The sequence below is a fragment of the Hafnia psychrotolerans genome, from assembly GCF_014639435.1.
Taxonomy (GTDB): domain Bacteria; phylum Pseudomonadota; class Gammaproteobacteria; order Enterobacterales; family Enterobacteriaceae; genus Ewingella; species Ewingella psychrotolerans.
Genome location: NZ_BMFZ01000009.1, coordinates 209,446 through 254,790, shown reverse-complemented (window position 1 = coordinate 254,790; position 45,345 = coordinate 209,446). Strand labels below are relative to the sequence as shown.

At 48.7% G+C, this 45,345-nt stretch carries 38 protein-coding genes and 1 pseudogene (1 of these 39 only partly in view); 9 read left to right on the top strand and 30 right to left on the bottom strand.

Annotated features, from left to right (window positions below; genetic code table 11):
• Nucleotides 1-156 precede the first annotated feature (156 nt).
• The 9 genes from IEV89_RS22120 to IEV89_RS16830 all read right to left on the bottom strand — a co-directional run bounded on the left by IEV89_RS22120 (nt 157) and on the right by IEV89_RS16830 (nt 9,418).
• Nucleotides 157-342: a YqeJ family protein gene (locus IEV89_RS22120; RefSeq protein WP_506256301.1), complete on the bottom strand. Its 186-nt coding sequence runs from the start codon at nt 340-342 to the stop codon at nt 157-159.
• A 278-nt stretch (nt 343-620) separates the two neighbouring features.
• Nucleotides 621-1,487 (bottom strand): winged helix-turn-helix domain-containing protein, encoded by an 867-nt coding sequence (locus IEV89_RS16860; RefSeq protein WP_188474678.1) that lies wholly within the window; start codon nt 1,485-1,487, stop codon nt 621-623.
• 244 nt (nt 1,488-1,731) lie between these two features.
• Entirely contained in the window at nt 1,732-2,277 is a 546-nt protein-coding gene (locus IEV89_RS16855) for a DUF1120 domain-containing protein (RefSeq protein WP_188474677.1), read from the bottom strand.
• Nucleotides 2,264-4,642 (bottom strand): fimbria/pilus outer membrane usher protein, encoded by a 2,379-nt coding sequence (locus IEV89_RS16850; RefSeq protein WP_188474676.1) that lies wholly within the window; start codon nt 4,640-4,642, stop codon nt 2,264-2,266. The genes IEV89_RS16855 and IEV89_RS16850 overlap by 14 nt, the downstream gene beginning before the upstream one ends.
• A gap of 8 nt (nt 4,643-4,650) precedes the next feature.
• On the bottom strand, nt 4,651-5,337 hold the full coding sequence (locus IEV89_RS16845) for a fimbria/pilus chaperone family protein (protein ID WP_188474675.1): 687 nt from the start codon (nt 5,335-5,337) through the stop codon (nt 4,651-4,653).
• Nucleotides 5,338-5,391: 54 nt separating this feature from the next.
• A complete protein-coding gene (locus tag IEV89_RS16840; protein WP_229746509.1) occupies nt 5,392-5,895 on the bottom strand; it encodes a DUF1120 domain-containing protein in 504 nt (167 codons plus the stop codon).
• Entirely contained in the window at nt 5,841-6,053 is a 213-nt protein-coding gene (locus IEV89_RS21800; RefSeq protein WP_229746504.1) for a hypothetical protein, read from the bottom strand. Before IEV89_RS21800 ends, IEV89_RS16840 begins: the two co-directional genes overlap by 55 nt.
• Before the next feature lie 53 nt (nt 6,054-6,106).
• Nucleotides 6,107-6,745 (bottom strand): helix-turn-helix transcriptional regulator, encoded by a 639-nt coding sequence (locus IEV89_RS16835; protein WP_188474674.1) that lies wholly within the window; start codon nt 6,743-6,745, stop codon nt 6,107-6,109.
• A gap of 987 nt (nt 6,746-7,732) precedes the next feature.
• Entirely contained in the window at nt 7,733-9,418 is a 1,686-nt protein-coding gene (locus IEV89_RS16830) for an NAD-dependent malic enzyme (RefSeq protein WP_188474673.1), read from the bottom strand.
• Between the two features lie 491 nt (nt 9,419-9,909).
• Between IEV89_RS16830 and IEV89_RS16825 the strand changes: the two genes are divergently transcribed.
• Entirely contained in the window at nt 9,910-10,854 is a 945-nt protein-coding gene (locus IEV89_RS16825) for an AEC family transporter (protein WP_188474672.1), read from the top strand.
• A 178-nt stretch (nt 10,855-11,032) separates the two neighbouring features.
• Here the strand turns inward: IEV89_RS16825 and fumA are convergent, their stop codons facing one another.
• Nucleotides 11,033-12,679, bottom strand: a complete 1,647-nt coding sequence (gene fumA / locus IEV89_RS16820) for a class I fumarate hydratase FumA (RefSeq protein ID WP_188474671.1) — start codon at nt 12,677-12,679, stop codon at nt 11,033-11,035.
• A gap of 192 nt (nt 12,680-12,871) precedes the next feature.
• A complete protein-coding gene (locus tag IEV89_RS16815; RefSeq protein WP_188474670.1) occupies nt 12,872-14,383 on the bottom strand; it encodes an anion permease in 1,512 nt (503 codons plus the stop codon).
• Nucleotides 14,384-15,058: 675 nt separating this feature from the next.
• Here IEV89_RS16815 and IEV89_RS16810 point away from each other — a divergent pair.
• Together IEV89_RS16810 and IEV89_RS16805 are read left to right on the top strand one after the other, a co-directional pair.
• Nucleotides 15,059-17,836, top strand: coding sequence for a flavocytochrome c (locus IEV89_RS16810; protein ID WP_188474669.1), 2,778 nt, complete (start codon nt 15,059-15,061; stop codon nt 17,834-17,836).
• Nucleotides 17,837-17,900: 64 nt separating this feature from the next.
• Nucleotides 17,901-18,860, top strand: a complete 960-nt coding sequence (locus IEV89_RS16805) for an FAD:protein FMN transferase (RefSeq protein ID WP_188474668.1) — start codon at nt 17,901-17,903, stop codon at nt 18,858-18,860.
• Here the strand turns inward: IEV89_RS16805 and dcuR are convergent.
• From dcuR to IEV89_RS16765, 8 genes are all read right to left on the bottom strand, one after another.
• The gene (gene dcuR / locus IEV89_RS16800; RefSeq protein WP_188474667.1) at nt 18,854-19,573 is read right to left on the bottom strand and encodes a two-component system response regulator DcuR; all 720 of its coding nucleotides are present in this window, start codon (nt 19,571-19,573) and stop codon (nt 18,854-18,856) included. The two genes, IEV89_RS16805 and dcuR, sit on opposite strands and share 7 nt — an antisense overlap.
• Nucleotides 19,570-21,195, bottom strand: coding sequence for a sensor histidine kinase (locus IEV89_RS16795; protein ID WP_188474666.1), 1,626 nt, complete (start codon nt 21,193-21,195; stop codon nt 19,570-19,572). The genes dcuR and IEV89_RS16795 overlap by 4 nt, the downstream gene beginning before the upstream one ends.
• 106 nt (nt 21,196-21,301) lie before the next feature.
• On the bottom strand, nt 21,302-22,153 hold the full coding sequence (locus IEV89_RS16790) for a VOC family protein (protein ID WP_188474665.1): 852 nt from the start codon (nt 22,151-22,153) through the stop codon (nt 21,302-21,304).
• A gap of 53 nt (nt 22,154-22,206) precedes the next feature.
• On the bottom strand, nt 22,207-22,926 hold the full coding sequence (locus tag IEV89_RS16785; RefSeq protein ID WP_188474664.1) for an ABC transporter ATP-binding protein: 720 nt from the start codon (nt 22,924-22,926) through the stop codon (nt 22,207-22,209).
• Nucleotides 22,923-23,702, bottom strand: coding sequence for an ABC transporter ATP-binding protein (locus IEV89_RS16780; RefSeq protein WP_188474663.1), 780 nt, complete (start codon nt 23,700-23,702; stop codon nt 22,923-22,925). The genes IEV89_RS16785 and IEV89_RS16780 overlap by 4 nt, the downstream gene beginning before the upstream one ends.
• Complete coding sequence (locus IEV89_RS16775; protein ID WP_188474662.1) at nt 23,699-24,586, bottom strand: branched-chain amino acid ABC transporter permease; 888 nt, start codon at nt 24,584-24,586, stop codon at nt 23,699-23,701. Before IEV89_RS16775 ends, IEV89_RS16780 begins: the two co-directional genes overlap by 4 nt.
• Nucleotides 24,579-25,472, bottom strand: a complete 894-nt coding sequence (locus tag IEV89_RS16770; RefSeq protein ID WP_188474661.1) for a branched-chain amino acid ABC transporter permease — start codon at nt 25,470-25,472, stop codon at nt 24,579-24,581. The genes IEV89_RS16775 and IEV89_RS16770 overlap by 8 nt, the downstream gene beginning before the upstream one ends.
• Before the next feature lie 50 nt (nt 25,473-25,522).
• The gene (locus IEV89_RS16765) at nt 25,523-26,641 is read right to left on the bottom strand and encodes an ABC transporter substrate-binding protein (RefSeq protein WP_188474660.1); all 1,119 of its coding nucleotides are present in this window, start codon (nt 26,639-26,641) and stop codon (nt 25,523-25,525) included.
• 611 nt (nt 26,642-27,252) lie between these two features.
• Between IEV89_RS16765 and IEV89_RS16760 the strand changes: the two genes are divergently transcribed.
• From IEV89_RS16760 to IEV89_RS16750, 3 genes are all read left to right on the top strand, one after another.
• The gene (locus IEV89_RS16760; RefSeq protein WP_188474659.1) at nt 27,253-27,966 is read left to right on the top strand and encodes a GntR family transcriptional regulator; all 714 of its coding nucleotides are present in this window, start codon (nt 27,253-27,255) and stop codon (nt 27,964-27,966) included.
• A 72-nt stretch (nt 27,967-28,038) separates the two neighbouring features.
• Nucleotides 28,039-29,196 carry a M20 aminoacylase family protein gene (locus IEV89_RS16755; protein ID WP_188474658.1) on the top strand — a complete coding sequence of 386 codons (1,158 nt, stop codon included), beginning with the start codon at nt 28,039-28,041 and terminating at the stop codon, nt 29,194-29,196.
• A gap of 33 nt (nt 29,197-29,229) precedes the next feature.
• Nucleotides 29,230-30,030 (top strand): pyrroline-5-carboxylate reductase family protein, encoded by an 801-nt coding sequence (locus tag IEV89_RS16750; RefSeq protein ID WP_188474657.1) that lies wholly within the window; start codon nt 29,230-29,232, stop codon nt 30,028-30,030.
• Between the two features lie 125 nt (nt 30,031-30,155).
• On the opposite strand, the gene IEV89_RS16745 is transcribed toward IEV89_RS16750, so the two are convergent.
• The 4 genes from IEV89_RS16745 to IEV89_RS16730 all read right to left on the bottom strand — a co-directional run bounded on the left by IEV89_RS16745 (nt 30,156) and on the right by IEV89_RS16730 (nt 34,867).
• A complete protein-coding gene (locus tag IEV89_RS16745; RefSeq protein ID WP_229746503.1) occupies nt 30,156-31,028 on the bottom strand; it encodes an SMP-30/gluconolactonase/LRE family protein in 873 nt (290 codons plus the stop codon).
• A gap of 14 nt (nt 31,029-31,042) precedes the next feature.
• On the bottom strand, nt 31,043-32,149 hold the full coding sequence (locus IEV89_RS16740; RefSeq protein WP_188474655.1) for an ABC transporter substrate-binding protein: 1,107 nt from the start codon (nt 32,147-32,149) through the stop codon (nt 31,043-31,045).
• A gap of 25 nt (nt 32,150-32,174) precedes the next feature.
• Nucleotides 32,175-33,260 carry an ABC transporter permease gene (locus tag IEV89_RS16735; RefSeq protein ID WP_188474654.1) on the bottom strand — a complete coding sequence of 362 codons (1,086 nt, stop codon included), beginning with the start codon at nt 33,258-33,260 and terminating at the stop codon, nt 32,175-32,177.
• A 68-nt stretch (nt 33,261-33,328) separates the two neighbouring features.
• Nucleotides 33,329-34,867, bottom strand: a complete 1,539-nt coding sequence (locus tag IEV89_RS16730; protein ID WP_188474653.1) for a sugar ABC transporter ATP-binding protein — start codon at nt 34,865-34,867, stop codon at nt 33,329-33,331.
• Nucleotides 34,868-35,141: 274 nt separating this feature from the next.
• Here IEV89_RS16730 and IEV89_RS16725 point away from each other — a divergent pair, with 274 nt between their 5' ends.
• Nucleotides 35,142-35,954: an IclR family transcriptional regulator gene (locus tag IEV89_RS16725; protein WP_188474652.1), complete on the top strand. Its 813-nt coding sequence runs from the start codon at nt 35,142-35,144 to the stop codon at nt 35,952-35,954.
• Between the two features lie 304 nt (nt 35,955-36,258).
• Nucleotides 36,259-37,563: an Nramp family divalent metal transporter gene (locus tag IEV89_RS16720; RefSeq protein WP_188474651.1), complete on the top strand. Its 1,305-nt coding sequence runs from the start codon at nt 36,259-36,261 to the stop codon at nt 37,561-37,563.
• Nucleotides 37,564-37,605: 42 nt separating this feature from the next.
• Here IEV89_RS16720 and IEV89_RS16715 read toward each other — a convergent pair.
• Together IEV89_RS16715 and IEV89_RS16710 are read right to left on the bottom strand one after the other, a co-directional pair.
• Nucleotides 37,606-38,628: pseudogene (locus IEV89_RS16715) on the bottom strand (transposase).
• A gap of 71 nt (nt 38,629-38,699) precedes the next feature.
• The gene (locus tag IEV89_RS16710; RefSeq protein ID WP_188474650.1) at nt 38,700-39,083 is read right to left on the bottom strand and encodes a YgiW/YdeI family stress tolerance OB fold protein; all 384 of its coding nucleotides are present in this window, start codon (nt 39,081-39,083) and stop codon (nt 38,700-38,702) included.
• 188 nt (nt 39,084-39,271) lie between these two features.
• Here IEV89_RS16710 and IEV89_RS16705 point away from each other — a divergent pair, with 188 nt between their 5' ends.
• The gene (locus tag IEV89_RS16705; protein WP_188474649.1) at nt 39,272-39,511 is read left to right on the top strand and encodes a hypothetical protein; all 240 of its coding nucleotides are present in this window, start codon (nt 39,272-39,274) and stop codon (nt 39,509-39,511) included.
• A 141-nt stretch (nt 39,512-39,652) separates the two neighbouring features.
• Here IEV89_RS16705 and IEV89_RS16700 read toward each other — a convergent pair whose 3' ends face one another.
• The 5 genes from IEV89_RS16700 to trhP form a co-directional block, all read right to left on the bottom strand.
• Complete coding sequence (locus IEV89_RS16700) at nt 39,653-40,942, bottom strand: MFS transporter (RefSeq protein ID WP_188474648.1); 1,290 nt, start codon at nt 40,940-40,942, stop codon at nt 39,653-39,655.
• Between the two features lie 135 nt (nt 40,943-41,077).
• A complete protein-coding gene (locus IEV89_RS16695) occupies nt 41,078-42,103 on the bottom strand; it encodes a Zn-dependent oxidoreductase (protein WP_188474647.1) in 1,026 nt (341 codons plus the stop codon).
• Nucleotides 42,104-42,114: 11 nt separating this feature from the next.
• Nucleotides 42,115-43,329: a D-mannonate dehydratase ManD gene (gene manD / locus IEV89_RS16690; protein WP_188474646.1), complete on the bottom strand. Its 1,215-nt coding sequence runs from the start codon at nt 43,327-43,329 to the stop codon at nt 42,115-42,117.
• Nucleotides 43,330-43,548: 219 nt separating this feature from the next.
• Complete coding sequence (gene yegS, locus IEV89_RS16685) at nt 43,549-44,448, bottom strand: lipid kinase YegS (protein WP_188474690.1); 900 nt, start codon at nt 44,446-44,448, stop codon at nt 43,549-43,551.
• 511 nt (nt 44,449-44,959) lie between these two features.
• Nucleotides 44,960-45,345, bottom strand: partial view of a prephenate-dependent tRNA uridine(34) hydroxylase TrhP gene (trhP, locus tag IEV89_RS16680; protein ID WP_188474645.1) — the 3' portion only. Its footprint extends 997 nt past the window's final position; only the last 386 of its 1,383 coding nucleotides appear in the window; the start codon falls outside the window, past its right edge; the stop codon is at nt 44,960-44,962.

Below are 45,345 nucleotides of genomic sequence, written 5' to 3'. Positions count from 1 at the left end.
TTCTTTTAGAACTCGCAGGATCTGAGTTTCAGTGAAACGCGCTTTCTTCATGATGAGCCTCCCAATGGTTGTATTTTAACCAGAGAACTCTATCAAGCAGTAAGACTAAATTCAGGAGGGACTACATTTTCATATCTGATTTTTAAGTAACTTCAACTAAGTAGCATTGCAAATATATGTTGGTATGTTGCCTATCATGAAAAGGTAATTTTTATTATTTAGTTGGATAATTCGAATGTAAATACTATTATTGGGGTAGATGAAGAATAAAGGTTGACGCAGGCTAAGCCATGTGTCATCAACATTATCCTCTGGGAGTTTAAGAATCTTGTTCGACAACATATAATAAAGATTACCATCTTTTCAAACTGTGAATGCGATCTTGCGGTTAAACATCTTTGTTGGTTTTGACTTTGTAACACCATTAATGCTAATAATCCCAGAGTTTTCTTTAATGGTATACCCAAGGGATACATTTACATTATCGTTAACGTAGTGCTGGCGACACATGAAAAGCCATCTGGCAAAGTATTCTTCCATGGTAAATAAATTAAAATAGCTGAAATTGTAGCTACTAACCCTAAAAATATAACTTTTGTTTTAAGGGTGAAATTCATCGTTCAATCCTCAAAAAAATAATCAGAAATACAGGTATTAGGTTCGCTTATAGGTTTGTCGCAACGGATAATTGATGTCCTTGGCAGTAATGGCAAATGGGTAATGTAAACCCAGGGGTAATTTTTGCAGTCGTCAGAGAATTGTTTACTGCGAATCAATACATCTGAGTGGGCTTTGTCTGAAGAAGTCCCATTTGAAATAAAAATATGGCAACCTTGTGCCGTTTTCTGAAAGCGATAGTTTGAAAAATACTGACTGTCGTCACTGCCTCTCAACAGAGTCATTACACACAGTAATGCGAAAAAGACAACACTAGAGAGCAGGAGGATCCATCGGAGACGAAATATTTGTTTGTTTACTGGTTTTGTCGTCTCATATGGGGGTTTTTCTATAAATGCCCTTAATGAATCGGGTTCTTTGAGACCTTCAGTCACTTCAAGTTGCTCAATTTTCTCAAATTTATCTGCTAATGACTGCTCATCAAGGAGGTATGCATTCTCGGGGTTGGCTTCCACTTGCTGTTCCGTGGTCAGTTTTTTAATATGTGTATCACTTGCCAGCGTTAACCCGAGTCGAGGGATCGTGACTACGACATTACCAGTAAGGCCAATCTTTTTTAATCCCTTACGCAGAATAGAAATGTTCTGGTAAAAAGTATTTGAAGACACTTGCATTCCACGGTTTTCCCAAACGATTTCTAGAAAATCATGTTGAGTGACAATACTTCCAAATCTTTCAATCAGCAGTAGCAAACAACGCGCTGCCGGTGAATTTAGTACGACAACATTTTTAGGATTGTTAAGGTCATGTAACGTGCTGGACGCAGGGTGAAAGTCTATATATCCATCAATAATATAGTGATTATGCATAGGTAAATATCCTTATATAAAAAAGTCCACTTATAGAAACCACTTCAGAAGCTCGCTAACTTGACCCATGCTTCATTTTTCACTTTTTCTGGTCGTTACAGCTGAGTTTGAGGTCTTGTCTTAACAATATCAAGAAATATCAAGAGTTGATTGTTTATTATCCTTTAGCGCAAGTTGATGATTTCTTAGCACATAAATAACATTAGCATGCATATCTGATAATAAATCGAATAACTACGACGTGCTAATTAATATTGAAATGGCCTTCATTGCTGATAGTAACAATGTCGTTCACGCGAGTCATGTCTTTAGATACAAAAGCGTTAATAACCACTTGCGCATTTAAATTAATTCCGCTAACCTCACCTCCATTTTTTTTAAATGAAAGGTAATTTCCAGGTTTAAAAAACATGCTGTTTCCATTTCTCTCAATATTATCACTGGCAGTCACATCAACAGGGGTTCCGTCGATTACGACATTTTTAAGTAACAACGTCATTTTTCCTTCCCTCCCGAAAGCATAGCTGTTTTCATCAAATGACGGCGAGTTAAATGTGATATGAAAAATCTGTGAGCTTTTACAGTTAATGTTAATATTTACTTCACGTTCTTTTCCTAATTCTATTAGTGAATTGTTCTGATTTTTGCTATTTTTTAATATTTCATCTCGCGTCTGTGCATCCCAGGTTACAGTGGGTGAACTAAGCTCAATATCACAATTTGCAAGGGAGTTCTTGACCGTTATTAAGCTAAGTAATATTGATATTAATATGGCTTTATTTTTTTTCACGAAGACACCTTACCATTATGGGAGTATAAAGTTTATTCTCTTCTATTGAGTATTTATCTGGGAAATCAATATGACATGAATCACCCAAAGAGTCCGTTGTTGTCATTACACCTGTTGGTAAATCGTCAATAAATATTGTTTTATCCTCACTTACAAATGTTATGGTACGGCCCTTAGAGTCCAATACCGCTGAGCCTGGCGATGGTACACGTGGCCCATCAAAACTCAATAACATCCTATTAACTCTATAAATAGGTAAAGCAACGTGCACAACACTTCCTCTTGAAGGCGATACCTCGGCAATCCCGCTTTGAACTTCGAGGTTCTTCTTAAGGCTGCTCACGTTGACTTGAATGCGATTTTTCCTCCATGCGGAAGATGATGCAATTGCCTGGCCTTGACTGTCAGTCCAAACTTTCCCTGCTGGAGTCATGATTTCTACATCAGGTTCTTTACTATTAACAGAAACAATACCAAAGGTATCGGATACTTGCCGTGGAGTGAATGTCAATCCATTCTCATGAAGAACAACCCCACCTTTCATTCCTGCACGATAGCTTTTAGTACTGTCACCAGCGGCTGCGCCGAACGCAATTCTGGAGTATTTACTGTTGTAATATCCAGTTGCATTAATGTTTTTATCTTTATTTGAAGATGTTTCAGTACTCACGTCATAGTTAAACTTATCATTAACTTCTTGATTATAAGTTGCGCCATACCTGGTAACACGATCAGAATGATTGGAGTACAATTGAGCACTTCTTCCATTACCTAAAGGAATGGAAGCATTAATATAAAAATAGTTATCATTATAATTATTTTTTTTGTTACTAAACTTATTGTTTTGCAAGCCGATATTTAAATTTACTTTATTGAAATCGCGTCCCCAGTTAAGTGAGTAGGAATTTACATTGGTATTTTTGAATCGCCTGGTCGATGTTCCATTTAAGGAAATGCTTCCAAAATTATCGCTTTGGTATGTGAGCCCTAATGATAACTGGTCTTTTATATTCCCAGTATCTTCTGCTGTGTACCATGAATTCCCAGCACTACCAAAATCCATGTAGTTTTTAGAGCGAAAGTTAGCTGCCGTGGAGACGCTGATCTTGCTCGTAGCTTTATAATTTAGAGAGATATCATTTCTGATACCCAGTTTTTTTTCTTGACTATTGTCAGTATGTAGAGACTGAGTGCTTGTTGTGGAGGTTCTAAGAAGTAATTTTTCAGTAAAACGGAAATTACCGCCCGCCATTATCGACTGATACTGATTGCTAGCCAATCCACCTGCAAAAAAAGAGGCAAATGTGTTTCTATAGATATTACCAGACAATGCAGCCAGCGGTAAATTTTGCTTAGCCATTCTTAGTCGTCCGGCATAAACGTTAACGTTTCGCCCTTCAGGGAGAGTAGTTATCGAATCAGCTTGAATAAAAGGTATTACCTGTCGTGAAGTTTCTCCACTACTTGCTATAAAAGACAGAGTAAAGTCGTCACTCTGATTTAATATAGGAATGTCTTCTATTATTGTTGTTCCCGCTTCTACATACACTGTTTTGAGAAGTGCCTTTCTCTGATAGATATCTACCTGTGCCGCAGTGGGCGCGTAAATTTTAAGGTTTACAGTTGTACTGTTACTTGCCAGCCCATTCTCTGGGGAGATTTCTACGCCTGTAATATTGATCCCTGAAAAAGCATCACCTCCGGTAGTAAATTGGCCAAAGCGGACGGAAATCTTTGAGCTTGTGAAAGAACGTTGGATGTAGTTATTAAGTCGTGTTAGATTGCTTGTTTTTCCATAGGCATAATAACTTTGATTGCTTCTAAATATCCAGTTTTTGTAATTGGCGCCAAGCTCACTAGTTAAAGATTTGTTTGAAAATTTTCCTCCGCGAGAGTTATATTCTCGAGCAGAGGCATCATAGTTAAAAATAATGGCTTTCCCGCCTGTTACGTAATTGTTTTTACTTGGCATCATTGTTATTGGTACGAATATTACAATATTATTATCAAGGGGGTTCTTAGTTACTTTAATGTCAGGCGAGAGCTGGTTGCATCCTTCCTTGCCTCTTTGTAACGCGCTCGCGTCTATGTTGAGAGAGTTTAAAATACTTGTTGTCCAACAGATTTCTCCCTGTTTAGTCACGTTAATCGAATACGCACCTTTATTAATGTTGTTTATTATCACTTCAGTTTTGTTTATTCCTGGCGGGAAATCTCCTTTTTTGGAAAGGTATTCTACTGATGATTCTGTATAGCCTATGTTTTTCAGAATCTCAGCATCAAATACATCAGCAGCATTCACTTTTGAAGATGTAAGTATAATCATTAGTAATGCAGAGATACCTTTGTTTTTTTGTTTTTGCATGATTTTTATTAAATATCAATAATATAAGGTGCTGCCAACATTCCAAATCTGGTTGCTGGTTGTATTTTTAACCTGGAAACTGACTTAAGTTCATTTTCTTTTAAAGGGATATCTATCTTCTCCCCAGGGAGAATGTATCTTTTTTTAATATCAACCGCTTTACCTGCTGGTAAAAGAGTCACAGTACTTAACATGCGTACTATATATTTTGAGTTGTTTTCTATTTTAATTCCATTGGCCGTCTTTAAGAAAATCAACTCCTTCCATGGTTCATAATTTACTGGCAGCCCCACAGGAGATATTATGACCGGAATGTTTTGAGCTATAACCAATTGTGCTTTGCTATCTTTCCCTGCATGTTTTTTAGGCACAGAGGTAAAGTTTAATCGCTGCATTCTTTGGTGCGTTATATTGACATCATTTTTTAATATTACACGGACTAATTGTTTTTGCCCTGGCTCTAACCGTGCTAGTTGTGGCGTAATAAGTAGTGAAATCGTTTTATCTTCAGGGATGCTTTGTACACTACTGTGTAACAGAGCCGTTGTATTATCAGTGTTTTGTACTGTAACAACAGCTTCTCTATTGTTTGCATCTATAAACAGTGTAGGCGTATCGGGCTTCATTCCTGCAGAAAAACATGTTAATGGTGCTGTTAATCCAAGGGTAAGTGCTAATAAAAATATATTTTTCATATGCAAAGGTCATCGTTAAAAATGCCAAAGGTTTTATTAACCTTTGGCTATCTATTAGAGGTAATTAACCGTGAATGTTACGCTACCATCAAGAGTTGTCTCCTCGCCGGAAGGATACCTACTCGCTTCAAATAGAGTAATTCCTGGGGTCAGTGTGACTGAAGCCGTTGTAAAGCTACTTGGTGAAGTTGCACTCGACGTCGCAGCAACTGAGATGTAACCGTTATTTTGAAGGATACCGCTCTCTAAAGTAGTCCAGGTAGACTTATCAGTGCTCTGCATTATATATGCAGAAGCAGAGTCAAGCTTAACGTCAGTTAACATGAATCCAAGTGCACCAATATTGTTTGATGCACTATCTTTACCCAAACCAAAAAGTTCAGAATCAGCCATGTTAGATGGTGAGTTCGCAGGGAAATCTGCATTCGTTATTGCACTAGAAGCCCTATTATCAGTAACCTGCAAGGCTACGTTGCTCGCTGCGTCGCAATTCAGACCTAATGTTACGGATGACCCCATGATTCCATTAATGCTATTAGGTAAATCTGCTTTAGATATTCTCCCGAAGTCAATTGTTGCATCGCTAAGTGAAACATCACATGTTGAAATTGCATTATACCTTTTACACCTAGTGTCGCCGTTTCTGCTGCATTTACTGAAAATACAGCAGGCATCATGGCAAGAGCAACGAAAGTAGAAATTAATAGTTTACGCATTTTTAATCCTGATATTAGTAAGTGAAAATGAGATTACATGTTGTAGGTGATGTTTAAACCCCAGCAATAAACATTAGTAACTCATTTTTATTTTTAAGGCCAAGCTTCCTCAATGCTTTAATTTTTAAAGCACTGACCGTTTTGTAACTAACTTGCATGGCGTTTGAAATATCTTTCAATTCCAATCCATCTTTTATACTCATTAAAACATACCACTCCTCCTTGGTGATTCTGAAACTTCCTTGAACGTGATTTAATTTATCCCAATTCAGATGTGGCATATAAAAGAGAATTTCCATTTTCTTTCGCCATGCTTTTAAAGATTCATTTGTCGAAATGAACTCATCAGCAGCGTAGTGGATCTGAAATAAAGGTGTTATTTTTTCTGTATAGACCAGAATTTTAGTTTCGCTATATTTTTCTTTTATGCTTCTTGTGAAGTTAAGCGAGTCAAAATAAAAACTAAAAATATTTCCCTGTGAGACATGTGCAAATATAGCATCCATGTGGGATTCATTAATTATTTCTGAAGCAGCCGAAAAATCAGCAACTGCTGTTATAAAACCAATGTCAGGTTTTGTTTCTGAAATCAAAGAGGCAATGCCTCGCCGTGTGTAGCGGCACTTTTCGATGATGAGTACGTTTGTTTTTTTCGAACGTCCGCTCTTATTGTTTTCTATGCAATTTTTCATGCTCTCGGCCTCCAGCCAACCAACGTCCTTAACCATCAAAAGCGCGGGGTTATTATTCAGATCAGGCTAATGATGTTCAATTCATATGAGTTATTTGCTCATATAAAAAATTATATTTCACTTCTATGCTCTATTTTGGAATAAAATTCTCATTTTTAGATTGAAATTGCATATTTTTAGCATAAAAAACTACTTAAAAACCAATTGTAGCCTTAAGTTCTAATAAACATATTTATCAGAGATAAGAAAGTTCATAGATTAATCCTATGTCTCAGGGTTTTTTTCCTAAATCTATCTTAACAACCAAATTTAAACGCTTCTTAAACTTGGTTATTTTAGTGTAAAACGCCTTAAGTTGAGTTTATTTTGGAATGATATTCCAATTTATATCTAATTTACGGGATAAAAATTATAAATAAGCGTTTTTAGTCTGCTTTGTACATATTTTATGCTTTACATAAAAAAAGAGTAATAATCTGAATCTTATTACTCTTCGAAAAATAATAGAATAATACCAAGAGAAAAATCAGAAATTTCAATAAGTTGATTAATCTCCGGTTGTTCATGGTTTTTTATTTACCTTCGTGATTATAAATATTCGTGTATAAATTTCTAACCATAAGCATGATCTGGATCAATTGTTCACATGCTCAATATTGCCTAATGTATGGTGACTTTGTTTAACCCTATACGTCACTCGAGTTTAATTAACTGCGCCTAAAAAGCGTGAGCAGGTGCGTTACGTTATGACTGAACATCAGGCCAGCGAACGACGCGGGTGCTGGATTATCGGTATTCGTCTGCGGGGTATTGTCATGCAAAAGCAGGAACGTCGGTGAGCGGGTATTTGGGGCAGGTTGAGCGGGCGGACTACGTTTTGCCTGGTAGTGAAAGTATCGACAAGTAAGATTTATGTCGCAGAGTTAATAAGTAAGTCTTCACTTATGCCAAAAAGCCGGCACACAGGTGCCGGCGGAGAAGAGAAGATCAGAACGAAGAGAGTTTGTAAGGTCGATAGGTTGCCAGCCAGAATTCGCTATCCAGCCGACTTTGCAATGTCTCTTCCGAGACCACCGACGCAACGCCTTCGCGTTGAGCTACGCGTGCGACTTCCGCTGCAATCACTTTTGATACTTTCTGAATATCACCAAGTGCAGGCAATAATGAACCCTGACCGGTTGTCGCCAGCGGAGAAAGGCTGGCCAGCGCCTGACTGGCGGCCAGCAGCATACCATCGGTCACTCGGCGCGCTTTTGACGCCAGGATCCCCAGACCCAACCCCGGGAAAATATAGGCATTGTTGCATTGCGGGATTGCGTACGTACGGTCCTGATAATGAACCGGTGCGAATGGGCTTCCGGTCGCCATCAACGCCGCGCCTTCTGTCCAGACGATCACATCCTGCGGACGTGCTTCGGCGCGGGAGGTCGGATTAGACAGCGGCATAATGATCGGATGATGGCAGTGATGGTGCATCTCGCGGATGATCTCTTCGGTGAATAGCCCCGGCTGCCCGGAAACACCAATCAGAATCGTCGGTTTGGAGTGACGGACGACATCGAGTAAAGAGATATTTTGCGGTTCGACCGGCCACTGGCTGATCTTGTCCTTGTGAGTGACCAGCTTGCGCTGGAAATCGAGCAGATTCGGCATGTCATCGGTTAACAAACCAAAGCGGTCCACCATAAAGACCTGACTGCGCGCTTCGTCCTCCGTCGCGCCTTCGGCAATCATCTGCGCGATGATCTTCTCGGCAATACCACAACCGGCAGATCCCGCGCCGAGGAACGTCACGCGCTGGTCACGTAACTGTGTTCCGGCAGCATGGCTGGCTGCGATCAGGCAGCCTAATGTGACGGCTGCCGTCCCCTGAATATCATCATTAAAACAGCACAACTCATTGCGATAACGTTCAAGCAGAGGCATTGCATTCGTCTGGGCAAAATCTTCGAATTGCAGCAGCACATCCGGCCAGCGCATTTTCACGGCTTGAATGAACAGATCCATAAAGTCGTTGTATTCGCCGTCGGTGAGTCGCGGATGGCGCCAGCCCATATACAGTGGATCGGCAATGCGTTGCGCATTATTGGTGCCGACGTCCAGCATGATCGGCAGCGTATTGGCCGGATTGATGCCGCCACAGGAGGTATAGAGTGATAATTTGCCAATCGGTATGCCCATGCCACCAATACCCTGGTCACCCAGTCCGAGAATACGCTCGCCGTCGGTAACGACAATTACCCGAATGTCGTTCTTGGAGAAGTTTTGCAGCATCTCATCAATGTGGTCGCGATCGGGATAGGAAATGAACAGGCCGCGCGCACGACGATAAATATCCGAAAAATGTTCGCATGCTTCGCCAACGGTCGGGGTATAGATGATCGGCAACATCTCTTCCAGATGTGAACTCACCAGGTTATAGAACAGCGTTTCGTTGGTGTCCTGGATATTGCGTAAATAGATGTGCTTGGAGATATCACGTTTAAAATCAGAAAATTGGGAATATGCGCGGTCAGTTTGTTCACTGATGGTTTCAACCTGATTGGGTAACAGGCCGTTGAGGTTGAGTGCCAGACGCTCATCGCGAGTAAAAGCGGAGCCTTTGTTCAGCAGCGGATTTTCCAGTAAAAGCGAGCCGGTATAATGTGTGTAGAGTGGGCGTTTTTTTAACATCACGTAAAGCCTTGGTGAGTTTGAACTCAGTTATTCTCCGGAGTGTTGTGTCGCTGTCTCCAGATCCCTTGCAGTAAAATCCCATTATCAATTTAATTAAAATTCATATATTCAATGGCGCATGCTCGGCCGACTTCGAATAAACATTTTCTAAATGAATGTTTTTTCTTTTTTATAGCATGAGGAACGCTAATATTCTGATTACTTAAATTTCTAAAGTTTTTTAATACTTACTTTTGGTAATTTACTACATAATGTTGTTGGATTTTTCAGGATATATCAAAGCAATCCATGATAATGTTTAAACTTAATCAGTATTAGCGAGATTTGACTTAACTGATTGTTTTTTATTGTTATTTTAATTAAGTAATTATTGTTATTTTAGTCTAATAGACTGATGTGATGATTGTCACAATTACCCTGCTTATTAACGGATATAAATACTCGCCACTTTGTTTGTCCGATTCACGATAAAAAGAAAAAGGTATATTATGCCATCTTTACTCTTATCTTCCTTATTCCCTTTGGTTTTTGTGATGTTGTTAGGCTGGTTGAGTGGAAAGCTCGGTTATATGAAACGTGATGACGCGACCGTATTAGCCACTGTGGTGATTCGATTTGCGTTGCCCTTACATCTTTTTATCGGCGCACTTCACACGGATCCTCACAAAATACAAAATATGTCTTTTATGGCGGTACTGGTGATCGGGCTGATGGGCTCCTATCTCCTTACGCTGTGTATTTCTCGTTTCCTGTTTCGTCACGATATCAAGACCAGTGCTATCAAGTCTCTGGTTTGCGCATTCCCTGATATGGCATACTTTGGTGCGCCTGTTCTGGCGGTGCTTATCGGTCCGGAAGGTTTTCTGGGCGTACTTATTGGCAATCTGATCACCAGCGTGCTGATGATCCCGCTGACTATCGTCCTGATCCGCATGGGGGATAAAAACAGTGAACAGTCGGATCAGGGAAGCCTGGGAACGATGATCCTGGCAAACTTGTTCAACGCGGCGCGTAACCCGATTGTCTGGATCCCGGTACTTGGTGTAGTGATGAGTCTGGCGGGGATTAAAATCCCTGAGTTGCTCTCCTCCTCCGTTGAAATGATGGGCAAAACCGCCGGCGGGATTTCACTGTTCGCGTTGGGGCTGCTGTTCTTTGGCGAACGCCCAATACTGAACATCCATACGTTTACGAATATTGGCATCAAGAATCTGATTCAGCCTGCAATGATGGCCGCAGCGGGGATGGCATTTGGACTCAGCCATACACTGATGCAGCAGGTGGTGATCATTGGTGCGACGCCATCGGCCATTGCCGCGGGCATGTTCGCGGTACGTAGCGATACGTACGTGGAATCGGCGTCTTCTTCGATCTTGATCGGCACGGCAGTCGGGATTGTGACGGAAGGGGTGATGATTTATATGATGTCGTAGGGGCGGTTGAAATCAGGTTGCTTTGTCAGAGGTGATGTTTTAACAGGATCAGCAACTATCTCAAAAACTGCCAAAATTGAGATAGTTTGCGATAGTTATCCGCCTTCCCTTGATCATCAATAATAAAAAAAGCCCGCCGTTTCCGGCAGGCTTTTTGTTTATCGTAAGGACGGTTTTATTACTTCACGCACTTCGCGCAAGTATTGGCATGGATCTGTTCGAAGAAGTCGTTGCCTTTGTCATCCACCAGAATGAACGCCGGGAAGTCTTCGACTTCGATTTTCCAGATCGCTTCCATACCTAACTCAGGGTATTCCACGCATTCCAGACTCTTGATGCTTTGCTGAGCCAGAACCGCTGCCGGGCCGCCGATGCTGCCCAGATAAAAGCCACCGTGTTTGTGGCACGCGTCTGTCACCTGTTTGCTGCGGTTACCTTTTGCCAGCATGATCATACTGCCGCCGTTAGCCTGTAACTGGTCGACGTAGGAATCCATACGACCCGCAGTGGTTGGACCGAGGGAGCCGGACGCATAACCTTCAGGTGTTTTCGCTGGGCCCGCGTAGTAGATCGGATGATCTTTGATGTACTGCGGCAAACCTTCGCCGTTATCCAGACGCTCTTTCAGTTTGGCGTGAGCAATATCGCGGCCAACGATGATAGTGCCGCTGAGAGAAAGACGAGTAGACACCGGATACTCGGAAAGCTGAGCGAGAATGTCGGTCATCGGACGGTTCAGATCTACCTTCACGACACCGGCTTCCCCTTGCTGACGCAGGGATTCAGGAATGTATTGACCCGGATTGTCTTCCAGCTTTTCAATCCAGATACCGTCGCGGTTAATTTTTGCTTTGATATTACGGTCAGCGGAGCAGGAAACACCCATGCCGACCGGGCAGGATGCGCCGTGACGTGGCAGACGTACTATGCGGATATCATGGGCAAAGTATTTACCGCCGAACTGTGCGCCCAGACCCAGGTTCTGCGCTTCAACCAGCAACTCTTGTTCCAGTTTCACGTCACGGAATGCCTGGCCATGTTCGTTGCCTTCGGTTGGCAGACCATCGTAGTAGTGCGTGGAGGCCAGTTTCACGGTTTTCAGCGTCGCTTCAGCTGAGGTCCCGCCGATCACAAACGCAATATGGTAAGGCGGGCAGGCCGCCGTTCCCAGTGTGCGCATTTTTTCCACCAGATAGCCTTTCAGCTTGGCCGGGGTGATCAGCGCTTTGGTTTCCTGATACAGATAGGTTTTATTGGCTGAACCGCCGCCTTTGGCGATACACAGGAATTTGTACTCATCGCCATCGACGCTGTAGAGGTCGATTTGCGCCGGCAAGTTGGTGCCGGTGTTCACTTCTTTGTACATATCCAGCGCGGCGTTCTGCGAGTAGCGCAGGTTGTCTTCGATGAACGTGTTGTAGACGCCTTTCGACAGACTGGCTTCGTCGCCGCCGCCGGTCCAGACGCGCTGGCCTTTTTTACCCATGATGATCGCGGTGCCGGTGTCCTGACAGGTCGGCAGAATGCCTTTCGCGGCGATCTCGGAGTTTCTCAGGAATTGCAGCGCAACATATTTGTCATTTTCGCTGGATTCAGGATCGTGAAGAATGGAGGCCACTTGTTGCTGATGCGCCGGGCGTAGCATGAATGATGCGTCATGGAAGGCATGCTGTGCCAGTAAAGTCAGGGCTTCTGGTTCGACTTTTAAGACGTCTTCACCGCCAAAATGGCTCACAGAGACGTGATCTTTGGTCAGCAAGTAATATTCGGTTGTTTCTTTAGTAACGGGGAAGGGATCTTGATAATGGAATGGTTTATTCGACATTTTTTTCTCACTTTATCCGTTATTGCCGCCACTAGCAGAACTTCTCGTTTCGGGTGAATCAGGGATAAATCGGGCGACGTTTTTATGCTTTCTCTATGTTGCCAGCCTTATACACAGGCTGGCAACGAGGTTTATATGTTTTCTTCCAGTAAATGTTCTGTTAATGCTTTGTTGGAGGTTTTATCACCTACTTCAGAACATCATTATCATCCACGGATAACCAATCAACAGCAGCGCGGCGAGGAAAATGGCCCCGAAGATGGTGCCCAGACGCCAGTAGTCTTTGGTTGGCAGGTAGCCGCTGCCGTAGTAAATCGGGCTTGGGCCAGTGCCGTATGGCGTGATGATCCCCATGATACCCAGTGATGTCACCATCAGCAGACAGAACACTTGCATGTTGATGCCAGGAATGGCAGCACCGATGGTCAGCATGGCCGGTAAAAGCGCGGTGGTATGCGCCGTGGTGCTGGCGAACAGGTAGTGCAGCAGGAAAAACGCCAACAGCAGCACGATAGTCGCGGTGCCCGGAGAAATGCCCCCCATTGTCGCGGCGCCTTCTTTCCCTAACCAAGCGATGAAGCCGGTACGAGATAAGCCGTCAGCCAGCGCAACGAGCGTAGCGAACCAGGCAAAGGTATTCCAGGCCGGTTTGTTACTGGTGATATCGTTCCAGTTCAGAACGCCGGTCCACAACATCAGAACGACGACGAGCAGGGCAGCCATGGCCGGTTCAATAAAGCTGGAAGCAAAAATCCACATCGCTAATGCGCTACAAACAAACACCAGCAGCAGGATTTCGTGAAGGGACATTCTGCCCAGTTTTACCAGTTCAGCCGTAGCCCAACGCGGCACTTCGTCATTCGTTTTAACTTCCGGCGGATATAACCAGTATGCCAACAGCGGCATGGTCAGCAGCAGCAGCAAACCAACCGGCAAGAAGGCTAAAAACCACGAACCCCAGGAAATACTGATCCCAGTGATGCTTTTCACAATGCCCAGAGCCAACAGGTTAGGTGCCAGTGCCGACATGAACATTGAGCTGGTGATACAGGTCGCGGCGATCGCGACCCACATCAGATAAGAACCGATTTTACGTGCGCTCGGGTCATTAGGTTTGGAGCCATACAGCGGTGGCAAGTTAGCAATAATCGGATAGATTGTGCCGCCGCTGCGCGCGGTGTTGGAAGGCGTGAACGGTGCCAGTAACAGATCGGCAAACATAATGGCATAACCGAGAGTCAGGCTGCGACGACCAAGATATTTCACCAGAATCAGCGCCAGACGGCGGCCGAAATGGGTTTTATCGTAGCCTGCGGCAAACATGAACGCACCGAAGATTAACCATACTGTTGAGTTACCGAAGCCACTTACCGCCCATTTAAAGGACTGTGACGCCATTTTGAATTTAGGGTCAGCCAGTTCAGCCGGGCTGAACAGCAACCACTGACTGAATAAAGCAATGACCACAACGCCTGTCAGGCCGATAACCGCACCGGGTAGGGGTTCGAAGATTAGGCCGACAATCACACCCACAAAGATGGCGAAGAAATGCCATGCATGCGGCTCTAATCCGTCGGGTGTGGGAACGAGTAACAATAACACTGCAACCAGCACAGGTAATAACATCAGAAGCAGGCGGTTTTTTTTGCCACTTGCCCCTTTTTTTACCGGCGGTGTAACCGTAGTTTTTGAGATATCTGTCATTTTATTTGTCTACAAGTAGTTGAGAATAGGTTTGCGGATGCATAGGTAAGATTATTATTATTTTTGCGTGACGAATTTCACTTTAGTTTCCAATGATGGTATTTAAAGAGATCCATTAACATTGTTTATGTTTAGTAAATTTCATCCCCATTGAGAGTGAGTAAATATCTATATAATGCGATTTTTGTATTTATGACTGTTGATCTCGATCAAGAAAATACGGGGCTGTTAAATTTAAAAAAGGGGAATGAGAATGGCTACGGGCTGTATTTTAATCGTATGGATTATCTCTTTCCTGATGGGACGGGATGCTTCTAAACCCTATGAGAGAAAAAGGGCGGTAATCGCCCCCTAAAACGCAGTGGCTGACGGTACATTTCACTTGCAGCCAAACCTTATGCCACTGGGCAAATGTAATGTTTTTCCCTTCAGATAGAGGCAAAAGAGACCGCAGTTTAAATTGATGTGATCATTTAGCAGCATAATTAACAATAATTTAATAATGCAGGCATTCCATTAATGGATAAATAGTTAATTAACTAATGCTACACCTTTTGTAGCTAAAAATATCGCTATATTACGCGTATGACATCGGCAGAAATTAAAATTAATAAAATAAATCCGATAACGAATTCACAGATTATTAAATATTTTCTAAATTTGGAGCTGGATATTATGAGCCATAACCCGCAATTATTGAGTCCGTTCACTCTGCCAAATGGCACCGTGCTGAAAAACCGTGTGCTAATGGCACCGATGACCACCTGTACCGGCTTTTACGACGGTACCGTCACCCGTGAGCTGGTGGAGTACTACCGCGCACGTGCTGGCAGCATCGGGACGGTGATCGTCGAATGCTGCTTTATTGATGACAAAGGGTTGGCGTTTCCCGGTGCGATTGGCATCGACAACGACAGCAAAATCGACGGTTTAGCAAAAATCGCCGACGCCGTGAAATCTCAGGGTTCCAAAGCCGTGTTGCAGATTTATCACGGTGGCCGCATGAGCGAACCTAAACTGATCGGCGGCCAGACGCCGGTTGCACCAAGCGCACTGGCCGCGCCGCGTGATGGGGCTGCCACACCGGTCGCGCTGAGCGCTGAAGAGGTTGACGGCATGATCACCAAGTTTGGTGAAGGCGTGCGTCGTGCCATTGAAGCCGGCTTCGACGGTGTGGAAATCCACGGTGCTAACACCTATCTCATTCAGCAATTCTTCTCGCCGAACTCCAACCAGCGCGACGACAAATGGGGCGGCAGCCGCGAAAACCGCGCCCGTTTCCCGCTGGCCATTCTCGATATCACGCACAGCATGGCGCAGAAACACGCCGATTCCTCTTTCATCATCGGTTACCGTTTCTCGCCGGAGGAGCTGGAAGAGCCGGGTATCCGTTTCGCCGATACTCTTTATCTGCTGGAAAAGCTGGCGGCGCGCGGCCTGGATTACCTGCACTTCTCACTGGGTTATTCATTGCGTCCTTCTATCGTCGACACGACGGATCCCACACCGCTGATCGACAAATATATCGCCATGCGTTCTGACACACTGGCGAAAATCCCGGTGATGGGGGTAGGCGGCATTGTCAACAAAGACGATGCCGATCTGGCAATGGAACATGGCTACGACCTGGTCGCCATCGGCAAAGCGTGCATCGCCTATCCAGACTGGACCGACCGTGTAGCCAGCGACCAGAAGCTCGAATTGTTCATCGACAGCACTCAACGCGAAGCGCTGACCATCCCTGAACCGCTGTGGCGCTTCTCGTTGGTGGACGCGATGATCCGCGACATGAGCATGACCTCGAAGAAATTCAAAGCCGGCGTGTTCCAGGAAACAGTGCAAGATCCGGTCAATGCGCTGGCGATTAACGTCAGTCTTGAAACCGACCGCATTGCGGATATCGAACTGCAAGCGGGTGGTGACGTTGACGTGGAATTCACCACCAGTTTTGAAATTATCCGTACCCGTATTCTCGATGCCAACAGCCCGCATGTTGACGCGGTGACCGGCGCGACTGAGCAGAGTGAAGCGGTGAAAAAAGCCGTCTCGAAAGCCATTGCCAAATCCTGCAAAGCACAGTTGCTGGAAGAGGGCGGCAGCCTGTCTGAGCCACAACGCTACGACGTTGTGGTGGTCGGTAGCGGCGGTGCGGGTCTTGCAGCAGCCATTCAGGCATGTGACGAAGGCGCGAAAGTATTGATTGTGGAAAAAATGTCTACCATCGGCGGCAATACCATCAAGGCGTCGGTCGGCATGAATGCTGCTGATACCCGTTATCAGAAACTGAAAGGCATTACAGACAGCAAAGCGTTGTTCTATCAGGAAACCCTGAAAGGTGGCCAGTTAAAGAACAACACCGTGCTGCTGAAAGAGTTCGTGGAGCGCGCGCCTCAGGCGGTTGAATGGCTGGCAGAGCACAACATTGAACTGAGCGACATCACCATCACCGGCGGTATGAGTATCGACCGTACGCACCGTCCTGCGGATCGTAGTGCTGTCGGCGGCTTCCTGATCAGTGGTTTGGTGAAGAACCTCAACAAACGCAATATCGACGTGATGCTGGATACGTCCGTCACCGACATCCGTTATCACGACGGGGCTGTGCAGGGCATTGAGCTGCTTAATGACGATAACGAAACGCTGACCATTAACGCGAAAAGCGTGATTGTCGCCACCGGTGGTTTCAGTGCTAACAGCGAGATGGTCGTGAAATATCGCCCTGAACTGCATGGCTTCGTGACCACCAACCATAAAGGTGCAACCGGCAGTGGCATCGCGATTTTGCAGAAAATCGGCGCGGGCACCGTCGACATGGGCGAAATTCAGATTCACCCAACGGTTGAGCAAGGCTCGTCATATCTGATTTCCGAAGCCATTCGTGGCGGCGGTGCCATTCTGGTAAACCAGGCGGGTAGGCGTTTCTTCAACGAGATGGAAACCCGTGACAAAGTGTCTGCAAACATCATCGGCTTACCTGAGAAGTTCGCTTACGTGGTGTTTGATGAGCAAATTCGCCTGAATAACAAAGCGGCCGATGAGTACATCGCACGCGGTTTTGTCATCAGCGCAGATTCACCACGTGCACTGGCGGCCAAACTGGAGATGGATCACCACGCCTTTCTTGCGACGCTGGAAAGCTACAACGTGGCCGTCGACAAGCAGGAGGATGCAGAGTTTGGTCGTAAAACGGCGCTGCGTCACCCGATCCATCAGGGACCGTTCTACGCGATCCGCATCGCGCCGGGAGTACATCACACCATGGGCGGCGTGACCATCAACACCGACACCAGCGTGCTGGATGCGCAGGAGCAAGTCATCCGTGGCGCGTATGCAGCAGGTGAAGTGGCCGGCGGGATCCACGGTGCGAACCGCATCGGCGGGAATGCCGTTGCAGATATCATCATCTTCGGTATTCTGGCGGGACGTAATGCCGCCATTCACGCTCTGCGGTAACGGTTAACAACCTGCGTCACGCCTTGTGGCGCAGGCTTTCACTTCTTCAGTTCAGGTATTTTCTATGACGCCAGACGCCCGTGTGTATGCTTATTCCGCCGTTTTGATGGGCTCGCCCATTCTTCTCAAGCTGTTTGAGCATAACGAAAGTCTGGCCTCGCGCGTTTTCAGGCTCATCAAGCAGCAGGAAAACCTCTTTACGGTTAACCGGCACGATTCTGACGTTATGGCGATCAATCATGCGGCAGGGAGCCATGCGGTGGCGGTTAGCCCGCCGGTATTTCATCTGATTCAATGCGCGAAAACCGTCAGCTTGCTACCGGACAGCTGTTTCAACGTCACCATCGGCCCGCTGGTCAAACGCTGGAAAATTGGCTTCAGCGGTAACACGGTGCCTGACACCGATGAACTCCAGGCGTTGATCGCGCTGACGGATCCGCATGATGTGATCCTCGATCAACCGTCGCGCACCGTTTTTCTGCAAAAAGCCGGTATGGAAATTGACCTTGGGGCGATCGCCAAAGGCTATATTGCCGACGTGGTGAGGGATTTCCTGCATCAGGAACAGGTTCAGCATGCGCTGATCAATCTGGGCGGGAATGTGCAAACGCTGGGCGCGGGGGGAGAAGGTGGCTGGGCTATCGGCCTGAAGACGCCTTTTTCAGAGCCTGATGATCTCATTGGCGTGATTAACGTGAACGGTAAATCGGTGGTGACGTCCGGTATTTACGAACGCTATTTTGAACGTGACGGCCATCGCTACCACCACATCCTCGATCCTAAAACCGGCTACCCGCTGGATAATGAACTGCTCAGCGTAACCGTGATCTCTGATAACTCCATCGACGGCGATATCTACACCACGCTGCTCTATGGCATGGGGGTCAAAAAAGGCCTGCGGTATTTACAGGATATCCCGGACATCGAGGCTATTTTCGTCACCAAAGACCAGCAGGTGGTTTTCTCATCCCGGCGGCAGTTTACCTTCACGCCGCTCGATAGCCGCTACCGCCTGGTTTACTGACAGTATTGCTTCAGCAACGAATAATGTTCCGCTTGTAAACGATAGCGATACACCGGTCGGCCTGTCACACCGTAATGAATACTGGTAAACAGAATATGGCAGTCCGCCAGCCATATCAGGTATTTACGACAAGAAACACGCGAAATATTGACCGAGTGCGCCAGTTCATCCGTTGAGAATTCACTCTCAGGATGCGCATCAATCCACAGGCATAACGTACGCAGCGTCTGCGTGGTCAAGCCTTTAGGTAGCTTTTTGTTGTCAGCCACCGCCTGATTGTTGCCGTGAATTAACCGGTCAATGTCCGACTGCTCATAATATTGCTGATTTTCCATCAGCGATTTTTTCTGCCGCCAGCCAGTCAATGCCTCTTCAAAGCGGGAAAACTGGAAGGGTTTGATCAGGTAATCTACCACGCCATAGTTCAGCGATTTTTTGATGGTCTTTGCATCAGCTGCAGAAGAAATCACGATCACATCGATGGGACGTCTGGCATTGCGCAGTTCCGGGAGTAAATCCAGACCGTTGTCCTGCTGCATATATACATCCAGTAGAATCAGATCGATAGGCTGCTGTGTATTCAACACCATGTCTTTAGCCTGCTGTAACGTCGAGGCCGTTCCGCAGCAGGTAAACCCGGCAATCTGTCTCACATAGCAGCGGTTTAGCTCTGCGACCATGGCGTCATCATCGACTACCAGCACATTGATCATGCAGTTTTCCTCTCACCATCCCACGGAATTTGAACAAAAAATTGAGTATAAACGTCAGGTTCGGACTCAACGGCGATCGTACCACCAAGATTTTCTATTTGTTGTTTTGCCAGGAATAACCCAACACCGCGCTCAACGCCTTTGGACGAGAAGCCTTTTTGGAAAATAGCGTCCAGATGGTCTGCGGCAATGCCCGGACCATCATCGCTGACTACGCAGGCCAGCCAGCCATTCTGATAATGCAACAACACGCTGACTTCGCCATCGGGTTGCTCACCCAGCGCGTCCAGCGCGTTTTCGATTAAATTACCTAACACGGTGATCAGTGCTGCGATCTGGTTTTCATTGGTATTATCGGGCAAAAAACTGTCATCACTCAGCGTGAGCAGGTGCCGTATATCCGACGCACGGTTAATCTTGCTCAGCAGGAAGCCTGCGATCACCGGTGATTTGATTTTCAACAGCAAGGAGCCAATTTCGGCCTGGTAATTATTGGCCGTTTTGAGAATGTAGTCTTCAAGCTGCGTATAACTTTTCATATGCAGCAATCCAAGAATAACATGCAGCTTATTCATGAATTCATGTGAGCGTTCACGTAACGAATCTGCGTAGTTTACCATGCCGCTCAAACGCTGCATTAACTGGCTGACTTCGGTTTTATCCCTGAAGGTACAGATGGCACCAATAATGATGCCATTGCTGTGTACAGGCACGGTATTACTCAGCAGAGAACGGCCTTTGAAATTGATCTCTTCATCCCGTCTCGGGATCCCTGTGCGTAACACGTCGCGCAAATTGAGGATCAACGGTTGCGACTCACGATTATTCTCGGGAAGGGGGCTGATCTCCGTGCCAGTTTCCAGAAATATTTGCCGGGCTTCCTGATTGATGAGCGTCACCTGCGCATTATCATCCACAGCAATCACGCCTTCTTTGATGGATTGCAGCATCGCCTGACGCTGTTCAAACAGTGTCGATATCTCGTAAGGTTCAAGCCCAAACAGAATGCGTTTGAGCATTTTCACCAAAAACCAGGTGCCCAGCGCGCCGACCATCATGCCAAATAACACCGTCCACAGAATGCTCCAGCGACTTTTATTAATCTGCTCGGTCACTTTTACCAGCGAGATTCCGATCGCTACAACGCCGATCTGGTGGTGCTGATCGTCATAGATAGGCGTGAAGACCCGCAGTGCTTTGTCCAGAACGCCCTTATTGATTGAGACGTTCTCTTTGCCGAGCAATGCCGGACCAATATCTTTACCGATAAAATGGTGGCTGATCATCTCTGTATTCGGATGAGAATAACGGATGCCCTGCATATTGGTGACGACCACAAACAGCAGATCGTTCCTTTTCTGCACCGCGTTGGCGATGGGCTCAATCATGTCGCTGTCAGGCGGCAGAGAGAGGGCGTGCTTAATGTCGGGCAAATCTGCCAGCGTACGCGCTACCGCCAGCGCCTTATCTTCGACGCCATCGCGCGCGGTGTTACTGATCTGCACGAAATACAGCATATGCACCACCAGCAGGACGGAAATAATCACTGCGCTGATCATCAGGATGACGGAAGTGCTAAGTTTCATAGGGTGCTTACGCACCGGATGCGGCGAGTCGCTCATTGAAGTCCCGGAAACCATTGTTGATGGCTTATGGTCTACGTTTGCGACTCTGACGTCTACCTCAAATGAAGCGTCGAAGAGAGACGTGATACTTGCGTTTTATTTCTTACTCGTGAAACCGCAGCGCCACATTCAATGCATTCGCTGGTGAAACGACAATGCCGCTGTCTGTCTCGCTAAAACAGATATCGCCTTTACTCAGACAGGTGCGCAACTGAGCCAGGGATGAGACGGTGAACGCCAATGTGCTCATGCGCGATTGCCCGGAATAATCATCGGGCAGCGCGGTAAACTCGTGCTTAGCCTGCGCTGGCAAGATGAACCTGAGACGGGTTTTTCCTGCCTGCAGATAAAACGTGTCGCCTGTTTGGACTATTTCACGTCGCGGTGCGAATATCCGTGCATACACCTGTATGGCGTGCAGCGGATCATCGGCCACAATGACAAATTCACTCAACTCAAGCACACCGTTCGGATGCTGCTGCCAGACCGGTTGCCATACGGCGTCTGGCGTAAGATGCTGGCAGAAAAAACTGAACCCGTTAGGGATGTCGCAGGCGTTAATTCGTGTGATGCAAAACTGCGCGTCCTTAATGCCGCCATCGGGAAGCATCACGGGCCGGAAAAACGTTGTCGGTGGCTCACCGGCCAACTGGCAAGCCTCTAGATGCTGATAAGTTGTCTCGGCATCGTCGGTTTTCCAGACCAGGCCGGCTAAACCTGACGGCGGTTGCCATAAGCCTTTGGGGATGCTGGTGTTGTCTGAAGCCTCCGTCTCATAGCCGAGCAGCTCCAGGTAGTTCTCGCCAAATATCGCCAGATGGTTGCTCGATCCCATCGAGTGATGCCCGCGTGCGCTCAGTTGAAATCCCATGCGGGTAAATAACGCTTCGGCGTGGTCCAGATGACCATCTACGTTGATTACCGCATGGTCAACCACGGGAATTAATTGAGACATACAATGTTCTCCAGACCTGTTTTTATGTTGATATCAAAGGGTGAAGTCATGGTTTACGCCGTACGCCCCCCAAAATACAGTTCGCTCATGCGTGGGTCATTGAGCAAATCGTGGGCGTTCCCGGTCAGTGCGACTTTGCCAAGCGATAAAATATAAGCGCGGTCTGAGATATGCAGAGCTTCCATGGCGTTTTGTTCGACCATCAGAATCGTGACTTTTTCCAGCTGACGGATAACCTGAATCGCGTTGAAAACGTCATCGAGCATTTTGGGCGACAACCCGGCGGAAGGTTCATCCAGCAGCAAAATTGCCGGTTCCGGCATCAGTGCGCGGGTCAGCGCCAGGATTTGTCGTTCGCCGCCAGAGAGTGCCGAGGCCGGTGACTGCCATTTTTTACGCAGCAGCGGATAGAGTTCGCAAAGCTTCTCCATCCGCGCTTTGCGTTGTATCGGTGGTAAAAATTGCCCGCCGGTTTGCAGGTTTTCCGCCACGCTCAGACTGTTAAAAACATTATCCAACTGAGGCACAAACCCCAACGAACACTCGCGGACTTTACGGTGAATCGGGATGGCAGCGGTGTGTTGCCCGTTCAGTTGAACCTCGCCACGGCGTGGGGTCAGAAAACCGGCAATGCATTTAAGTAGGGTAGATTTCCCACAGCCATTGGGTCCCAGCAGTGTCACGATTTCGGCCTGCGAAACGTGCAGCGAAATCCCCTGCAAAATATCGACGCCCGGTGTGTAACCGGCGACAACCTCATTGAGTTTGATCATATGGCCTCCTTCAACGTGCGGCTTCCGCGCCCGAGATACGCATCCAGCACGTCCTGATTTTTAGCCAGATCATCAGGATGGCAATTGGCTACGATATGCCCGCGATCCAGTACGATACAGCGCTGACAGAGTGACTTAATAAAATGCATGTCGTGCTCAATGATCACCAACGAAATGCCCTGATGGCTTAGGGTGGTCAAGGTTTCAACCAGTTCCTGGCGCAAGTTTGGATGAACACCTGCCATCGGCTCATCCAGCATCAGAATGTCCGGTTCACCCATCAGCGCACAGGCAATACCCAGTAATTTTTTCTGGCCGCCGGAAAGTGCGGCGGCAGGTAAATCCCGAACGTGAGTCAGCAGCAAGGTATCGAGTAATGCCGTCGCTTTGATGCTGTCTTCGCGTTCTGCGCACCGCCCAGACGGAAGCGATAAGAGCCCGTTCCAGATACCGTGATACCGTGTTCCCGCTGACATGATCACTTCCATCACGGTCATTTTTGCAGGCATCGCCGGGAGCTGGAAAGTACGCGCAATGCCGCTTTTGATGATGCGGTGCGGCGGCATTTTGTCGATACGCTCCGTCCCAACGGTAATGGTGCCGCTGTCGATGGCAGTAAATCCTGAGATGACGTTGAGCAGGGTACTTTTCCCGGAGCCGTTCGGCCCCAGCAAACCCAGGATTTCCCCTCTTTTCAGGTCAAACGTGACCGATTTCAGCACCTGATTGCCGCCATAAGCTTTGCTGATATTATCTACGGTGAGCAATGTGGTCATGGCAGGATCCTCAGTTTCTCCGGGAGAATGCCACCCGGACGCAATAACAAACCGATCAACATCACCAGCCCTACCAGGCCCAGCCGAAGTGCGCCGGTTAAGTCAGAACTCATGTGCAGCAGATCTTTGGCGAAGGGAATAAAGTTGTACAACCCTTCAACCACCAGAACACCGGCCAGCACGCCACGGACATTACCGATACCGCCAATCATCACCATGCTCCAAATGAGGAACGTCTCAGAAGAGAGCAGGTAATCCGGGCTGACATAGTTGGTATACCAGGCGAGGAGCATCCCGGCGATAACGCACATGATTGCGCTACACATCAGCGCGCGGCATTTCAGCCACAGCAGCGAATAGCCCATGCACATCGCCAGTTGAGGCTGTTCACGCATCAGACGCAGAGCCCGTCCGAATCGGCTGGAAGCGAAACGCAGGGAAATAAAGGTGCAAAGGGCAACACACAGCAGGATCAGCACGGCGAAGACCATCACATCATGTCGCTGTTCGCCACTCGCCCACGGCGCCATAATGCCGCCAATGCCCTGACCACCACCGGTGAACGCTTCTTCATTAATCACCGAGATACGGATGATCTCGGCCAATGCCAGCGTGGCAATTCCCCAATAGTCCGCGGAAAGCTGGCGTCCGAGCAGCGCCATCGCAGCGGCAACGCCCATAGCCAGTGCGATCCCTGCGGGGATCACCACCCAGAGTGGCAGAGAAAACTGGCTACCGATCCCGATGGCGTAAGCGCCGATACCGACAAACGCAATGTGGCCAAAATTAAGCAGACCGGCGTAACCGGCCTGCAGATTCAGGGCCAGGGCAATCATCGCGTAGATACCTGCGATACAAAGAATATGCAGCAAAAATTCAGACACGGCGCACCTCCCGGTTGAATAAGCCATAGGGGCGTAACAAGAGAGCCAGTAGCAACATCACGAAAGAGGCGGCATTAATCCAGGTGGTTGGCATAAACACCATCTCCTGGCCGTATAACCATCCCCAGTTGATGTTGGTGACCAGCGTTTCAGTAACGGCAATCAGTAACGCGCCCAGAATGGCGCCCATCGGATTACCCAGTCCGCCAAGAATCGCGGCGGCCAGCACCGGCAGCAACAGGTCATTTCCCTGATTGATATAGGCGCTGCTGGTCATGGCGATCAGTGAGCCTCCAACGGCGGCGATCATGCCGGAAATCATATTGACGGTATGGACGATGGCGTTGGCGTTTAGCCCGCAAGCGGCGGCCAGTTCGCGGTTACTGGACAGCGCACGAATGGAGCGTCCCTGAGGCGTGAAAAACAGCAGAACGTTGAAAATCAAAATGATGACGACGGTGGTGCCGAGGCTCCAGCACTCATCGACGGAGAGGCGGATCGTTCCCCATTGTAAAATGTGACCGACGGGCAGGTTATAGCTGACGGGTGCCGATCCTTCGACGCCGAGCATCAAGGCCATCATCACCATCGATACCGCAAGGGAGCCAATCATGGCGTTAGCCGCCCCGGCGCGGATCAGACGCTGAAACACCCAGTGATGAAGCAATATGGCTAAAATGCCGCACGACAGGGCTGAAAACAGCACCGCCAGCGAAAATGGCATCCCCATTTTCAGGCCGCCAGCCGTGAGAAAAGCCCCAACCATGGCGTACTGTACATGGGCAATATTGGCAAACCGCACCAGGCCGTAAACCAGACTGAGCCCGAGAGCAACCAGTGACAAATCTGCCGTGCGGATCAACGTATCAACAATAAACTGAAACATGGTGATTTCCTGAGAAAAGTGACATAAGGAAACGATCGCGCCATCGTGCGTTAACGTGCTACTGGCTGGCCGTCGAGGGCTTTCACTTTCAGGTACGGTTGAGACTGACGCTGATTATCGGCGTCCAGGTTGAGTGTCCCGGTCAGGCCGGTAAACTGTGGCGCGACAGTTTTCATTGCGGCGATCAGTGCAGCCGGGCTGGCACTTTGCGCTTTATTGATCGCGGCCGCAGCCAGCATGATGCTGTCATAGGCGTAGCTGCCATAAACGGAACGCGGCTTTTCATGGAAGCGTTTCTGATAGTTCTCGCTGTAACTCTGACCTTCGGTTTTCTTCGCCATCCCGGAGACTTCCATGCCGATTTGTCCGTTAGTGTACTGCGCTGGGGAATCCGCAATTGCCATGGTCAGATACATGCCGTACCACGGTGTGTGGCTCAGCCCCAATTCCCAGGCTTCGCGGTTCAGGACAATGGCATCCTGACCATAAGTGGTATAGATGTAGGCGTCAGGTTTGGCGCGGGATATCTGCTCCAGCTCACGGCGGTAAGACGGCTGACCGCTGGCATAAAGGACTTTGGCGACGACTTTGCCGCCCAGTTTTTCAAATGCCTGTTTGAACTGTTGCGCCATTCCTTGCCCATAAGCGCCGTCGGGTGCGATGAACGCCACCTTGTGATAACCCAGTTTCCAGACATCTTCGGCAGAGAAGCGGGCGGAAAGGTCATCCAGTCCGATGACGCTGTAAGACGATTTACCAATTTTACGGATATCAGCGCTGGTACCGGAAATATTGATGTGAACCAGATTGTTTTTCACCAGAAACTGGCCGATAGGAATGGTCACACTGGAGGAGAAGTCGCCCACGACCAGCGGTACTTTATCTACCTGGGTTAATTTTCTGACCGCATTCAGCCCGGTAACAGGGCTTCCCGCCGAATCTTCTACCACAACATCCAGTTTTTGCCCGGCGACGCCGCCTTTGGCATTGAGATCTTCAACCGCCAGTTCAATGCCGCGACGCTGGTCTTCACCAATGCTGGCACTGGTGCCGGTCAACGGCAGGATCGCACCCAGCTTGATGTCAGCGAAGGCGGGATGAGTCACGCTCAGAATGGTCATGCTGGTTATCGCAGACAGAACGAGGTTACGGCGAAAACGAGTGTTCATGTTGTATCTCCGGCTTTTATGTGACGCTATTTGAAGTTCGGCATCGTCAGAGCCCTTATCGGGCGGAGCGGATGGCGTATTAGGTTCTCTGGTGTGACGCAAAGTATGAACACTGAAGTTAATAAACAAGTGCATACACTTATGTTTACAGGAAAGTTCTATGCCATGTTCGCAATCTTCTGTGGTGGGTCATCGATATAGACGAGAAAAAGAGGAAATAGTGAAGAAAAACAGAGTGGATTGGCCGGAGATAAATAAACAAGCCGTCATGACTGATTGTTTATTTATCAGTTTTATTAAATTTTATTTTTACCGTTTCAATTATTTCACTTTTTTAGAGCAATAACCGCACTACAATAGTGCATATAAGTCGGTCATCGAGTAATAACACCTTTCTAAATATTATATGGATATTAATTACATGTAAAACAATGGGTTGTTTTAGTGAATGCAAAAGTGTATGCAATCTTATGTTGAGCCGACTTTATCACTGTGCTATCAATTAAAACGTTATCTGTCATTTTATCCCTGCTTAGGTTTTTAAAAATCACGTTCTAAAGAGTGACAAAAATAATAGCGTCATCAGAAGATTAAGTAGAAAAGGAGACAACGTGATCGTTCCCAAGAAAAAGTCCCGCAGCGCGGATAGCGTAGAAAAAGTGTATGAAAAAGTGAAGCTGCTGGCCATCGACTACCATTTTCGCCCCGGCGAGCGTGTTAATGAGGTTGAGCTTGCCGGTCAACTGGGGGTGTCGAGAACACCGGTGCGTGAGGCGCTGACCCGCCTGTCTAAAGACGGTTTTATGAGTTTCGTGCCCAATCGCGGATTTTATGCACGAGATATTACGCCAGAAGGTGTGCGGGAACTGTATGAGGTGCGCATGGTGATTGAGCAGGCGACATTCCGCTTTGCCTGCCAACGTGCCAGCGACGAAGACATTGCCGCAACAGCCGTGATCTGGGAAGAGGTCAGCCAAAAGCAGTCTGATACCAGTGAGATCACCGACTGGTCTGACATTGCGCAGGCGGATGAATGGTTTCATATGGAAATCGCCCGTATTTCGCAAAACTCGCGCCTGTACGAAATGCTCGACAGCCTTAACTCCTTAATTCGTTTCTTCCGCCGTATTGATCTGGAAACACCGAGCCGGCGTATTAATGCCTACGATGAGCATGTCGACATTATTTCTGCGCTGCGTCATCGCGATGTAGAAAAAGGCGCGCAATTAATTGAACGCCATGTCTCACTCAGTGCGGAACATGCGGTTGAAGTCACCAAAGAAGGGCTGGCGAGGATCTATTTTGGCAAGAAACAGGCACTGTGACGTTGTTGTTTCGCACTATGCGCCGGTCTGAAAAGCCACCTGCCTATCAATACAGACCACCACAGAGGATCTATGGCTGCCATTTCTCAACATATTATTGACCAGGCAAAGGGCTGGCGACGGGATTTCCATACCCGGCCTGAACTGGGCCTGAAAGAACAGAACACGGCGCAAAAAATCAATGAACTGCTGGTCGCTTTTGGCCTTGAAGTACAGAGCGGGATCGCCGAAACCGGCATTGTCGCGACGTTGCGTAATGGCGACGGGCCATCGATTGGCCTGCGTGCCGATATTGACGCCTTGCCGATTCAGGAACTCAACGATTTCGAGCACATTTCTCAGAACCCGGGTTTGATGCATGCCTGCGGTCACGATGGTCATACCGCCATTTTATTGGGCGCGGCACGCTATCTGAGTGAAACCCGCCATTTTCGCGGCACCGTACACTTTATTTTTCAGCCCGCCGAAGAGAACGCCGGCGGTGGGCAGATGATGGTGAATGAAGGGCTGTTTGAACGTTTTCCGATGCGGGACGTTTACGCTATGCATAACTGGCCAGGTTTGCCGGTAGGGGAAGTCGCGGTAAGTCAGGGGCCGATGATGGCCTCACAGGACAATTTCTACATCACACTGACCGGAATAGGCTGCCATGCGGCAATGCCTGAATTAGGGGCCGATCCGGTGGTGGCGGGCGCGCAGTTGATTCTTGCGCTGCAAAGCCTGATTTCCCGCCGCCTGTCGCCACTGGAGCAAACGGTGATCAGCCTGACCCAGCTTCAGGCGGGCGAGGCAATCAACGTTATCCCAGAGACGCTGCATATGTCAGGTACTTTGCGCTGCTTAAGCAACGAAGTGCGGATGACATGCTGGCGGTTGATTGAAGAGTATGCCAAAGCGGTGCCGCTGCCCTATGGTGTCATAGGGGAAGTTCGCTGGGAGTTCGGTTATCCGGTGACCAAAAACCATCCGGCACAGGCCCATATTTTACGTGAAGCCGCGGAGAATACCCCCGGTATTCAGCAGGTACATTTCAACAATGCCCCATCGATGGCGGCAGAGGATTTCGCCTATTTGCTTGAGCGATGTCCCGGTGCTTATTTTTGGCTGGGCGCCGATGGAGCCAAGCCTTCGGCCTCACTGCATAACGCACGTTATGACTTTAATGACGATCTGATCCCGCTGGGTATCGGCATCTGGGCGACGCTGGTGGAGAGATCGTTGAAGAAATAATGCCCCACTGTTTTCACCTTAACGGAGTTATCCATGAGTCAAATTCATTTTGTCGGTGCCGGTCAGATGGCCGAGGCGATTATCCGCGCGGCACTGAGCCGCAAGGCAGTTTCTGCGCGGGACATTACGCTTGCAGATATCGATCCAGAGCGCATCACCAGGCTACGGGAACGCTATCAGTTGAGTTCAACGCACAGTGAAATCGACGCTCTTGCTGCCGCAGATTACATCGTGATTGGCGTGCGTCCGCAGGATGATATTGACGGTGTTGCACGCCATATCGGCCAGTACGCATCACCCCAGGCGACGATTATTTCGATTATCGCTGGAGTCACGCTAGAACGGCTGGCTACCCTGTTCGGCGCCACACGTCCGATCGTGCGAATGATCCCTAATACCCTGACCGATACCGGTTATGGTTACAGCGGTGTGGTGTTTAATCAACAGGTTGAAGCCGAACCTCTGATGCCATTTTTGGAAAGCTTTGGCAAAGTCATGCTGCTGGAAGAGCGCCTGATTGATGCTTTCACGGGCTTTGCGGTCGCCGGGATCAATTATGTTTATTATTTTATCGAATCGCTGGCCGATGCCGGTGTCCTGAGCGGATTATCCCGCCCGCAGGCGACCAAAGTGGTGTGGGAAAATTTGGTCGGTGGCGTAGAAATGCTAAAAATCAGCGACAAGCACCCGCGCCAGTTAATGGATATCAATAATTCGCCCGCTGGCGTTGGGATTAACGGATTGTATGAACTCAATAACAGCGACTTTGCCGCCGGATTACAGCGTAGTGTGATGACCGCGGTAAGAAGAACCACCGAGCTTTCGGGTCATTAGGCGGTGTAAAGCGCTCTCCCTGAGTGTCATGCTTTTTTAAGGTTTCGGCCGAATGATGAATTGGGGGGTAACCCAACATGTTGCCGAAAAAGTTTGGTGAGCGCGCGATGTGCTCACCAAACGGGTTATGCGGACGTCAAGCGGATACGGTAGAGTGAGGTTGTGGCCGTAATATAAAGCTCATTACGGTGTTCGCCGCCCAACGTACAGTTGGACACGCGTTCTGGCACTGGAATTTTGCCGGTCTGGTTGCCTTGTGGGTCGAAAATAATAATACCGTCTTCGCAACTGCAAAAAATGTTGCCCTGACCGTCAACGCAAAATCCGTCCGGGATACCAGGTTCAACCTGCGCGAAAAACGTCCCGGCTCCCAGTTTGTTTTTCTCAACAGGGAAGACCCTCAGCTCTCTGCGGCCCAGCGTCGGAAAGTCAACAATTGACATGTCGGCGACGTAGAGCAGGCTTTCATTCGGCGAAAATGCCAGTCCATTAGGACGCTGCACGTCACTGGTGGCAATGCTCAACGAGGCATCACGAGGATCGAAACAGTAAACGTAACAGCCGATCACCTGACTCTCCGATTTGTATCCTTCTTCATCATTAATGATGCCGTAGGGAGGATCGGTAAACCAGATAGTGCCATCAGAACGTACCACCACGTCGTTGGGCGAGTTGAAACGTTTACCGTCCACGCGTTCAACTAACATCGTGATCTCACCGTTGTGTTCCGTGCGGCTGATCCCGCGTCTTCCGTGCTCGCAGCTGATGATCCGTCCCTCAGAATCAAGGGCATTACCGTTGGTGAAATTGGACGATGAGCGAAATACGCTGACCCCGTCACGCGCCGACCAGCGGAACATGCGGTTGCCTTTAACATCACTGAACACCAGCGCATTTTCGCGCGGTAACCACACCGGGCCTTCGGCCCAGATGGCCGGTGAACAGAGCTTCTCTGGCTTATTCTCGAGTGCAACTGCCGGTGCGCTCAGGCCAGACACCACCTGATTCCTCATTACTTCACGCCCCAGATGGCTTTGTAATGACCCTGATAATCGTTTTGTGGATCAAACATATTATTTTTACCCCCATCGTTGCCGATATTATCGCGAGTGACCAGGTGCGCTGGCGTCACGTAGCCTGAAGGTGGCTGTTTGGCGAAGGCGCGATTCAATTCATCCAGCAGTTGCCAGCCGTGCAGTTTCAACGGTTCTGGCACGGTGGCTGACTGGCTATCGCCGGAGCGAATGCGCTGATAGGCAGAGATTGAGCCGTCACCCGCAGAAATATTAAACGGGGCTTTATCACCGCCTTTACCTGCGGTTTTCAGCGAAGGTGCCATAAAGTCAAAGTAGAGGTCATTGATGGCGAGTGCGTACTGGAATTTATCGCCATATTTTTGCAGCAGGCTAAACGTCATTGACGGCATGCGGTTGGCCGTATCCGCCAGTGGGGTGTCGATGAACTCAAGAACCTGGCAGCCGCTACATTTCTCAATCTCCTTCTTCATCACGTTGGCCTTATCAAGGGCGATTTGGTACAGCGAATCAGTGAAGATCAAGACTTTTGCGTGACCGTTCGATTTGACTATTGCGTACTGCGCCGCGATTTGGGACACCTGGTTTGAGTCGGAGGTCACATTGTAGAAAATGTTGTATTTAGGGATCGGGCCAGGCTCAGGTACGGCGTGCCAGGCAACCAGCGTGATGCCTTCGCTGATGGCTTTTTTCAACGGAATTTTAGCCACGTTGGGATTCCAGCCACCAATGACGATACCGTCAGGCTTTTGCGCAATAGCCTGATTTAGCGAAGAGAGCTGGTCCTTGATAGAGCCACCACCGTCGAGGGTTTCAAGTTTCCATCCGGCGGCGGCGGCGGCTTCACTCATTCCCTGCTGTACGCCCTGAACGCCGCCGTTTTTCATATCCGAGGCAATAAAGATGATGCGTTTACCTGCCTCCAATTTTGGCCCGGTAGTGGGACCGTCCCACTGAGTGACCGGGGCTGTGGCTTTTTCTACCGCCAGTTTAGCCTGATCCAAATAGGCATCTGCCCATGCGACAGAGCTGCTGAACAGGGCGCTGCTTAATACGATTCCGACGAAGAGGTTTTTTGATTTCATTGTTTTTCTCCAGTGTGACTTAAGGTCATATATCGGTTTTTGGGGCAGGGGATGACTCTTTTTTAATAACAGCCTGACTGCGTTGCACCGCTTTCTGGTTTAGCAACCGGCGGCGCTGGGCGTAGCCCGCGATAGTAATGGACAGCAGCAGCGTCACGCCGTTGAACAGTGGTTCGACCCAGAAGTCGCCACCAAACTGCTGGATACCGGCAATACCGATCGCCAGCACGGTAATACCGACCACCGTTCCCCAGACGTTAACTCGACCGGGTCTGATCGTTGTACTGCCTAAAAATGCGCCGACCAGCGCCGGTAATAGATAGTCCATGCCGACGCTGGCCTGGCCCACGCCCTGTTCTGAGGCGATTAACACGCCGGTAAAACCGGTCAACACGCTGGAGGCGATAAATGCGCCGATGGTGTAACGCGTGACTGAAATGCCATTCAGTCTTGCTGCTGCCGGATTACCCCCCACCGCATACATACAGCGCCCAAGCGGTGTGTGTTCGGTGACCAGCCACAACACCACGGCGACCAGGAGAACGTAGAACGCCACAATGGGAATGCCCGCAATTTCAGTATGGTGAATGGCCGTAAACGCATCGGGCAGATCACCGACTATCTGGCGTCCGCCAGAGTGCCAAAGGGCAATGGCGTAGATCACCGTGCCGGAACCCAGCGTGGCAACAAAACTGTCGATGTCGGCCAGCGCGACTAAAATACCGTTCAGCAGTCCGTAAAGTGCTGAGAGCACCAGCACGGTTAACACGGCAAACTCCCACGAAAAGCCGTACTGCACTTGAAGCGTGATGGCAAGAATGTGCCAAAGCACAATGCCGAAGCCGACGTTGAGGTCAATTTTGCCAACAATCATCGGAATGGTTGCTGCCAGCGCCAGGAGAGCAATCTTGGACTTGCTCGAAAGAATGGCTTGCAGAGTGAGCATCGAGGCAAACGCGGGTGTCGTCAGAGAGAAGAAAATGACCAGTACGATGCACAGCAGCAGCAGACCGTAACGGGTGAGGATCTGCATACTCCATGGGCCTGCGCCATGCTCTCGAAGGTTGACGCGCTGCTCTAGTGCTGTTGATTTTACAGATGTTTTTGACATGACATTTTACGCCTCATGGTGCTTATTAAACGCTTTAGCCAGATAGAATCGGTGGTTGATACGTGACATCAGGATGCTGCGACTGTTTTCTCTGTGCTGGCAGAGGCCAACTCCAAAAGATTGGCAAACGAAACGCGTTCATTTTTGAGCTCGCCGACCACTTTGCCGCGGTTAAATACCAACGCACGGTTGCAGATGTGTGCGATCTCTTCGAAATCGGTGGAAATAATCAATACCGCTACGCCTTCGGCCAGTGACTTATTCAGCAGATGATAAATTTCGGCACGTGCACCGACGTCAACGCCAGCGGTAGGATCTTCAAGGATAAGCAGTGGCGCGTTGAGGTTCATCCAACGTGCCATGACCACTTTTTGTTGATTACCTCCGGACAGGGCACTGACGGTGGCATTGACATCTTTCGGGCGAATATCAAAAAGTTGCACTTTCCACCAACTCGCCCCCATTTCCTGGCGGTGGCTGTAGCGTGAAAACAGTTTGTGTCCGACGGCGCAAGGGTTAAGAAACAGGTTTTCTCGGACGCTCATGGTCATCACCAGGCTCTCTCCGGTACGGTCACCGGCCACGAGAGACACGCCTCTCTGGATAGCCTGAGCCGGAGTGTTCACCGCGTAAGGTTGGCCGCGGAAAGTGATGCCGCCAGCGTTTGTTTCACGCAGCCCAAAAAGTAAACGCCCAATCTCTTCCTGACCGGCACCACGCAGCCCGGCCAATGCCAGCATTTCACCCGGTTGCAGAGAAAAAGAAACGGGGCCAATTTCACCCACAGACACATTATTGAGCTGTAAAACAGGAGGCTTATTGACGGGCAGAGGTTCACGTTGGTCTTCATCGACGCTCTCTCCGACAATCATATGAACCAAATCGCGCAGAGAATATTCAGAGGTTTTTCCGCCTGCAACATAGCGCCCGTCGCGCATAACACACACGCTGTCGGCAATTTCAATCACTTCATCCAGCCGATGCGTCACGTAGATCATGCCGACTTTCTTGTCCCGCAGGCGGTTTATCACCGCAAACAGGTGTCGGACGTCGTTAGCAGGCAGTGAGGCAGTGGGTTCGTCCAATACCAGCAGTTCGGCGTTCACTGCCACCGCGCGGGCGATGGCCAGCAGGGATTTCTCTGTGCGCGACAGCTCAAACACGCGGGCATCAGGATCGAGCGCAATCCCCACGTCTTTCAGCGCATCGAGCGCACATTGGCGGATAGCTTTCCAGTTAATCAGGCCCATTCGGCGTGGAAAACCCATGACCAGCGCCATATTTTCGGCAACGGTCATCCATTCAATCAGTCCGAGGTCTTGATGAATAAAAGCGATCGGCTGTCTGGAACCGTTTTTAAGTTCCGCGGCGGAGTTGATGCTTTGCCCTTGAAATAAAATCTCACCGCCGTCTCGTTGGTAAACGCCAGCCAGCACTTTAATGAGCGTCGACTTGCCCGCACCATTTTCACCCAGTAGCGCCAATACTTCGCCGGGCATGACCTGCAGGCTGACGTCATTGACCGCTAGGTTTCCGCCAAAGCGTTTAACAATGTGGTTAAGGGACAGAATTGGCCGATCGTTGCCTGGATGATTATCGTTTTGCATCTTTACGCCCTTTTAACGCCATACGGGTTTACCGAAAAAATGGAAAGTACCGAATGCCTGGTCTACTATCGCACTGTATATTTCAGTATGCGAAACCTGATTTCAAAAATACTATGCCCAATATGAAAAATAATCAAAGATGCAGATGTTTTTATTTTGATTTTAAATCAATGACTTAAATATTATGTTGCTTAAATGTGACCGGTAACACACTTTCATTTAACAATGTGAAGCGTGCTAGTCTGATATTTACTGGACGTAAAGGATGCGTGGAATGAATCTGATAACAGCGGAAGATGACAAAACGAAAAAAGAGAAAACTCTGGGTAGCCAGAGCCTGTTTCGGGGCCTTCAATTGATTGAGCTGCTGGGCAATTTTCCTAACGGATGCCCACTGGCTCATTTAGCCGAGTTGGCCGAAATGAACAAAAGTACGGTCCATCGGCTATTGCAGGGGCTCCATGCCAGCGGTTACGTGACGCCCGCTCCCTCGCCTGGGAGCTATCGTTTGACGACGAAACTCATCTCGATCGGACAAAAAGCACTCTCTTCGCTCAATATCATCCATGTGGCCGCGCCGCATCTTGAACAGTTGAATCTGATCACCGGAGAAACGGTCAATTTTTCGACCCGTGAAGATGACCACATTCTGCTTATCTACAAGCTAGAACCGACCACTGGGATGATGCGTACCCGTGCCTATATTGGCCAGCACATGCCGCTTTATTGCTCAGCGATGGGTAAGGTTTTTATGGCCTACGAGAAAAGTCAGTTTGCGGCGAATTATTGGCTTACACACCGAGATATTATTGAGGCTTTCACCCGAAATACGATCACCGAACTGCCCAAAATGCTTGAAGAGTTGGAGGATATCCGTCGGCTAAAATTAGCGATGGACAGGGAAGAGAAAGAGCTTGGCGTGTCCTGTATTGCTGCCCCTGTTTTTGATATACATCATAACGTTAAGTACAGCGTTTCTGTCTCTTTGCCAACGGCCAAGCTTAAGCATGTGGGCGCAAAAGCGCTGATCAGCGCCGTTCAAGATATCGCGCAGCGCATTTCGCATGAAATAGGTTTTGTTTCTTAAACCAGGGGATCTACCGGGTTGAAACTGACACCGATGAATATCGCTTCTGCGTTTAACATTGTGAGTCTTTGATGCGTGGCAAGGTTAACTGAGGGCGCAGATCACGTTAGCTCATTGTCGGTGTGTTTTATCACGCCACTTGCTCTATCGAGTCATATTTTGATACAGAATGGCGCAATCCAGGCTCAAACTGAGCTTGCTCTATAGAGTATAGCCAGTGCTATATTTGATGTTGTCGAATGAGAATCGAACAGCACAATAATGTATTCATCACCAATGCATCCAACACAGGGCAAGCAGCATCATGCGCGAAGTAAATCTCTCCTCCTCAATGACTGAGCGGACCAACACAGCCATTGGCAATGCACTCTCCGGGCGTAAGCGCGGAATGATGACCCCATTGTTGTTTGCCGGTCCTGCGGTTATCGCATCGATTGCTTATATGGATCCCGGGAATTTTGCCACCAATATCCAGGCCGGATCGAAATATGGCTATACGCTGCTGTGGGTGGTGGTGATGGCGAACCTGATTGCGATGCTGTTTCAGGCGCTGTCGGCCAAGCTTGGGATCGTCACCAATAAAAATCTGGCTGAGATGTGTCGTGAACAGCTTCCGCAGCCGGTTGTATGGGGAATGTGGGGCGTCAGCGAAGTTGCGGCGATGGCCACCGATTTAGCCGAGTTCCTTGGCGGCGCGATCGCGCTTTCGCTGCTGTTCAATATGCCGCTGCTGGCGGGAATGGGCGTGACGGCGGTTATCACTTACGTCTTACTGATGGTGGAAAAGCGTGGTTTCCGGCCGCTTGAGCTGATGATTGGCGGGCTGGTGGCTGTCATCGCACTTTGCTACCTGGTGGAGATGTTTATCGTGCCGGTAGACTGGGCCGCCGCCGGTATGGGCATGATTATGCCGCAACTGCCTGATGCCCAGGCGCTGACCATATCCGTTGGGATCATCGGTGCAACGGTGATGCCACACGCCATTTTCCTGCATTCGGGCCTCACCCAGCACCGTATTCAGGTCAAAAATCAAGGCGAACGCCGCAGAGTGCTGCGCTTTTCTAATATCGAAGTGGTGATTGCGCTGACCGTGGCTGGGCTGGTGAATATCGCGATGGTGATCATGGCTTCCAGCGCGTTCCACTCCGGTCACAGTGAGGTAGCTGAAATCGAAACCGCTTACCATACGTTGACTCCCTTGCTGGGCATTGGCGCGGCCGGCGTATTCCTGATCTCGCTCATTGCCTCGGGGATCTCAAGCTCTGTTGTCGGCACGATGGCCGGTCAGATGATCATGCAGGGCTTTGTGGGGTTTCGCATTCCGGTATGGTTGCGCCGTTTAGTGACCATGGTGCCTGCCTTTATTGTGGTCGGTATGGGCGTAAATGCGACCGATGCTCTGGTCTATAGCCAAGTGGTACTGAGTCTGGCATTGCCAGCACCGATGATTGCCCTGGTGATGTTTACCCGCCGGCGCGACATCATGGGCGAATTTGTAAATAGCCGCCTGACCGTATTGGTTTCCGCGGTTGGCACTGTGGTCATCATTGTGTTGAATATCGTGTTGCTATTGCAGATTTTCGGGCTGAATATTCCGGGTCTTGGATAACTGAAAATAGTCGGGTCTTCCCCTGCTGCTGTGGTGGGAGACTCAGAACGCCATGTTCAGCCTTCGGTAGTGGAACAGCACACCCAGTTTGCACCGTTCTTTATTCCTGAAGCCTCGTGACTTGATCCTGAGCCGCCGTATTTTGTTGTTCAGTGACTCTGCATTGCCATTCGATACCCTGTTTTTCATCGCATTGAGGATGCCGTAAAGGCGCTTTGCTACCATCCTGCCAACGCTTGCCATAAGCGGTATTTCGCTATGCTTTGCCATTAATATCCCTTCCTGCTACAGCCTGCGGCTATGAGCGTCATAACGTCGCTGCCACAGATAGCGCGAACGATGAGCCCCTTTTCTGTCTGACGGTGGGGTCTGTTTCATTTCAGCCATACGTTTTTTATCAACAACGGCGCAGAGCATTTTTGCCACATGAAAGTGGTCGAATGCTATTTTCTCCACGGTATTCGGAAGGTGGATCCGAGCTGTGCTGATAGGCCATGTTCATGTTCATTGACAGCGTTTTTATCTCGTCCAACTGGCGGTCACTCAAGCAACACAGGTAGCTGGCTAGACTTTCAACGCCGCGGTTATCGGTCAGCTTTAGTGCCCTGTCCTGACGGTCGGAGATTACAGTGACGTACTAATGACCTTTTTTGAAGACGACTTCATCCACGGCATTCCAGCTTAGCTTAAGTTGTTTTCTGACGGCGTCTACCGTGTTAATTTTGAACCATGAGATTACAAATAACTCGGACAACAGCGTGTACCGACTTCCGGGGCTAGCCCAGGAGACTGGCATTGTCTGGCAACCGTGTTCAGGACAGTCAATACGAGGAACATCCGCCTCAACTAGGGTAGTGAACTGGCAGGTATCAAGATGACGCCATTTACGGAGTCGGTGATCATGTATGGGGCAGGATTTACCGCAGGTCGGACAGGTTAACTTCTTATATTCAGCGATACCGCAGTAACCGTGACAGATCTGGCTTTTTTATCGAGAGATAGATAATTAACCTGCCACGGTGCCGACAGGTTAATTATATGAGCATAAAGAGATTTGTCGTTCACGATGATTGCCTAACAGCTCTATTGTTGAACAATTAGGATCATACGCTGGGGAGCATCTTCAGGAAGTAAAATTATTTTAAAATTCGAATATTTTTTACATCAATCTCAACGCTGTTCCAGTCTTTGTCGACTTCACCTTCAAGACGAACTTTATCTGATGGCGTAGCGCTTTGTCCCTGCCAGCGTTTATCGTCTATATCAACATTAATCGATCCGCTGCTGTCACGAAACTCATAAAGCTCATGCCCAATCTGTCTAACAATGTTGCCTTCAAGCACAACCCAGGAATCATCCCTGAGCGATTTTGCCTGCTGAATATTTGAAAGTCCGGGGGTTGGACCTTTAAATCCGCCCTGTGTGTAACCCGTATTATCTGGAGAAACAAAACCCGACTGTTGTGCAAATACTCCGAAAGAAAGGCTTGCCAGTACGACTGCAATTAACGTTTTATTCATGACTTATATCCTTATTTATGTATTCCGTTTCAGAACCTAGAATTTAACAAGGAAATCTTAACATAATCTTAAGAGAAAATATTATCGCCACAATGATCGGGGAAGACCCAAATCGCCACAGCCCATTTTTAATGGCAGTCAGTATCCTGTAGCATCTGTTCTTTGTGTACCAAAGACTCTGAGGGCTTATGAAGCTACTGAAAACCCCAATGCAATACCGTACCTGGATGTTAGAAGACTTTCTCAACACGGATACGCTAAGCCCTGATCAGCAGGAGCGCGAACTGCAACGGCAGATGCCTGAAAAATTTCCCTGTATTGCCAGTATTGTAAAAGGGCAAGATGGGCAGCAGAGTGAAACGGTCGAGTTTTTATCCCCTGAGCAGATTGCACAGTGGTCTTCAGAAATGGACAAAATTCAACGTTAACGCCGTGGTGCGGTTATTTCACGATGTTGAGCTCACAGCAGGCAGCTTTGACCTAAGTTGATGCGGCGGTGAGAGAGACGACGAGACAAAAACGCCTTCCGATAAGAGAAGGCGTTTTTGATTCCGGCAGAGAAGGCCGATTTATAACTGAGTGACACCATTAACGGGCTGGTGTTTAGGTGGCTTAATGACGAAGAACACCAGAATGGCACCAAGAGCGGCGACACCACCGGCAAGGATAAAGGCGCTGTCGAAGCGGCCAGTATTCTGCACAATGTAACCGGTGACTACCGGGCCTATAATCCCGGACACGCTGCCGACAAGATGAATAAACCCGCTGGTGCCGCCTACGCGTGATTTATGGACCACATCCTGAATGATCGCCCAGTAAATCGCCCCGGTGGTATACAGGAAGAAGATAGAAATAGACATCAGCACCACTGCGGGTATCACGCTAGTGACAACACCGGCCAGAGCCACACAAATTGCTGCTGCTAACAGGCTGACTACCAATATTATTTTCCGCGACAGTAACAAGCGACCAGTAATATTGAATATTTTATCGGAAATAATCCCTCCCAGCGCCAGCCCGACAAACCCAACAATCCATGGGATCACGGTCGTCAGGCTCATCTCTTTAATATTCAAGCCGTGAGCCTGTACCAGATAGGCCGGGAACCAGCTGAGGAAGAAGAATAAAATATAGTTGTAACAGAAGAAGGCAAAGGCGGTGACCAGAATAATCGGTTGGCGCAAGTAATACCCTAAACCATGCGCAGCCTGGGCTAAATCTTCTTCTTTGCTCAGGTTTTCATTTTTCATCTGGTCAATCAAACGTAATTCGTTCTGCGAAACGCGTTTACTTTTTAATGGATTATCCGCCACGGTGAAGAACCAGACAACCATCCAGATAATACCGATTAAAGCAATCACCATAAAGGCTGGGCGCCAGCCAAAGGAGATCGCCAAATAACCGACAATAGGACCCGCCACCGCGCCACCTAACGGCGAACCCGCGCTGAGTAATCCCATGGCGGTGGCTGCCTGTTTCTTCGGAAACCAGCCGTTGATCATCTTATTGGCAGAAGCGCAGATAGGCCCTTCGGCCATACCGAATAATACCCGCAAAATAAGCATGGAATAAAAGCCGGTGGCAATGGCGGTCATTCCACAAAATAGTGACCACATTCCGACGGCTAACCCCATCACAATGGTCGGGCCGAATTTATCCACGGCTAAACCGCCGAGGAAGTTAAATATTGCGTAGCCGAAGAAGAAGCTACCAAATATTAAGCCAAATTGCTCTGGGTTAATCGTCAGTTCTTTTTCTATCATTGGTACGGTGATCGACAGTGCAACACGATCGAGGTAATTAATCATGTAAACCATAAATAATAGGAACACGATGATCCAGCGTAGATTTTTAAACATAAAGGCTCCACTTGGTCTTATTTATAATAGTGATGCGTACTGTAGGGTGTTGTATAAAATGAATAACATACGGGTATTACAGGTATTAAAATAGGAAGGATGAAAAGACATCCTTCCTGAGTAATAAGTGGCGAGTCAGCCATCCAGCGGGAATTTCAACAGGACTTTGCAGCAGGCACGTGGATCTTTTTCAAACAAATGCATGGCGGCTTCCACCTCCGTCGCGGGCATCCAGTGCGTGGCCAGTTTTTCCGGAGCAATTTTTCCCTGCTTCATCCACTCAATCACCTGCGGGAAGCGGTGACTATTAAGGCGCGACGAGAACAGTGAAATTTCTTTGCTGGTAATACTTTGCTGAGTCACGCTGCTGGCTTCACCTGAGAAGCCCATCATGCCAATACGGGCTGCCGGGGAGGCCAGTAAAATGGCTTCCTGTAAAATCGCCGGATGGCAGGCAGCATCCACAACGATTGTCGGGCGTATATCGTCGACGGCCAGTATGTCAGCCACGGATTGATGTTGATTGTTAATGGTCCAGTCTGCGCCGCTCTGTTTCGCCATGGCCAGACGCTCGTCAATGCGGTCTGCCACAATGACTTTTTGCACGCCATAAACCCCCTTTAATACCTGGATAACCGTCAGACCCATGGGGCCGGCACCGTAAATCAGCGCGGTATCTTGTGGCTGAGGTTTCAGGAACGCCGTAATGTTCGCCGCGATGGTAAAAGGTTCGACCATACTGGCAAGTTCATCGGAAATGGTTGGTGGAACCACGTAGGCGTTGACCGCAGGCACACAGGCGTAGTCGCTGAAACCGCCGTCCCGATGCACACCGATCACCTGCAATTCAGTGCATACGTTTGGTCGGCCGATAGAGCAAGGATAACAGTGGCCACAGCTGACCACCGGATCGACCACGACGCGTTCACCGATGCGCGATGCTTCGACGCCTTCACCCACACTGTCGATATGGCCGAAGAACTCATGGCCGATCACGCGCGGATATTTCGCGAACGGATTGTGGCCGTGATAAATGTGGACATCCGAGCCACAGATCCCGGCATAACTCACCCGAACTCGTACCTCACCGGCGGCAGGTACCGGCAAGGCACGTTGCTCGATCACCAGTTTTCCTGGTTGTTGTATAACGATGCTTTTCATTTTTGATTTCCTTACCAGTTCCACAACGTACCGTCTTCCAGACGGGCCACCGGCAGATGCGCCGGTTCATACGGATATTTCGCTGCCAGTTTTTCGTCAAACTCGATCCCCAGCCCCGGTTTTTCACCCGGATGCATATAGCCGTCATCGAAGGTCCAGCTATGTGGGAAGACTTCCAGCATTTGCTCGGAATAGCCCATGTATTCCTGCACGCCAAAATTCGGTACCCACAGGTCGAAGTGCAGGGCGGCCGCCATACACACCGGCGAGAGATCTGACGGGCCGTGCGAGCCGGTGCGGACCTGATACAACGATGCGAAATCCGCAATCCGGCGCATGCCGGTAATGCCACCGGCGTGGGTCAGTGTGGTGCGGATATAGTCGATCAACTGCTCTTCAATCAGCTGCTTGCAATCCCAGATACTATTGAACACTTCGCCAACCGCAATCGGCGTCACGGTATGCTGACGGATTAGGCGGAAACACGCCTGATTTTCGGCGGGGGTAGGATCCTCCATCCAGAAGAGACGATATTGCTCGATACTTTTGCCAAATCGCGCGGCTTCAATCGGTGTCAGTCGGTGGTGCATGTCGTGCAGTAAGTGCTCGTCAAAGCCAAACTTATTGCGTATGGCTTCAAACAGTTTCGGGGTAAAATCGAGATATTTTTCGGTGGACCACAGTTGCTCTTCTGGCCAGACGCCTTTAGTGGCTGGCTCATAAGCCAGACCTTTACCTTTTGCCATGCCGTAAGTCGTTTTCATGCCCGGTACGCCGCACTGGGCGCGAATGGCTTTAAAGCCCAGCGCCTTGTGTTTGGCGTAGTCATCCAGCACTTCATCAATGGAATGGCCGGTGGTGTGGCAGTAAACCATCACGCCAGTGCGTGACGCGCCACCGAGCAACTGATACAGCGGCATATTGGCGGCTTTGGCCTTGATGTCCCACAGTGCCATATCGACCGCCGAAATGGCCGACATGGTGACGGGCCCGCGACGCCAGTAGGCACCTTTGTAGAAGAACTGCCAGATGTCTTCAATCTGATGGGCGTCGCGGCCAATCAACTGCGGACAGACGTGATCTTTCAGATAGGATGCGACCGGCAACTCGCGACCATTGAGTGTGGCATCACCGAGGCCGGTCAGGCCGCTGTCGGTAGTGATTTTCAGCGTGACAAAGTTACGTCCCGGACAGGTAACAAAGACTTCAGCGTTAACAATTTTCATCAATCAAACCTTTTGCAGAGATAACGGCTAAGTTCATTGAATGAAAAATACGCGAAATACAAACTACCATACAAGTATGCTTATTGAAATTTGCGGGAGAAGATCACAGTTTTTAGCGTAAAGGTTAGGGGAAGTGGGTGGGGAAGATGGCGCATTTTTGTTCTCCCCTGTCATGGGGGAGAACGGGAGACGTGGGGTAATAGCCTCGTCAGCGATCGTTCAACCTAATAGAGGACACTGCGGGGGCAAGCGGCACTGAAGGGCGTTTGGCACCACCTCAATGCGAAATTGGGTACCACTCAGCGGTTCGCCATCAAGATTGAAGGTCATACTATGTGGTGCGTTGATTTCCAGCCACGACAGCGAGGCGGAAAGCCCATTGTTGTTCTCTTCATTATTCATAATGCTGCGAATAAATGATGGCAACAACTCTTCGGAAGTGAGGAGGCGCAACTGAAGTAAACCGTCGTTAATCAGCGCGTCAGGGCAGATTTTCTGGCCGCCACCGGCCTGACGCCCGTTGCCAACGCCGATAACCAGCGCTTCTCCCTCCCATGAGAAATCTGGGCCGGTGATTTTACAGTGATCGGCTTTAAGCTGGTCCATGCGCAGCAGACCATGAATGAAATAGGAGACGCTACCCAGTGCGGACTTCAGCTTTTCAGGCGTTTCAGTGGTAATGCGAGTACCAAAACCGCCCGTCGCCATATTAATGAAATAGTGTTTTTCATTGACGCGTGCGAGGTCGATGTCCACCGCGCGGCCTTTTATCGCCAGCTGCAATGCTTGCTCCAGCACCATAGGAATATCGCAGCTGGTAGCAAAGTCGTTGGCAGTACCAAGGGGTAATAAACCCAGCACCGGACGCGTTCCCTCGGGCAGATTAATGAGCGCCGTCGCGACTTCATTGAATGTGCCATCACCGCCCCCAGCGACCACCGTTTCACAGCCTAAAGCTACGGCTTCAGCCAGGTAGCGGGCAGCATCGCCGTGTTCCCAGGTAACACGGATTTCAAGGCGGACCCCTTCTGCGCGTAAGGTATGAATCGCATCACGCAGCGCGTCACTGCCTGCCCCCTTGCCATTTAAAATCAAAAGCGCGCTCGGTGTCTCTTCCATGCTTTCCTTCATGAATGCCTCCTGTCGGCTACAAAGTTCAGACTTTACCCATAAACATAGAGGACAATCCCGCATTAAAGCTATCGGAATAATCAGTTAATGTTAGCGGAAATGACAAAATTATTCCCTGATCATTTTAAATAAGGTCTCTTATTTATAGGGCTGATATTGAGGAAAAAGAAAAGATATCGGTTAAGTAAAATGTATTAGGCGAGAGATTTATTTTCACGTGATCAAGTAAGTGAATTAAATAAAAAACCAGAAAAAATTAAAAGAGGAATATAAAAGAAAAACCAGCTCAAGGGAGATTGAGCTGGCAAAGGAGGTGGTTCTTAGTGTAGTCCAGTAATTTATTTATCATTCGTCTAAATTACGAATAAATAATAACGAAAGCGAGATAGAGTGAATGTGACCGGTTTCTTATTTTTGATTTTATTTTTTGCAAAGAACACAGAAAAAACGCCACGTCATGTGGCGTCATTGTTGAAGTTAATTTATGAAATTATTAGCGTCAGGCTTTAGAGTGAGGATTGCGTGTGTCAGTGTTTTCCAGATTGCGCAACAAAATAGCGAACTCCAGATCGACCTCTTGCGGCAGCGACACATAAACAATGTGGCCATTACCGGGTGCGACTTCCACCGGTTGGCCTTTCTTGTTACGCAATGCCTCGAGTTTGAACTGCACATTGCCTTTTGGCGTCATCATTTCCACGCTGTCGCCAACGCTGAATTTATTTTTGACATCGATTTCTGCCCAGCCGTCGACACGGTTACCGGTAAATTCGCCGACAAACTGCTGGCGGTCGCTGACTGAAAAACCGTATTCGTAATTCTGCGAGGCATCATGCGTATGGCGTCGCAGGAAGCCTTCGGTGTAACCACGGTGCGCCAGACCTT

Excerpts from the sequence above, each read along its gene's own strand:
- IEV89_RS22120 (WP_506256301.1), bottom strand. The coding sequence starts at position 342 with ATGTTGTCGAACAAGATTCTTAAACTCCCAGAGGATAATGTTGATGAC.
- IEV89_RS16860 (WP_188474678.1), bottom strand. The coding sequence starts at position 1,487 with ATGCATAATCACTATATTATTGATGGATATATAGACTTTCACCCTGCG.
- IEV89_RS16850 (WP_188474676.1), bottom strand. The coding sequence starts at position 4,642 with ATGCAAAAACAAAAAAACAAAGGTATCTCTGCATTACTAATGATTATA.
- IEV89_RS16845 (WP_188474675.1), bottom strand. The coding sequence starts at position 5,337 with ATGAAAAATATATTTTTATTAGCACTTACCCTTGGATTAACAGCACCA.
- IEV89_RS21800 (WP_229746504.1), bottom strand. The coding sequence starts at position 6,053 with ATGCGTAAACTATTAATTTCTACTTTCGTTGCTCTTGCCATGATGCCT.
- IEV89_RS16835 (WP_188474674.1), bottom strand. The coding sequence starts at position 6,745 with ATGAAAAATTGCATAGAAAACAATAAGAGCGGACGTTCGAAAAAAACA.
- IEV89_RS16830 (WP_188474673.1), bottom strand. The coding sequence starts at position 9,418 with ATGTTAAAAAAACGCCCACTCTACACACATTATACCGGCTCGCTTTTA.
- IEV89_RS16825 (WP_188474672.1), top strand. The coding sequence starts at position 9,910 with ATGCCATCTTTACTCTTATCTTCCTTATTCCCTTTGGTTTTTGTGATG.
- fumA (WP_188474671.1), bottom strand. The coding sequence starts at position 12,679 with ATGTCGAATAAACCATTCCATTATCAAGATCCCTTCCCCGTTACTAAA.
- IEV89_RS16815 (WP_188474670.1), bottom strand. The coding sequence starts at position 14,383 with ATGACAGATATCTCAAAAACTACGGTTACACCGCCGGTAAAAAAAGGG.
- IEV89_RS16810 (WP_188474669.1), top strand. The coding sequence starts at position 15,059 with ATGAGCCATAACCCGCAATTATTGAGTCCGTTCACTCTGCCAAATGGC.
- IEV89_RS16805 (WP_188474668.1), top strand. The coding sequence starts at position 17,901 with ATGACGCCAGACGCCCGTGTGTATGCTTATTCCGCCGTTTTGATGGGC.
- dcuR (WP_188474667.1), bottom strand. The coding sequence starts at position 19,573 with ATGATCAATGTGCTGGTAGTCGATGATGACGCCATGGTCGCAGAGCTA.
- IEV89_RS16795 (WP_188474666.1), bottom strand. The coding sequence starts at position 21,195 with ATGAGCGACTCGCCGCATCCGGTGCGTAAGCACCCTATGAAACTTAGC.
- IEV89_RS16790 (WP_188474665.1), bottom strand. The coding sequence starts at position 22,153 with ATGTCTCAATTAATTCCCGTGGTTGACCATGCGGTAATCAACGTAGAT.
- IEV89_RS16785 (WP_188474664.1), bottom strand. The coding sequence starts at position 22,926 with ATGATCAAACTCAATGAGGTTGTCGCCGGTTACACACCGGGCGTCGAT.
- IEV89_RS16780 (WP_188474663.1), bottom strand. The coding sequence starts at position 23,702 with ATGACCACATTGCTCACCGTAGATAATATCAGCAAAGCTTATGGCGGC.
- IEV89_RS16770 (WP_188474661.1), bottom strand. The coding sequence starts at position 25,472 with ATGTTTCAGTTTATTGTTGATACGTTGATCCGCACGGCAGATTTGTCA.
- IEV89_RS16765 (WP_188474660.1), bottom strand. The coding sequence starts at position 26,641 with ATGAACACTCGTTTTCGCCGTAACCTCGTTCTGTCTGCGATAACCAGC.
- IEV89_RS16755 (WP_188474658.1), top strand. The coding sequence starts at position 28,039 with ATGGCTGCCATTTCTCAACATATTATTGACCAGGCAAAGGGCTGGCGA.
- IEV89_RS16750 (WP_188474657.1), top strand. The coding sequence starts at position 29,230 with ATGAGTCAAATTCATTTTGTCGGTGCCGGTCAGATGGCCGAGGCGATT.
- IEV89_RS16740 (WP_188474655.1), bottom strand. The coding sequence starts at position 32,149 with ATGAAATCAAAAAACCTCTTCGTCGGAATCGTATTAAGCAGCGCCCTG.
- IEV89_RS16735 (WP_188474654.1), bottom strand. The coding sequence starts at position 33,260 with ATGTCAAAAACATCTGTAAAATCAACAGCACTAGAGCAGCGCGTCAAC.
- IEV89_RS16730 (WP_188474653.1), bottom strand. The coding sequence starts at position 34,867 with ATGCAAAACGATAATCATCCAGGCAACGATCGGCCAATTCTGTCCCTT.
- IEV89_RS16725 (WP_188474652.1), top strand. The coding sequence starts at position 35,142 with ATGAATCTGATAACAGCGGAAGATGACAAAACGAAAAAAGAGAAAACT.
- IEV89_RS16720 (WP_188474651.1), top strand. The coding sequence starts at position 36,259 with ATGCGCGAAGTAAATCTCTCCTCCTCAATGACTGAGCGGACCAACACA.
- IEV89_RS16710 (WP_188474650.1), bottom strand. The coding sequence starts at position 39,083 with ATGAATAAAACGTTAATTGCAGTCGTACTGGCAAGCCTTTCTTTCGGA.
- IEV89_RS16705 (WP_188474649.1), top strand. The coding sequence starts at position 39,272 with ATGAAGCTACTGAAAACCCCAATGCAATACCGTACCTGGATGTTAGAA.
- IEV89_RS16700 (WP_188474648.1), bottom strand. The coding sequence starts at position 40,942 with ATGTTTAAAAATCTACGCTGGATCATCGTGTTCCTATTATTTATGGTT.
- IEV89_RS16695 (WP_188474647.1), bottom strand. The coding sequence starts at position 42,103 with ATGAAAAGCATCGTTATACAACAACCAGGAAAACTGGTGATCGAGCAA.
- manD (WP_188474646.1), bottom strand. The coding sequence starts at position 43,329 with ATGAAAATTGTTAACGCTGAAGTCTTTGTTACCTGTCCGGGACGTAAC.
- yegS (WP_188474690.1), bottom strand. The coding sequence starts at position 44,448 with ATGGAAGAGACACCGAGCGCGCTTTTGATTTTAAATGGCAAGGGGGCA.